At 68.1% G+C, this 55,690-nt stretch carries 52 protein-coding genes, 1 tRNA gene and 1 riboswitch (2 of these 54 running past the window's edge); of the genes, 15 read left to right on the top strand and 38 right to left on the bottom strand.

Annotation, left to right across the window (positions count from 1 at the left end; genetic code table 11):
* The 4 genes from FOZ74_RS15465 to guaB all read right to left on the bottom strand — a co-directional run.
* Positions 1-676: the 5' portion of a type IV toxin-antitoxin system AbiEi family antitoxin domain-containing protein gene (locus tag FOZ74_RS15465; RefSeq protein ID WP_146914234.1), read on the bottom strand. 146 nt of this gene lie to the left of the window's left edge; only the first 676 of its 822 coding nucleotides appear in the window; it begins with the start codon at positions 674-676; its stop codon lies off the left edge, out of view.
* A gap of 156 nt (positions 677-832) precedes the next feature.
* Positions 833-2,089: a tyrosine-type recombinase/integrase gene (locus FOZ74_RS15460; RefSeq protein WP_146913942.1), complete on the bottom strand. Its 1,257-nt coding sequence runs from the start codon at positions 2,087-2,089 to the stop codon at positions 833-835.
* 301 nt (positions 2,090-2,390) lie between these two features.
* Complete coding sequence (guaA, locus tag FOZ74_RS15455; RefSeq protein ID WP_146913941.1) at positions 2,391-4,007, bottom strand: glutamine-hydrolyzing GMP synthase; 1,617 nt, start codon at positions 4,005-4,007, stop codon at positions 2,391-2,393.
* A 76-nt stretch (positions 4,008-4,083) separates the two neighbouring features.
* Positions 4,084-5,559: an IMP dehydrogenase gene (gene guaB, locus FOZ74_RS15450; protein ID WP_146913940.1), complete on the bottom strand. Its 1,476-nt coding sequence runs from the start codon at positions 5,557-5,559 to the stop codon at positions 4,084-4,086.
* 104 nt (positions 5,560-5,663) lie between these two features.
* Here guaB and FOZ74_RS15445 point away from each other — a divergent pair, with 104 nt between their 5' ends.
* On the top strand, positions 5,664-6,236 hold the full coding sequence (locus tag FOZ74_RS15445; RefSeq protein ID WP_146913939.1) for a DUF4124 domain-containing protein: 573 nt from the start codon (positions 5,664-5,666) through the stop codon (positions 6,234-6,236).
* A gap of 15 nt (positions 6,237-6,251) precedes the next feature.
* Here the strand turns inward: FOZ74_RS15445 and FOZ74_RS15440 are convergent, their stop codons facing one another.
* Complete coding sequence (locus tag FOZ74_RS15440; RefSeq protein ID WP_146913938.1) at positions 6,252-6,560, bottom strand: RnfH family protein; 309 nt, start codon at positions 6,558-6,560, stop codon at positions 6,252-6,254.
* Entirely contained in the window at positions 6,553-6,993 is a 441-nt protein-coding gene (locus FOZ74_RS15435) for a type II toxin-antitoxin system RatA family toxin (protein ID WP_146913937.1), read from the bottom strand. The genes FOZ74_RS15440 and FOZ74_RS15435 overlap by 8 nt, the downstream gene beginning before the upstream one ends.
* Positions 6,994-7,076: 83 nt before the next feature.
* Here FOZ74_RS15435 and smpB point away from each other — a divergent pair, with 83 nt between their 5' ends.
* Positions 7,077-7,553, top strand: a complete 477-nt coding sequence (gene smpB, locus FOZ74_RS15430; protein ID WP_146913936.1) for an SsrA-binding protein SmpB — start codon at positions 7,077-7,079, stop codon at positions 7,551-7,553.
* 18 nt (positions 7,554-7,571) lie between these two features.
* Here smpB and FOZ74_RS15425 read toward each other — a convergent pair whose 3' ends face one another.
* The 13 genes from FOZ74_RS15425 to rnr all read right to left on the bottom strand — a co-directional run bounded on the left by FOZ74_RS15425 (position 7,572) and on the right by rnr (position 23,042).
* Complete coding sequence (locus FOZ74_RS15425) at positions 7,572-8,141, bottom strand: TlpA disulfide reductase family protein (RefSeq protein WP_146913935.1); 570 nt, start codon at positions 8,139-8,141, stop codon at positions 7,572-7,574.
* A 46-nt stretch (positions 8,142-8,187) separates the two neighbouring features.
* Positions 8,188-9,273: an enoyl-CoA hydratase/isomerase family protein gene (locus FOZ74_RS15420; RefSeq protein ID WP_146913934.1), complete on the bottom strand. Its 1,086-nt coding sequence runs from the start codon at positions 9,271-9,273 to the stop codon at positions 8,188-8,190.
* Positions 9,274-9,295: 22 nt separating this feature from the next.
* On the bottom strand, positions 9,296-11,131 hold the full coding sequence (gene typA, locus FOZ74_RS15415) for a translational GTPase TypA (RefSeq protein ID WP_146913933.1): 1,836 nt from the start codon (positions 11,129-11,131) through the stop codon (positions 9,296-9,298).
* The gene (truB, locus tag FOZ74_RS15410) at positions 11,128-12,102 is read right to left on the bottom strand and encodes a tRNA pseudouridine(55) synthase TruB (protein ID WP_146913932.1); all 975 of its coding nucleotides are present in this window, start codon (positions 12,100-12,102) and stop codon (positions 11,128-11,130) included. Before truB ends, typA begins: the two co-directional genes overlap by 4 nt.
* The gene (gene rbfA / locus FOZ74_RS15405; RefSeq protein WP_146913931.1) at positions 12,099-12,467 is read right to left on the bottom strand and encodes a 30S ribosome-binding factor RbfA; all 369 of its coding nucleotides are present in this window, start codon (positions 12,465-12,467) and stop codon (positions 12,099-12,101) included. The genes truB and rbfA overlap by 4 nt, the downstream gene beginning before the upstream one ends.
* A gap of 50 nt (positions 12,468-12,517) precedes the next feature.
* Positions 12,518-15,337, bottom strand: a complete 2,820-nt coding sequence (infB, locus tag FOZ74_RS15400; RefSeq protein WP_146913930.1) for a translation initiation factor IF-2 — start codon at positions 15,335-15,337, stop codon at positions 12,518-12,520.
* Between the two features lie 23 nt (positions 15,338-15,360).
* On the bottom strand, positions 15,361-16,848 hold the full coding sequence (gene nusA / locus FOZ74_RS15395) for a transcription termination factor NusA (RefSeq protein ID WP_146913929.1): 1,488 nt from the start codon (positions 16,846-16,848) through the stop codon (positions 15,361-15,363).
* Between the two features lie 68 nt (positions 16,849-16,916).
* Positions 16,917-17,501 (bottom strand): ribosome maturation factor RimP, encoded by a 585-nt coding sequence (rimP, locus tag FOZ74_RS15390; protein ID WP_146913928.1) that lies wholly within the window; start codon positions 17,499-17,501, stop codon positions 16,917-16,919.
* A gap of 170 nt (positions 17,502-17,671) precedes the next feature.
* Complete coding sequence (locus FOZ74_RS15385) at positions 17,672-18,022, bottom strand: thioredoxin family protein (RefSeq protein ID WP_186764620.1); 351 nt, start codon at positions 18,020-18,022, stop codon at positions 17,672-17,674.
* A gap of 12 nt (positions 18,023-18,034) precedes the next feature.
* Positions 18,035-19,312, bottom strand: a complete 1,278-nt coding sequence (locus FOZ74_RS15380; protein ID WP_186764619.1) for a cytochrome c — start codon at positions 19,310-19,312, stop codon at positions 18,035-18,037.
* A 2-nt stretch (positions 19,313-19,314) separates the two neighbouring features.
* Positions 19,315-20,052 carry a c-type cytochrome gene (locus FOZ74_RS15375; RefSeq protein ID WP_432417464.1) on the bottom strand — a complete coding sequence of 246 codons (738 nt, stop codon included), beginning with the start codon at positions 20,050-20,052 and terminating at the stop codon, positions 19,315-19,317.
* Positions 20,053-20,055: 3 nt separating this feature from the next.
* Positions 20,056-20,811 carry an SDR family oxidoreductase gene (locus tag FOZ74_RS15370; protein ID WP_146913925.1) on the bottom strand — a complete coding sequence of 252 codons (756 nt, stop codon included), beginning with the start codon at positions 20,809-20,811 and terminating at the stop codon, positions 20,056-20,058.
* Entirely contained in the window at positions 20,808-23,042 is a 2,235-nt protein-coding gene (gene rnr, locus FOZ74_RS15365; RefSeq protein ID WP_146913924.1) for a ribonuclease R, read from the bottom strand. Before rnr ends, FOZ74_RS15370 begins: the two co-directional genes overlap by 4 nt.
* A gap of 18 nt (positions 23,043-23,060) precedes the next feature.
* Between rnr and FOZ74_RS15360 the strand changes: the two genes are divergently transcribed.
* A tRNA-Leu gene (locus FOZ74_RS15360) sits at positions 23,061-23,145 on the top strand.
* 94 nt (positions 23,146-23,239) lie between these two features.
* Here the strand turns inward: FOZ74_RS15360 and FOZ74_RS15355 are convergent.
* Positions 23,240-25,897, bottom strand: coding sequence for a DUF349 domain-containing protein (locus tag FOZ74_RS15355; RefSeq protein ID WP_146913923.1), 2,658 nt, complete (start codon positions 25,895-25,897; stop codon positions 23,240-23,242).
* A gap of 776 nt (positions 25,898-26,673) precedes the next feature.
* Here FOZ74_RS15355 and FOZ74_RS15350 point away from each other — a divergent pair.
* The 3 genes from FOZ74_RS15350 (at position 26,674) to nrdR (ending at position 29,459) form a co-directional block, all read left to right on the top strand.
* Positions 26,674-27,504 (top strand): lytic transglycosylase domain-containing protein, encoded by an 831-nt coding sequence (locus FOZ74_RS15350; protein ID WP_146913922.1) that lies wholly within the window; start codon positions 26,674-26,676, stop codon positions 27,502-27,504.
* 52 nt (positions 27,505-27,556) lie between these two features.
* Positions 27,557-27,708, top strand: a riboswitch (ZMP/ZTP riboswitch).
* Between the two features lie 32 nt (positions 27,709-27,740).
* Positions 27,741-28,985 carry a serine hydroxymethyltransferase gene (gene glyA / locus FOZ74_RS15345; RefSeq protein ID WP_146913921.1) on the top strand — a complete coding sequence of 415 codons (1,245 nt, stop codon included), beginning with the start codon at positions 27,741-27,743 and terminating at the stop codon, positions 28,983-28,985.
* A gap of 24 nt (positions 28,986-29,009) precedes the next feature.
* The gene (gene nrdR / locus FOZ74_RS15340) at positions 29,010-29,459 is read left to right on the top strand and encodes a transcriptional regulator NrdR (RefSeq protein WP_146913920.1); all 450 of its coding nucleotides are present in this window, start codon (positions 29,010-29,012) and stop codon (positions 29,457-29,459) included.
* A 59-nt stretch (positions 29,460-29,518) separates the two neighbouring features.
* Here nrdR and aroC read toward each other — a convergent pair whose 3' ends face one another.
* Together aroC and FOZ74_RS15330 are read right to left on the bottom strand one after the other, a co-directional pair.
* On the bottom strand, positions 29,519-30,616 hold the full coding sequence (gene aroC / locus FOZ74_RS15335; protein ID WP_146913919.1) for a chorismate synthase: 1,098 nt from the start codon (positions 30,614-30,616) through the stop codon (positions 29,519-29,521).
* Between the two features lie 58 nt (positions 30,617-30,674).
* A complete protein-coding gene (locus FOZ74_RS15330) occupies positions 30,675-31,136 on the bottom strand; it encodes a CBS domain-containing protein (RefSeq protein WP_146913918.1) in 462 nt (153 codons plus the stop codon).
* Positions 31,137-31,213: 77 nt separating this feature from the next.
* Between FOZ74_RS15330 and FOZ74_RS15325 the strand changes: the two genes are divergently transcribed.
* From FOZ74_RS15325 to FOZ74_RS15285, 9 genes are all read left to right on the top strand, one after another.
* Positions 31,214-32,527: an O-acetylhomoserine aminocarboxypropyltransferase gene (locus tag FOZ74_RS15325; protein ID WP_146913917.1), complete on the top strand. Its 1,314-nt coding sequence runs from the start codon at positions 31,214-31,216 to the stop codon at positions 32,525-32,527.
* Positions 32,527-33,357 carry an alpha/beta fold hydrolase gene (locus FOZ74_RS15320; RefSeq protein WP_146914232.1) on the top strand — a complete coding sequence of 277 codons (831 nt, stop codon included), beginning with the start codon at positions 32,527-32,529 and terminating at the stop codon, positions 33,355-33,357. Before FOZ74_RS15325 ends, FOZ74_RS15320 begins: the two co-directional genes overlap by 1 nt.
* Entirely contained in the window at positions 33,354-34,376 is a 1,023-nt protein-coding gene (locus tag FOZ74_RS15315) for a restriction endonuclease (RefSeq protein ID WP_222434174.1), read from the top strand. The genes FOZ74_RS15320 and FOZ74_RS15315 overlap by 4 nt, the downstream gene beginning before the upstream one ends.
* A 22-nt stretch (positions 34,377-34,398) precedes the next feature.
* Entirely contained in the window at positions 34,399-35,238 is an 840-nt protein-coding gene (gene hpnC, locus FOZ74_RS15310) for a squalene synthase HpnC (protein ID WP_255437674.1), read from the top strand.
* Positions 35,239-35,347: 109 nt separating this feature from the next.
* Positions 35,348-36,187 (top strand): presqualene diphosphate synthase HpnD, encoded by an 840-nt coding sequence (hpnD, locus tag FOZ74_RS15305; protein WP_146913915.1) that lies wholly within the window; start codon positions 35,348-35,350, stop codon positions 36,185-36,187.
* 64 nt (positions 36,188-36,251) lie between these two features.
* Positions 36,252-37,571 (top strand): hydroxysqualene dehydroxylase HpnE, encoded by a 1,320-nt coding sequence (gene hpnE, locus FOZ74_RS15300; protein WP_146913913.1) that lies wholly within the window; start codon positions 36,252-36,254, stop codon positions 37,569-37,571.
* A 110-nt stretch (positions 37,572-37,681) separates the two neighbouring features.
* Positions 37,682-38,482 (top strand): amino acid ABC transporter substrate-binding protein, encoded by an 801-nt coding sequence (locus FOZ74_RS15295; RefSeq protein ID WP_146913912.1) that lies wholly within the window; start codon positions 37,682-37,684, stop codon positions 38,480-38,482.
* A gap of 31 nt (positions 38,483-38,513) precedes the next feature.
* Positions 38,514-39,194: an amino acid ABC transporter permease gene (locus FOZ74_RS15290; protein WP_146913910.1), complete on the top strand. Its 681-nt coding sequence runs from the start codon at positions 38,514-38,516 to the stop codon at positions 39,192-39,194.
* Complete coding sequence (locus FOZ74_RS15285; RefSeq protein WP_146913908.1) at positions 39,191-39,934, top strand: amino acid ABC transporter ATP-binding protein; 744 nt, start codon at positions 39,191-39,193, stop codon at positions 39,932-39,934. Before FOZ74_RS15290 ends, FOZ74_RS15285 begins: the two co-directional genes overlap by 4 nt.
* A 270-nt stretch (positions 39,935-40,204) precedes the next feature.
* Here the strand turns inward: FOZ74_RS15285 and FOZ74_RS15280 are convergent, their stop codons facing one another.
* From FOZ74_RS15280 to FOZ74_RS15205, 16 genes are all read right to left on the bottom strand, one after another.
* Positions 40,205-40,990 (bottom strand): DNA adenine methylase, encoded by a 786-nt coding sequence (locus FOZ74_RS15280; RefSeq protein ID WP_146913906.1) that lies wholly within the window; start codon positions 40,988-40,990, stop codon positions 40,205-40,207.
* A gap of 175 nt (positions 40,991-41,165) precedes the next feature.
* A complete protein-coding gene (locus tag FOZ74_RS15275) occupies positions 41,166-41,879 on the bottom strand; it encodes a hypothetical protein (protein ID WP_146913904.1) in 714 nt (237 codons plus the stop codon).
* Positions 41,879-42,577, bottom strand: coding sequence for a hypothetical protein (locus FOZ74_RS15270; RefSeq protein ID WP_146913902.1), 699 nt, complete (start codon positions 42,575-42,577; stop codon positions 41,879-41,881). The genes FOZ74_RS15275 and FOZ74_RS15270 overlap by 1 nt, the downstream gene beginning before the upstream one ends.
* Positions 42,574-44,085 carry a hypothetical protein gene (locus FOZ74_RS15265; RefSeq protein ID WP_146913900.1) on the bottom strand — a complete coding sequence of 504 codons (1,512 nt, stop codon included), beginning with the start codon at positions 44,083-44,085 and terminating at the stop codon, positions 42,574-42,576. The genes FOZ74_RS15270 and FOZ74_RS15265 overlap by 4 nt, the downstream gene beginning before the upstream one ends.
* On the bottom strand, positions 44,085-45,014 hold the full coding sequence (locus tag FOZ74_RS15260; RefSeq protein ID WP_146913898.1) for a hypothetical protein: 930 nt from the start codon (positions 45,012-45,014) through the stop codon (positions 44,085-44,087). The genes FOZ74_RS15265 and FOZ74_RS15260 overlap by 1 nt, the downstream gene beginning before the upstream one ends.
* Positions 45,011-49,939: a phage tail length tape measure family protein gene (locus FOZ74_RS15255; protein ID WP_146913897.1), complete on the bottom strand. Its 4,929-nt coding sequence runs from the start codon at positions 49,937-49,939 to the stop codon at positions 45,011-45,013. Before FOZ74_RS15255 ends, FOZ74_RS15260 begins: the two co-directional genes overlap by 4 nt.
* Positions 49,940-49,953: 14 nt before the next feature.
* A complete protein-coding gene (locus FOZ74_RS16435) occupies positions 49,954-50,142 on the bottom strand; it encodes a DUF1799 domain-containing protein (RefSeq protein WP_255437672.1) in 189 nt (62 codons plus the stop codon).
* A gap of 176 nt (positions 50,143-50,318) precedes the next feature.
* Entirely contained in the window at positions 50,319-50,810 is a 492-nt protein-coding gene (locus tag FOZ74_RS15245) for a hypothetical protein (RefSeq protein WP_146913895.1), read from the bottom strand.
* 92 nt (positions 50,811-50,902) lie between these two features.
* Positions 50,903-51,847 carry a hypothetical protein gene (locus FOZ74_RS15240; protein ID WP_146913893.1) on the bottom strand — a complete coding sequence of 315 codons (945 nt, stop codon included), beginning with the start codon at positions 51,845-51,847 and terminating at the stop codon, positions 50,903-50,905.
* The gene (locus tag FOZ74_RS15235; RefSeq protein WP_146913891.1) at positions 51,844-52,077 is read right to left on the bottom strand and encodes a hypothetical protein; all 234 of its coding nucleotides are present in this window, start codon (positions 52,075-52,077) and stop codon (positions 51,844-51,846) included. Before FOZ74_RS15235 ends, FOZ74_RS15240 begins: the two co-directional genes overlap by 4 nt.
* Positions 52,078-52,094: 17 nt before the next feature.
* Entirely contained in the window at positions 52,095-52,514 is a 420-nt protein-coding gene (locus FOZ74_RS15230; RefSeq protein WP_146913889.1) for a phage tail terminator protein, read from the bottom strand.
* Between the two features lie 12 nt (positions 52,515-52,526).
* Positions 52,527-53,063: a DUF1320 domain-containing protein gene (locus FOZ74_RS15225; RefSeq protein ID WP_146913887.1), complete on the bottom strand. Its 537-nt coding sequence runs from the start codon at positions 53,061-53,063 to the stop codon at positions 52,527-52,529.
* A 147-nt stretch (positions 53,064-53,210) separates the two neighbouring features.
* Positions 53,211-53,498 (bottom strand): HI1506-related protein, encoded by a 288-nt coding sequence (locus FOZ74_RS15220; protein WP_146913885.1) that lies wholly within the window; start codon positions 53,496-53,498, stop codon positions 53,211-53,213.
* 29 nt (positions 53,499-53,527) lie between these two features.
* On the bottom strand, positions 53,528-54,421 hold the full coding sequence (locus FOZ74_RS15215; protein WP_146913883.1) for a Mu-like prophage major head subunit gpT family protein: 894 nt from the start codon (positions 54,419-54,421) through the stop codon (positions 53,528-53,530).
* 39 nt (positions 54,422-54,460) lie between these two features.
* Positions 54,461-54,871: a hypothetical protein gene (locus FOZ74_RS15210; RefSeq protein WP_146913881.1), complete on the bottom strand. Its 411-nt coding sequence runs from the start codon at positions 54,869-54,871 to the stop codon at positions 54,461-54,463.
* Positions 54,872-54,895: 24 nt separating this feature from the next.
* Positions 54,896-55,690 carry the 3' portion of a phage protease gene (locus FOZ74_RS15205; RefSeq protein ID WP_146913880.1) on the bottom strand. It continues 357 nt past the right edge of the window, so the window shows 795 of its 1,152 coding nt (coding positions 358-1,152); its start codon lies off the right edge, out of view — the gene reads right to left on this strand; its stop codon occupies positions 54,896-54,898.

Genomic DNA, 55,690 nt, shown 5'->3' with positions numbered 1-55,690 from the left:
CGGCCAGGGCCAGGAACAGCCGCTTGGCCTTGATGCTGCGGCAGTGCCGCAGCATCAGGCCGACGCGCTGCGGCCGCAGCGTGGTCATGGCCTGCATCAGCGCATCGGCCTCATAGACCCCTGCCGCATCCGATACGCTGTCGCACAGTTCCAGCATGGCCCGCTCGGGCGTCGAGCAAACCAGCGCATCGGTCCCAGGTGCCGCTGAATGCCAAGCCAGGCCCGCTTCCGACAACGCCTTCTCTGAGACTTCCGCAGTGACGGGTACGGCCGGCAGATCGAGCGAACCCTTGCCCTGGTATTCGAAGCGCTGCTCCAGCGAAAGCTTGCCCACCCAGCCCGGCGGCTGCTGTGGCCCATACAGCGTGATCGTCCCGGCATCGCCCAGGCGCAGGTAGTGCTCGTGGCCCTGCAGGCCGAGTGCGAAGCGTCCCCCGACGTGCAGCGGCATGCCCTCACCGACCTGCAGGCTGCGGACCACGCCATCCCATTGCAGCCGCCCGCCCCTGCGCATGTAGACGCCACGCGCTGGCGACACCAGCCAGCCGCTGCCCACGTAGCGCGCCACAAGGCTGTTGGAGTAGCCGTGCGCCCGTAGCCAGCGGCTGGACACCAACCGGGTATCGCCCAGTTCGGCCAGCAAACGGTTCAGTTTTCCTGAATTTTGAGCATCCATAGTGCTCAAAATAACAGATTTATAAACCTTCGCCAAGGCCGACCAGTTTGACAAGAGCTGGAAAAGATCACCCAGAGTGATCCTTTTGCCGTGTGCGCAAACCTTGCGCTGGCTGCCGACAGAGAGTCTAGATGGGTTCATCATGCGGCCCTCCCTTCACAAAGCCGCACTGAGAACTGGGACTGATACGTTCTCCGGCAGCAGCTTCGGCACATGGGTGCGCCCGTCGATCCAGGCATCGACCATGTCGGCCCACTCCTGCAACATGTGGCGCCGCTGCTCGGCGTATTCGGCCTTGTTGTAGATCGAGCGCGAGGAGCGCCCTTCCTCGTGTGCCAGGCACTTCTCGATCCAGTCGCCGTTGAAGCCCACTTCGTTGAGCAGCGTCGAGCCGGTGCGGCGCAGGTCATGCACCGTGAACGGCTCCAGCGGCAGGCCTGCGGCCTGGGCCCGCGACACGATGAGCTGGGTCACCCGGTTCAAGGTCGCATGCGACATGCAACGGGTCGGCTCATAGCGCGAGGGCAGCACGAACTTCGAGCCCGCCGCGCAGGTGTGCAGCGCCACCAGGATGTCCAGGGCCTGCCGGGACAGATAAACCACGTGAGGGTTGCGCCCCTTCATACGTTGCTTCGGAATCGTCCAGGTCGCGTGCTCGAAGTCGATCTCGCTCCAGGTTGCCTCGATCAGTTCGCTCTTACGCACCAGGGTCAGCAGAACCATGCGCAGCGCCAGGCGGATCGTCGGGTAGGTCGCGATGGACTCCAACTGGTGGAACGCCAAGCGGATCTCGGCTGGCGACAGCGCCCGGTCCTTCGGCACGAAGGTGGCGATCGAGGCGGCCGCCACGTCGTTGGCCGGGTTGTCCACCCTCTCCCCATGCAGGATGGCAAAGGCATAGACCTGCTTCACGATGTCGCGGACATGCACCGCAGTGGCAGGAGCCCCGCGCGCCTTCACCTTGTTGCACAAGGCCCGCAGGTCATCGGCGGTGATTTCATTGAGCAGCCGGCTCTTGAATACCGGCAGGATGTCGCGGTCCACGACATGCTTGCGCATCGCGCGCGTGCTGTCGGCCATCTTGGCGTCCGCCAGCCACTTGAGCGCTACATCGCCGAAGTTCTTGGCTGCGGTCAGCCGGCGCTTCTCGCGCTGCTTCTCCAGTGCCGGGGAACAGCCAGCAGCGACGGCCTTCTTGGCGTCAAGCAGCTTTTCGCGGGCCATAGCCAGGGAGATGCCGCCGGCGCCATAGCGGCCGATGGTCAGGGTCTCACGGCGCCCGTTGAGACGGTAATCGTAGCGGAAGGTGACGGTACCGGCGGGCGATACCGTCACGTACATCCCATCCCGGTCAGAAGCCTTATAAGTCAAGGACTTAGGCTTCAGGTTGCGCAGTGCTGTGTCGGTAAGCATCGAGGTTTTCCTCCTGTTTCGTGACGGCTTTTACCGTCAGGGGCCAGGAGACCCGTCGATGCCCGGAAAGCCGCATGAAACAAGCTTTCCAGGGGAGTGTTTTACCGTCAAAGACCGGTTTGGTCTCAATAGTAAACGGGAGGGTCTTAATCAGACCTCCGGTTCTTACCGTCAACTCTACCGTCAACCCGTTTTGCTGGTCGGCGATAACCACCGATAGCTGTCGTGACGTATTTTCTTTTAAATCAACACGTTACGACAGTTTTTCGATAACTGGCGATAGTCCCCGAAGGACCTGATTTCACTCCCACTCGATCGTCGCCGGCGGCTTGCTGCTCACGTCGTAGGTCACCCGGTTGATGCCGCGCACCTCGTTGATGATGCGGCTGCTGACCCGTTTGAGCAGGCTGTAGGGCAGCTCGGCCCAGTCGGCGGTCATGAAGTCGCTGGTCTGCACGGCGCGCAGGGCGACGACGTAGTCGTAGGTGCGCCCGTCACCCATCACGCCCACGCTTTTCACCGGCAGGAAGACGGCAAAGGCCTGGCTGGTCAGCTCGTACCAGCTCTTGCCGCTGGCCGCGTCGATGCCGTTGCGCAGCTCTTCGATGAAGATGGCGTCGGCGCGGCGCAGCAGGTCCGGGTATTCGGGCTTGATCTCGCCCAGGATGCGTACACCCAGGCCGGGGCCGGGGAAGGGGTGGCGGTAGACCATCTCGGGCGGCAGGCCCAGGGCGATGCCCAGCTCACGCACCTCGTCCTTGAACAGGTCGCGCAGGGGTTCGAGCAGCTCCAGGCCGAGTTGCTCGGGCAGGCCGCCGACGTTGTGGTGGCTCTTGATGGTGACGGCCTTCTTGGCGTTCTTGCTGGCGCCCGATTCGATCACGTCGGGGTAGATCGTGCCCTGGGCCAGGAAGGCGATCTCGCGCGCACTCTGGGCCTTGAGCTTTTCGGCTTCAGCCTTGAACACGTCGATGAACAGCCGGCCTATGGTCTTGCGCTTGGCTTCGGGCTCGCTGATGCCGGCGAGCTCACGCAGGAAGAGCGGTCCGGCGTTCACGCGCACCACCTTGACCTGCAGCTTCTCGGCGAACATGGCCATGACCATGTCGCCTTCATGCAGGCGCAGCAGGCCGTGGTCGACGAAGACGCAGGTGAGCTGCTCGCCGATGGCCTTGTGGATCAGCGCGGCGGCCACGCTGGAATCGACGCCGCCGGACAGGCCCAGCAGCACCTGCTGGTCGCCCACCTGGGCGCGGATGCGCGCCACCGCTTCGGCCACGTGGTCTTGCATGACCCAGTCGGCGCGCGCGCCGCAGATGCCGAGCACGAAGCGCTGCAGCAGCGCCCTGCCCTGTGCGGTGTGCGTGACTTCGGGGTGGAACTGCACGCCGTAGAAGTGCCGTGCCTCGTCGGCCATGCCGGCAATGGCGCAGGACGGCGTGCTGGCCATGAGCTTGAAGCCCGGCGGCAGCTCGGTGACCTTGTCGCCGTGGCTCATCCAGACCTTGAGCATGCCGTGGCCCTGCTCGGTGGTGAAGTCCGCGATGTCCTTGAGCAATGCGGTATGGCCGTGGGCACGCAGCTCGGCATAGCCGAACTCGCGCTGCTCGCCGCCCTGCACCGCGCCACCCAGCTGCGCCGCCATGGTCTGCATGCCGTAGCAGATGCCCAGCACCGGCACGCCCAGCGTGAACACCGCCTGCGGTGCGCGGTCGGTGCTCTCCAGCGTGGTGCTGGCATGGCTGCCCGAGAGGATCACACCCTTCAGCCGCCCTTCCTGCAGCTGCGCGCGCAGCCAGTCGTCGGAGACGTCGCAGGGGTGTACCTCGCAATACACGTGCATCTCGCGCACGCGCCGGGCGATGAGCTGTGTCAGCTGTGAGCCGAAGTCAAGGATGAGGATCTTGTCGTGGTCCATGGCGTTTCATGAAGAAATCGGCCTCCAGCCCTTGTCTGGCAAGCGCCGGCAGCTATCGAAATAAGGATTCCGGCAATCAGTTGCCGTGGTAGTTGGGCGCTTCCTTGACGATCTGCACGTCGTGCACGTGCGATTCGCGAAAGCCGGCGGCGGTGATTTCGACGAACTCGGCCTTTTCGTTCATCTCGGCAATCGTCGCGCAGCCGCAATAGCCCATGGAGGCGCGCACGCCGCCCGTCATCTGGTAGACGATGGAGACCATGGAGCCCTTGTAGGGCACGCGGCCCTCGATGCCTTCGGGCACCAGCTTGTCGGCGTTGGGATTGCCGCTGCTCGACTCCTGGAAGTAGCGGTCGGCGCTGCCCTGCTGCATCGCGCCGATCGAGCCCATGCCGCGGTAGCTCTTGTAGGAGCGGCCCTGGTAGAGGATGACCTCGCCGGGCGCTTCTTCGGTACCGGCGAACACCCCACCCATCATGACCGAGCTCGCCCCCGCGGCCAGCGCCTTGGCGATGTCGCCCGAGAAGCGGATGCCGCCGTCGGCGATCAGCGGCACGTCGGTGCCCTTGAGCGCGCTGGCCACGCTGTCGATCGCCATGATCTGCGGCACGCCCACGCCGGCCACCACGCGGGTGGTGCAGATCGAGCCCGGGCCTATGCCGACCTTGACCGCGTCGGCGCCGGCCTCCACCAGCGCCAGCGCCGCCGCGCCGGTGGCGATGTTGCCGCCTATCACCTGCAGCTGCGGGTAGTGGTGCTTGACCCAGCGCACGCGCTCGATCACGCCCTTGCTGTGGCCGTGCGCGGTGTCGACGACGATGGCGTCCACCCCGGCGCGCGCCAGCAGTTCCACCCGCTCTTCGGTGCCGGCGCCCACGCCCACGGCCGCGGCCACGCGCAGGCTGCCGCCGGCGTCGCGCGCGGCGTTGGGGAAGGTGGTCTGCTTGTCGATGTCCTTGACGGTGATCAGGCCCTTGAGCTCGAAGGCGTCGTTCACCACCAGCAGGCGCTCGAGCTTGTGCTTGTTCAGCAGCTGCTTGGCCTCGTCCGGGCTGGTGTGGTCTTGCTCGCGCACGGTGATCAAACGCTCGCGCGGCGTCATGATCTCGCGCACCTTGACTTCGTAGCGGGTCTCGAAACGCACGTCTCGGCTGGTGACGATGCCTATGACTTTGCCGCCATCGCACACCGGAAAGCCGGAAATGCCCAGCTCTTCGGACAACTGCAGCACCTGCAGCACGGTGTGCTCGGGGGTGATGACCACCGGGTCGAGCACCACGCCCGATTCATGGCGCTTGACCTTGGCCACTTCAGCCGCTTGCTGCTCGGCCGACATGTTCTTGTGCACCACGCCGATGCCGCCCTCCTGGGCGATGGCGATGGCCAGGCGCGCTTCGGTCACCGTGTCCATGGCGGCGGACACCAGCGGGATGTTCAGGGAAATGCCGCGCGTGAAGCGCGTCGCGAGAGAGGCGTCCTTGGGCAGGACCTGGGAATATGCGGGCACCAGCAACACATCGTCGAAGGTGAGCGCTTTTCCGAGAAGGCGCATGGGATAGGCTCCAAAAAACGGATTGTACCCATGCGACCACAGCACCCAGGCTGGCCATCGGCACGAGGCTAGGCGCACCGCACGGGCGCCGCTACACTGCGCGCATGACTTTGCAACGCTTCTTCTTGCTGGTGCTGGCCTGTGGCTGGGCGACGCTGGCCTCGGCGCAATACCAATGGCTGGACAAGGACGGGCGCAAGGTCTTCAGCGACCGCCCTCCACCGCTGGACGTGCCGCAAAAGAACATCCTGCAAGAGCCCCGGCTGGGCCGCATCGCGCCCGCCCGGACGGCGCCCGCAGGCGCTGCGCCAGCCGATGCCCCAGCGGCCGGCGCTGACGCGTCGCCCGCTGCTGGCGCGGCTGCCCCTGCTGCGGCAGCGGCCGCCAAGCCACCCGCTGCCTCCGCTGGTACCGACAAGGAGCTGCAGGAAGCCAAGGCCAAGGCCGAGGCGCAAGAGCAAGCCAGGAAGAAGGCCGAAGAAGAGGCCAAGGCGCGCAAGCAGGCCCAGACGCAGGCCGACAACTGCCGCCGGGCGCGCCAGGCCAAGACCACGCTGGAGCCCGGGCGTCTGGTGGGCACGGTCAACGCCCAGGGCGAGCGCGTCTACATGGACGACGCCACCCGTGCCGCCGAGCTCAAGCGCGCCGAGCAGATCATCGCCAGCGACTGCAAGTAAACCTGAAGGAAGACTTCAGCGCCGCTGCGCGAACAGGCCTGCGGCGCGCGCGCCCTGGCGCGCGAACCGCTCGCGCCGCGCCACCTTGGGGTCCACGCGCAGCGGCCGGCACCAGTCGATGCGATCGCCCTCGCGCAGGGGCATGTCGAGCGGCTGTGCCCTGCCCCAGACGCCCGCGGCGTAATCGGGATCGGTGGGTTGCAGGCCACAGGCGCGCAGCGCCTCGGCCAGCGTGGCGCCGGTGGGCAGGTCCAGCGTCCAGGTTTGCGTCTGGCGCGGCGCGGCCGAGGTCACCACCACCACGCGGATCGTCGCTTCAGCCATAGACTTTCTGGGCGCGTTCGACGAAGGCGTCGACGAGCGAGGCGGCAATGCGGTCGAACACCGGCCCCACCAGCGCCGCCAGCGCGCGACTGGAAAAACCATAGTGCAGCCGCAGTTCCACCTTGCAGGCGCGCTGGGCGCCGTCGCCCACGGGATGGAACTGCCAGTCGCCGTCGAGCTGCGAAAACGGGCCCTCCACCAGGCGGATGGTCACGCGCCGGCCGGCTTCATGCTCGTTGCGCGTGACGAAGGTCTTGCGCACGCCCGCAAAGCTGATGCCCACCTCGGCGGTCATGCCGTGCTCGTCGCTGCTGCGCACGGCGGCATGGTCGCACCAGGGCAGGAACTCGGGGTATTTGGGCACATCCGTGACCAGGTCGAACATCTCTTGCGGCGTGTACCAGATCAGAACGGATTTGTGGACGGTCTTCATGCGTGGACGGGAGCCGGGCGCCGCCTAAAATGGACGCCCTTCAGGCAGAACCGATTCTAGTGGTGCTGCCGGTATTGCTTTTCATGGCCAAGAAACCACAACCACCGTCTGCGCGCATCGCCGAAAACAAGAAGGCCGCGTTCAACTACTTCTTCGAGGAACGCCACGAGGCGGGCATGGTGCTGCACGGCTGGGAGGTCAAGGCGCTGCGCGAAGGCAAGGCGCAGCTGACCGAGGGCTATGTGGTTATCAAGAACGGCGAGCTGTTTCTGATCGGCTGCCAGATCCAGCCGCTCAAGACCGCCTCCACCCACGTGAGCCCGGACGCGGCGCGCACCAAGAAGCTCTTGATGCACAAGGACGAGATCCGCCGCCTGATCGGCAAGGTGGAGCAAAAGGGCTACACCCTGGTGCCGCTCAAGCTCTACTGGAAGGACGGGCGCGCCAAGTGCGAGATTGCGCTGGCCAAGGGCAAGGCCGAGCACGACAAGCGCAGCACCATCAAGGAGCGCGAGGGCAAGCGCGAGGTGGAGCGCGCGATGAAGAGCCGCCAGCGCTGAAGTGCGGGCCGTGGGCGTTCAGCGCCCGGTGCTGGGCGCGGGGCAGGCTGCTGGAGTACAAGCGCCTTCGTCCGCTGAATGAACGACCGGGCCCGGCGGCTGGGCCGCGATCCCGTCTTCAGCCAGCAAGCGCCCGAGCACCACCCCCAGCTCCAGCTCGTCGATGCTGCCGAAATGGTGGGCGCGCAGGCGCCCCGCCCTGTCTATCAGCAGCGTGCTGGGCGTACCCTGCAACTGCCAACGCAGCATGGTGGCGGGCAAGGGGCTGTGCTCCAGAGGTTGGTCCACGCCGACGGGAAAGCGGATCTTGTATTCGTACAGGAAGGCTTCGAGCGCATGCGGCTGCATCGCGTCGTGGTGCTCGAACACCGTGTGCAGGCCGATGACGGCCAGTCCCTGCCCGCCGTACATCTGGTGCACCTTGCGCGCCAGCGGCAGCGCCTGGCTGACGCAGCCGGGGCAGAGCATTTGAAAGGCTTCAACCAGCACCACCTGGCCGCGCAGGTCAGTGAGGCTCACGGGGGCGTCGGCATTGAACCAGCGGGAGACTTCCCAGTCGGGGAAAAGGCGTTGTTCGGCAGTGCTCATGCCCGCCATGGTGCCACGGCGGGCAAGAGCCTGTCGGCGGCAGGCATCAGGCCAGGCGCGCCAGCGGGTGCAGCGCCTGCGGCCAGGGGCTGGTGAAGAAGGCTTGCACCAGCTGCGGGTCCACCTCTTCGATGCGTGCCGGCTTCCACTGCGGATTGCGGTCCTTGTCGATGGCCAGCGCCCGTATGCCTTCCAGGGTTTCGCTCTCGCCGGGGCGCAGGTGAAAGCAGTGGCGCACCAGATCGCGCTCCATGCGCAGGTCTTCGGCCAGCGTCATGCCGCGTGCACGGCGGATCTGCTGCAGCACCACATGCAGCATCAGCGGCGAGCGCTGGCGCAGCGTGGCGGCGGTGGCACGCTCCCAATCGCCTTCAGAGGCTTCCAGCGCGGCGATGATGGCGGACACGTCGGGCAGTGAAAAATATTGGTCAAATTCGGCTCTGACGCCCGCCTGCTCTGCGCCAGCAGCTACCGTTTGAGAAGCAACCCAGCTTTGCACCGCAGCCCCGTCGGCAAAGCTTTGCTGGCCCAGTGCCTCCCAGACCTCGGCCAGCTTTTCCGACGGCAGGATGGCATCGGCCAGATGCAGCGCCACGGCCTGCTGCGCGCCTATGGTCTCACCGGTCAGCGCCAGCCACTCGCCCGCGTGCCCGGGGCAGCGCGAGAGGAAATAGCCCCCGCCCACGTCGGGGAACAGGCCGATGCCGGTTTCGGGCATGGCCATCTTGGTGCGCTCGGTGACGATGCGCAGGCTCGCGCCCTGGCTGATGCCCATGCCGCCGCCCATGACCACGCCGTCCATGAAGGCGATGTAGGGCTTGGACAGATGGTGCGTGAGGTGGTTGAGGATGTATTCCTCGGTGAAGAAATCCTCCACCCGCGGGTCGCCCTGGGTGGCGCCCTGGTGCAGAAAGCGGATGTCCCCCCCGGCGCAGAAGGCGCCAAAGGGTCCCTCCTTGTTGCTGCCGCGGATCGCGATGGCAAGAACCTGCGGGTTCTGGTCCCAGGCCTGCAAGGTGGCAAACAGGGTGCGCACCATGCCGAGCGACAGCGCATTGAGCGCCCGGGGACGGTTCAGGGTAATGCAGCCGATCTGGCCGCGCACTTCGGTGAGGACTTCCGCATCTTGCATGCCTGCTCCTTGGGGGTGTGGGTCAATCAGGGCGCTCTTCGCGCGCGGCGCGCTTGCGCTCATGCTCGCTCAGGTGGCGTTTGCGCAGGCGGATGCTCTTGGGCGTGATCTCGACGAGTTCGTCGTCTTCGATGAACTCCACGCCGTATTCGAGCGTGAGATCGATCGGCGGCGTGACCTTGATCGCGTCTTCCTTGCCGCTGACGCGGAAGTTGGTCAGCTGCTTGGTGCGCGTGGCGTTGACGACGAGGTCGTTGTCGCGGCTGTGGATGCCGACGATCATGCCCTCGTACACCGGGTCACCGGCCTTGACGAACATGCGCCCGCGGTCGTCGAGCTTGCCCAGCGCGTAGGTGAAGATCTCGCCCGCGTCCATGCTGATCAGCACGCCGTTCTTGCGCCCGCCGATCTCGCCCTTGTAGGGCTCGTAGCCGTCGAAGATGTTGGAAATCAGGCCGGTGCCGCGCGTGAGGTTGAGGAATTCATTGGTAAAGCCGATCAGGCCGCGCGCCGGAATGCGGTATTCCAGACGCACGCGCCCGCGCCCGTCGCTTTCCATGTTGACGAGCTCGCCCTTCCTCTCACCCAGCGCCTGCATCACGCCGCCCTGGTGGTTTTCCTCCACGTCGGCGGTGACCAGCTCGATGGGCTCGCAGCGCTCGCCGTCGATCTCGCGAAACACCACGCGCGGCTTGGAGACGGCCAGCTCATAGCCCTCGCGGCGCATTTCCTCCAGCAGGATGGTCAGGTGCAGCTCGCCGCGGCCCGACACCTCGAACACGCCGTCCTCGCTGGTTTCCTTCACGCGCAGGGCGACGTTGGAGCGCAGCTCTTTCTGCAGCCGGTCCCAGATCTGGCGGCTGGTGACGTACTTGCCCTCGCGCCCCGCCAGCGGACTGGTGTTGACGCAGAAATTCATGGTCAGCGTGGGCTCGTCGATCTTGAGCATCGGCAGCGGCCGGGGGTCTTCGATGTCGGTGACGGTCTCACCGATGCCGATGTGCTCTATGCCGTTGATCAGCACGATCTCATCGGGCCCGGCCTCGCTCACCTGCACGCGATCGAGCCCCTGGAACTGGTGGATCTGGTTGACGCGCGCCTTGTATTTCTCGCCGTCCGGCCCGGCCATGACCAGCACGTCCTGGCCCGCGCGCAGCGTGCCCTGGTTGATGCGCCCCACGCCGATGCGCCCGACGAAGGTGGAATAGTCCAGCGCCGAGACCTGCATCTGCACCGGTGCGGCCGGGTCGCCCTGCACCGAGGGCACGTGCTTGAGGATGGTCTCGAACAGCGGCGCCATGTCCGGCCCCCACTGCTCGCCCGGCTCGCCCTGCGTGAGCGAGCTCCAGCCGTTGATGCCCGAGGCATAGACCACGGGAAAGTCCAGTTGCTCGTCGGTGGCGCCCAGCTTGTCGAACAGGTCGAACGCGGCGTTCACCACGTAGTCGGGGCGCGCGCCGGGCTTGTCCACCTTGTTGACCACGACGATGGGCTTGAGGCCCAGGGCCAGCGCCTTCTTGGTGACGAAGCGCGTCTGCGGCATGGGGCCTTCCTGCGCGTCGATCAGGAGCACCACGCCGTCGACCATGGACAGCGCGCGTTCCACCTCGCCGCCGAAGTCCGCGTGGCCGGGGGTATCCAGGATGTTGATGTGCGTGCCGTTCCAGGTCACGGCGCAGTTCTTGGCCAGGATGGTGATGCCGCGTTCACGCTCGATGGCGTTGTTGTCCATCACCGTGTCCTGCACCTTTTCGTGCGCGGCAAAGGTGCCGCTCTGGCGCAGGAGCTGGTCCACCATGGTGGTCTTGCCATGGTCCACGTGGGCAATGATGGCGATGTTGCGTATTTGCTTGCTCATGATGACAGTGCTTCTTCTTGCAGGATTTGCTGGATTTCAATGGGGCTCAGCAGCCGGTCCGGTACCAGTTCGCCCGCCCTCACGTGGCCCAGACCCAGCAGCGCCGCGGGCTGCTCGCCATAGACGGCTACGGCCGCCAGCTCGGGCCAGGGGCCGCGCCGGCGCAGGCCCGAGAGGAAACGGCCGGCCTCAGCGGCTTCGAGGGTGATGCGCTCATGCCCGGCGAGCAGCGTGTCGACGGGCAGCAGCCGCGCCAGGCGCTCGGCCTCGGGCAGGGCCTCAAATGCGGGCAAGGTCACGCAGCGCTCAAGGCCTATGCCGCCGGTTTCGATGCGCCTGAGCGCCACCAGGTGGGCGCCGCAGCCAAGCTGCCGGCCGATGTCTTCGGCCAGCGTGCGGATGTAGGTGCCTTTGCTGCAAAGAACCTCTATTTTGATAGCTGTTTGCGCTTCACTGGCAGGCGCTGGAGCCATTTTTAATTCAAATATTTCAATCTCGCGCGGGGCACGCTCGACCTCGACGCCCTCGCGCGCATATTCGTACAGTGCCTTGCCGTCCCTTTTGAGCGCGCTGTGCATCGGCGGCACTTGCTGGATGCGCCCGGTGAACCGGCGCGCCAGCGCGGCCAGGCGCTCGGGCGCCAGCACGCCGGGGTCCACCGCGCCGCGGCTGAGCACCTGGCCCTCGGCATCGCCGGTGGTGGTGGTCACGCCCAGCAGCGCCACGGCCTCGTAGCGCTTGGGCGCATCGAGCTGCAGCGCGCTGAACTTGGTGGCCGCGCCAAAGCACAGCGGCAGCACGCCGCTGGCCATGGGGTCCAGCGTGCCGGTATGCCCGGCCTTTTCGGCGCGCAGCAGCCACTTGGCCTTCTGCAGCGCCTGGTTGCTGGAGAGGCCCAGGGGTTTGTCCAGCAGCAGCACCCCGTGCACCGGGCGCCGCTGCACCCGGATGCGAGGGGCAGCCGTCGTCATGCGTCCTCGTCTTTGGAGCGCGAGGCGACGGCACGCGCGATCAGCGCATTCATGTCGGCCGCGCGCTCGCTGGTGCGGTCGTAGATGAAATGCAGCGTGGGCACGGTGTGGATCGCAAGGCGCTTGAACAGGCCGTTGCGCAGAAAGCCCGCAGACTGGTTCAGCGCCTCCTGCGTCGCCTCGCCATCGCCCACCAGCACGCTGAAGTAGACCTTGGCGTGCGCATAGTCGGGCGTGACTTCCACCGCTTGCAGCGTGCACATGCCGATGCGCGGGTCCTTCAGACCGCGGATCAGCTCGGCCAGATCACGCTGGATCTGGTCGGCAATGCGCAAATCGCGATGGGGACCGGAATGCTTCTTCATGCTTGTGCCATGCGCGTGGGGCGCAAGCACCCCACGCTCAAACTGCCTCTTTACAGCGTGCGCGCCACTTCCTTGACTTCAAAGAATTCGAGCTCGTCGCCTTCCTTGATGTCGGTGTAGTTGCGCAGCTTGATGCCGCACTCGAAGCCTTCCTTGACTTCCTTGACGTCGTCCTTGAGGCGGCGCACCGACTCCACCTCGCCGGTGTAGATCACCACATGCTCGCGCAGCAGGCGGAACTTGCAGCCGCGCGTGACCTGGCCCGAGGTGATGTAGGAACCGGCAATCGTGCCGATCTTGGTCGCCACGAACACCGTGCGGATCTCGGCCGTGCCCAGCGCTTCCTCGCGCTGTTCGGGCGCGAGCATGCCGGACATCGCCGCCTTGAGCTCATCCACCGCGTCGTAGATGATGTTGTAGTAGCGCAGATCCACGCCGTTCATCTCGGCCGTCTTGCGCGCATTGGCGTCGGCGCGCACGTTGAAGCCGATGACGATGGCCTTGGAAGCCAGCGCCAGGTTCACGTCGGACTCGCTGATGCCACCCACGCCGGCATAGACCAGCTGCACCTTGATCTCGTCGGTGGAGAGCTTGAGCAGCGACTGCGCCAGCGCTTCCTGCGAGCCTTGCACGTCGGCCTTGACGATGATGGGCAGGTGCTGCACCTCGCCCGCCTGCATCTCGGCAAAGACGTTTTCCAGCTTGGCCGCCTGCTGCCTGGCCAGCTTGGTGTTGCGGAACTTGCCGGCGCGGTAGGTGGCAATCTCGCGTGCGCGGCGCTCGTCGCCCAGCACCATGAACTCGTCGCCCGCCTGCGGCACTTCCGAAAGGCCCTGGATTTCCACCGGGATGGAGGGACCGGCTTCCTTGATGGCCTTGCCGTTCTCGTCGCCCATGGCGCGCACGCGGCCAAAGGTCTGGCCGGCCAGCACCACGTCGCCAACCTTGAGCGTGCCCGACTGCACCAGCACGGTGGCCACGGGGCCGCGGCCCTTGTCCAGCTGCGCCTCGATCACCAGGCCCTTGGCCATGGCATCGACCGGGGCCTTGAGCTCCAGCACCTCGGCCTGCAGCAGCACGTATTCCAGCAGGTCGTCTATGCCCATGCCGGTCTTGCTCGACACCGCGATGAAAGGCGCGTCGCCGCCGTATTCCTCGGGCACCACCTCCTGCGCCACCAGCTCCTGCTTGACGCGCTCCGGGTTGGCCTCGGGTTTGTCGGACTTGGTGATGGCCACCACCAGCGGCACCTTGGCGGCGCGCGCATGCTTGATGGCTTCCCTGGTCTGGGGCATCACGCCGTCGTCGGCGGCCACCACCAGAATCACGATGTCGGTCGCCTGCGCGCCGCGGGCACGCATGGCGGTGAAGGCCTCGTGGCCCGGGGTATCGAGGAAGGTGACGATGCCGCGCGGCGTCTTCACGTGGTAGGCGCCGATGTGCTGGGTGATGCCGCCGGCCTCGCCCGTGGCGACCTTGGTGCGGCGGATGTAGTCCAGCAGCGAGGTCTTGCCGTGGTCCACGTGGCCCATCACGGTAACCACGGGGGCGCGCGGCAGGGCTTCGGCGTCGTGGCTGGAGACTTCCTCTGCGGTGAAGGCCTCGGGGTCGTCCAGCGCCGCGACGATGGCGGTATGGCCCATTTCCTCGACGATGATCATCGCGGTGTCCTGGTCCAGCGGCTGGTTGATCGTGACCATCTGGCCCATCTTCATGAGCACCTTGATGACTTCGGAGGCCTTGACGGCCATCTTGTGCGCCAGCTCCGCCACCGTGATGGTTTCGGGCACATGCACCTCGAGCGCGCGAAATTCCACCGGCGCCTGCGGCTGGTGGCGTTCCTCGCGAGCGCCGCCCCTGCGGCTGCCGCGTCCGCCGCCCGCGCGCCAGCGGTTGCCACCGACGCCGCCCGAGCTGTCGCCGCGGGTCTTGATGCCCTTGCGCTTCTCGCTCTCGCCGGCCCAGCTCGAAGAGAGCTTGGAGGACTTGACCTCCTTGCTGGTCGAGGGCGCGGCCGTACCCGCCGTCTTGTGCAGCGTGCCCTTCTTGGCGTCGCCCTTGGCGGCGGCGTCCTTGTCCTTGCCGTGGCGCGCCTCCTCGGGCTTCTTGGCCACCAGCACCTTCTTGGGCGCGGCCAGCATCGCGCGGATGGCTTCGGCCTCGGCCTGGGCGCGGCGACGACGCTCTTCCTGGTCCTCGGCACGCCCGGCTTCCTCGGCGGCGCGGGCCTGGGCCTCGGCGGCCGCTTCCTGCTCGGCCTGGGCCTGTTCTTCCTTGCGCTCGGCCGCCTGACGCGAGGCCTGCTGGCGCGCGGCCTCTTCCTCGGCCTTCTCGCGGGCCTTGCGCTCACGCTGCTCGGCCAGGTAGGCGGCGGCGCGCTCTTCGGCCTCGCGCTCCTTGCGGGCGCGCTCGTCACGCTCGCGCTGGCTCAGGCTGCCGTCGGCCTCCTGCTGGCGCAGCAGGGCCGCTTGGCGCTCGGCCTCGGCGGCGCGGCGCGCCTGCTCGGCGTCGTCCACCACGGAAGCGGCTGCCGCCGCCTCGGCGGCTTCAGCGGCGGCCTCGGGCGCTTCTTCGCGCTTGATGAAGGTGCGCTTCTTGCGCACCTCCACCTGGATGGTGCGCGCCTTGCCCGTGGCGTCGGACTGGCGGATTTCGCTGGTGGAGCGCTTGACCAGGGTGATCTTGCGCCGCTCCTTGACTTCGGTGCCATGCGCTGCGCGCAGGTGGTCCAGCAACTGCTGCTTGTCCGCCTCGCTCACGGTGTCGGTGGCAGACTTCTTGGCCACCCCGGCGGAGCGCAGCTGAGACAGCAGGGTTTCGGGCGTTTTCTTGAGTTCAGCGGCAAACTCGGCGACGGTAATGCTCGACATATTCGGTTCGGTCCTCCCCGGCCTTATTCATCACCCGCTGCAAACCAGTGCTCACGGGCTTTCATGATCAAGGCCTTGGCGTCTTCGTCGCTTTGGCCAGTGAGTTCCATCAGTTCATCGACCGCCAGGTCAGCCAGCTCGTCGCGCGTGGTCACGCCGCCGGCGGCGAGCTTGACGATCAGCTCGGTGGTCAGGCCTTCGAGCTCGCGCAGGTCTTCGCTGACCTTGCCCACCACCTGTTCGCGGGCGATCTGCATGGTCAGCAGCGCGTCCTTGGCGCGGGTGCGCAGCTCTTCGACGAGGTCTTCGTCAAAGCCTTCGATGTCCAGCATCTCCTGCAGCGGCACGTAGGCCACTTCCTCGAGGTTTTCGAAGCCCTCGCGGATCAGGATGTCGGCGATTTCCTCGTCCACGTCCAGCCTTTGCATGAAGAGCTCGCGCGCGGCGCTGGTTTCGTCGGCCTCTTTCTGGGCCGATTCGGCCGCATCCATGATGTTGATCTTCCAGCCGGTGAGGTCCGAGGCCAGGCGCACGTTCTGCCCGCCGCGGCCTATGGCGATGGCCAGGTTTTCCTCGTCCACCACGACGTCCATCGCGTGCTTTTCCTCGTCCACCACGATGGACTGCACATTGGCCGGCGCAAGCGCCCCGATGACGAACTGCGCCGGGTCTTCGCTCCAGAGCACGATGTCCACGCGCTCGCCGGCCAGCTCGTTGCTCACCGCGTTCACGCGGGTGCCGCGCACTCCCACGCAGGTACCGATCGGGTCCACGCGCTTGTCGTGCGAGAGCACCGCGATCTTGGCGCGGCTGCCCGCGTCGCGCGCGCAGCTCTTGATCTCCAGCAGGCCCTGCTCGATCTCTGGCACCTCGCCCCGAAACAGCTCGATCATGAATTCGGGTGCCGAGCGCGACAGCAGGATGGGCGCGCCGCGCAGCGTCAGGTCCACCTCCATGATCATCGCGCGCACGCGGTCGCCGGTGCGCAGGTTTTCCTTCGGAATCATCTCGCCGCGGCGCAGGCGCCCCTCGACGCGGCCGCTCTCGACGATGATGTCGCCCTTGTCCATGCGCTTGACGGTGCCCGAGAAGATCCTGTCGCCGCGGCTCATGAAGTCGTTGAGCAGGGTCTCGCGCTCGGCGTCGCGAATCTTCTGCAGGATGACCTGCTTGGCCGCCATCGCGCCGATGCGCCCGATCGGCACGGAGTCGACGGGCTCTTCGATGTATTCGCCCACCTCGATGCCGGGTACGCGCTCCTGCGCGTCCATGAGCAGCTCTTCGGCGTCGGGGTTCTGCAGCCCGGCGTCGTCGGGCACCACCAGCCAGCGGCGGAAGGTCTGGTAGTCACCGGTTTCCTGGTCCAGGGCGACGCGGATGTCCACTTCGCCCTCGTAGAGTTTCTTCGTGGCCTGGGCCAGCGCCGACTCCACTGCCCCCAGAACTATCTCGTGATCCACGCTCTTTTCGCGCGAAATCGCTTCAATCAGCATCAACAACTCGCGATTCATGCCCAGGCACTCCTGTCTTTGTCTGTTTCGGGCCGGCCCTGCGGCAACTGCCCCGCCATTGGTCTGTGTCAATCGGTTTGCGGCGTGCGGCCCGCGCGGCCCTTGAAGTTCACCACCGGCGCCAGGCGCGCTTCACGCAGCTCGTCCCATTCGAAGCCCAGCACCTGCAGCGGCGCGCTCTCGCGCTTGCGGCCCACGCGCTGGCCCGGCCGGGGCGCGGGCTCGTCGCTCCAGGTGATCTGCCAGCCGCCGCCCTCGGCGCGCTCCAGCCGCCCGCGGAATTTCTTGCGATTGGCGGCCACCTGACCGCCCGCGGCCGCTCCCAGCGGTGCCTTGAGCGTGAGGTCGATGAGCTCGCCCTCGAAGCGCTCGAGGTCGTCTTCCCTGCGCAGCGGCCGGTCGATGCCGGGCGAGGACACCTCCAGCCGCTGGTAGTCGATGCTGCCCACCTCCAGCGCAAACTGCAGCTGGCGCGTGACGGCCTCGCAGTCGTCCACCGTGATGTAGCGCTCGGCCGCGGCCTGCCCCGCTTCGGGGCGCTGCCAGGGCACGTCTATCGTGACGCGCAGCAGCCCGCCTGCGGAGCGCTCCACGTCCACGAGCTCAAACCCCAGACCTTCGACGGTCTGCTGCACGATTTGCTGCAATGCCACTGCCTTGTGTTCTCTGCGCCGTTGCGGGGCCCCGGCCCCATCCAAAACCGATCGACCAAAAAAAACGGGCGGTTGCAACCCGCCCGGTTTTGGTCGTGAAGCGGGTATTGTAGTGTCAAATACCCTGCTTTTCAAGTTATGGCAAGCCCCGGCAAGGCAGGGCCGGGGCCTCAGCTTCGCTCGGCAATGATGCGCTGCAACAAGGCCAGCACCTCGGCATTGCCTGTGCCGGGCGCATGCTCACCGAGCAAGCCCTGCGCCAGCCGCAGCAGCACCTCGGGGCGCGGCGCGATGGGCGCGCAGTAGCGCAGTTGTCCGGCCCGCCCCAGCAGCAGCGTGGGGAAGGTCTCGACATCGAAATCGCCGACCAGTTCCTCCTCGTCCTCGACGTCCACCCAGGCAAAACGCCATTGCGGCTGCTGCGCTGCCAGCGCCTCGAAATCCGCACGCCAGCCGCGGCAGACCTTGCACCACTGGGCGCACAGGCAGACGATCCACCAGGGTTCGCTCGCTTCGGACATGGGGGGCATCGCTCAATACCGGGTGCGCTCGCGCACGCGGTGCACGGCTATCGCATCCACCCTGCCCGCCTGGTTGCCCCAAGCCTGGCGGATGTAGCTCAACACCGCGGCAATGTCGCCATCGGCCAGGGTCTGGCGAAACGGCGGCATGCCATAGGGGCGGGGGTTGCCGGCGGTGGCCGGCAGGTAGCCGCCGTGCAGCGTGATCTGGATCAGGTTGAGCGGCTCGGCCATGGTGACGGCGCGGTTGCCCGCCAGCGCTGGAAAGGCGCCGCTCCTGCCCTGGCCTTCGTCCTGGTGGCACTCGGCGCAGTGGTTGGCGTACAGCTGCGCACCGCGCTCGAGCACCGGTGCCGTCGCCACCGACGCGGTGCGCTCGGGCCGCGGTGGCTGCTGCGGCAGCGCGCGCAGCCAGGCGGCCAGCGCAAGGGCGTCCTCGGGCCTGAGGTGTTGCAGGCTGTGGAACACGACCTCGGCCATGGGACCGGAAACCCCTGCCTTGGCCGAGGTACCGCTGGTCAGCAGCGTGGCGATGTCCTGCTCGCTCCAGTTGGCCATGCCGGCCTGCGCCGACGAATGCAGCGAGGGCGCCCACCAGTATTCGCCCGGCACGATGGCGCCGCCCAATGCTTCGCCCCGCAGCGGACCGCCGAGCGCATCGCGCGGGCTGTGGCAGGCGGCGCAATGACCGAGGGCCTGCGCCAGGTAGGCGCCGCGCTGCACCGGCGTTTCGGGCGCCGGGCGCTCCCGCCCCGGACGAAAATACAGCGCGCGCCAGACGGCGAGCGCCGCCTGGGTGTTGTAGGGAAAGCGCAGCGCTGGCGCGGGCGTGGTCTGGCGCACGGCGGGCAGGCTTTGCAGGTAATCGAAGAGCGCGTCGGCGTCGGCGCGCGTGATGTGGGTGTAGGCAGGATAGGGGAAGGCCGGGTAGAGCAGGCGTCCGTCGGCCGAGCGCCCATGGTGCAGCGCACGCCAGAAGGCGTCCGGGCTCCAGCCGCCCAGTCCGGTTTGCACGTCGGGTGTGAGGTTGCTTGCATACACCGCGCCAAAGGGCGTGTCGATCGCCCGCCCACCCGCATAGGGCGCGCCGCCCGCGCGGGTGTGGCAGGCAGCGCAATTGCCGAGGCGGGCCAGGTAGGCGCCGCGCGCAATCTGCTGCGCATCACCCGAGGCCTTGCCCGTGCTGTCCACGGGTGCTTCGCCGCGCAAGTTGAGCACCCAGATGGCCACGGTCGCAAGCAGACCGAGCGCCAGCAGCAATGCGACGGCCGCGGAGGCAAGCCTGCGCATGCTCATTGCGCGCCCCCCGCCCTGCCAGCCGGCGGCCAGCGCACATCCAGGCTGCCGCAGGCGAGCGGCAGCGTGTGCGTGAAGCCCGCCGCCGCCTGCCCGCCCGCGGGCACCTTCTGCGCCGCAAGCCAGGCGGCGACCGCCTGCACGTCTTCGAGCGCCATGCGCCGCGCCACCTGCGCCATGCAGTCGGGCTCGCTCGCGTGGCGCTGGCCGGTGCGCCAGGCGCCGAGCTGGCTGCTCAGGTAATCCTGCGACAGCCCGAGCAGGCCGGGCACGAAGGGCGCAACGCCGGTCAACTGCGCGCCATGGCACTGCCTGCAGGCGGGCAGCTCGCGCGCGGCATCGCCGCTCTGCACCAGCTGTTCACCGCGCGCAAGCTGGGCTCTGCTGACCGTCACCGGCGCCGGCGCGCCATAGGGCAGCTGCAGCTCCGAAAAATGGCGCGCGATCTCGGCCAGGTAGTCGTCGCTCAGATAGCTCAGCAGATAGGCCATCGGCGGATAGCGCCGCTCAACGTCGCGAAAGTGGCGCAGCTGGTTGTACAGATAGCCTGCGGGCTTGCCGGCGATGCGCGGGAAGTAGCCATCGGGCGTTGCCCGCCCCTGTTTGCCATGGCAGACGGTACACGGCAGCACGCGCTGCTCCATGTCGCCCGCCGCGCCGCCCGCGGCCATCGCGGCGTTCGCCAGCGCCAGGCACACCAGCGCCAAGGCCCGTAGAAAAAGTGAGCGCGCCACGTTTTATCCGCGGCCGACGAACGGCATTTTCGTGGCCATCACCGTGTGAAAGAGCACGTTCGCCGACAGCGGCAGCTCGGCCATGTACAGCACCGAGGCGCCGACGATGTCCACGTCCATCAGGGGCTCGTTGGCCATGGCGCCGTGGGCTTGCAGCACGCCCTGGGTGAGCTGCTGCGCCAGCGCCGTGTCGGCATTGCCCACGTCGATCTGGCCCACGGCAATGTCGTGGGCGCGCCCGTCCAGCGAGGCCGACTTGGTCAGGCCCGTGACCGCGTGCTTGGTGGCGGTGTAGGCAATCGAGTGCGGGCGCGGCGCATGCGCCGAGATCGAGCCGTTGTTGATGATGCGCCCGCCGCGCGGCGTTTGCGCCTTCATCACCCGAAAGGCGTTCTGGAGGCAATAGAACATGCCGCTGAGGTTCACGTCCACCACCTGTTGCCAGTGGTGGACCTCGAGTTCGTCCAGCGGCACCGCCGGTGCGCCGGTGCCGGCGTTGTTGAACAGCAGGTCGATCCGGCCGTAGTGCTGCACGCTGGCGTCGAAGAGGCGGCGCACCGCCGCCGGGTCGGCCACGTCGGTGGGCAGCGCGAGCGCCGCATCCTTGCCGCCGCATTCCTGCGCCAGCGCCTGCAGGGGCTCGGGGCGGCGTCCCGCAAGCACCACCCGCCAGCCTGCGCGCGCCAGTGCCAGCGCCGCTGCCCGCCCGATGCCGCTGCCGGCGCCGGTGACGATTGCCACCCGGCCCTGCGCGTTCATGACGAGCGCCTTCCGCGCCCCGAGGACGCATGCCGCGACCCGCGCCCGCCGCGCGGCGCGGCCGCCTTGGCCTGGGGCACCGCGGGTGCGCCGTCGGCCCCGTCCTCGTCGGAGCGCCGGCTGGCCTTGCGTGCGGCGCGCGCGGTCTCGGGCCGGGCAGGGATGGAGGCGGACTCATCGTGCACCAGTCGAAAGTCGATCTTGCGCCCGTCCAGGTCGACGCGGCTGACCTGCACGCGCAGGCGGGTGCCCACGGCGTAGCGCATGCCGGTGCGCTCGCCGCGCAGCTCCTGGCGCACCTCGTCGAAGCGGAAGTATTCGCCGCCCAGCTCGGTGATGTGCACCATGCCTTCGACATACAGCGCGTCGAGCGTCACGAAAATGCCAAAGCCCGCCACGGCGGTCACGACGCCGCCGTACTCCTCGCCCAGGTGCTCGCGCATGTACTGGCACTTGAGCCAGGCCTCGACGTCACGGCTGGCTTCGTCGGCGCGCCTCTCGTTGGCACTGCAGTGCAGGCCCGCGGCTTCCCAGGCCAGGCGCGACTTGCTGGCGGGGGCGGCGCCGCCCTGCCCTTCGCCGCGGCCCTTGGCGGCCCATTGGCGCGCCAGCTTGTGCTGCGCCTCGCCCGGCAGCGGCAGCGCGGGCAGCTGATAGGTCTTGTCTTCCAGGATGGACTTGATGACCCGGTGCACCAGCAGGTCCGGATAGCGCCGTATCGGACTGGTGAAGTGGGTATAGGCGTCAAACGCCAGCCCGAAATGGCCGCTGTTGATGGGCGTGTAGATCGCCTGCTGCATGGAGCGCAGCAGCATGCCGTGGATCTGCGCCGCATCCGGGCGATCGCGCGTGGCGGCGGCGATCGCCTGGAAGGCCGCAGTGGGCGGGTCGTCGGGCAGGTTCACGTGCACCGCCAGTGCCTTGAGGTAGGCGCGCAGCAGCTCGAGTTTTTCCGGCGTGGGCTTGTCGTGCACGCGGTAGAGGCAGTCACGGTGGTATTCGCCCACGAAGTCGGCGGCGCAGACGTTGGCCGCGAGCATGCATTCCTCGATCAGCCGGTGCGCCTCGGTGCGCACGCGCGGCTCGATCTTCTCGATGCGGCCGTTGTCGTCGCAGACGATCTGGGTTTCCGTGGTTTCGAAGTCCACCGCACCGCGCGCGTGGCGCGCCGCCAGCAGCGCGCGGTAAGCCTCGTGCAGGTGCAGCAGGTCCGGCAGCTGCGCGGACAGCTGGGCCGCCTGCGATCCCCGGGTATTGGCCAGCGCGGCCGAGACCTGGGCATAGGTCAGGCGCGCATGGCTCTGGATGACCGCGGGGTAGAACTGGTAGGCGTGCGTCTGGCCCTTGCCGTTGATGACCATGTCGCAGACCATGGCCAGGCGCGCCACGCCGGGGTTGAGCGAGCACAGGCCGTTGGAAAGCTTTTCCGGCAGCATGGGCAGCACGCGGCGCGGGAAATAGACGCTGGTGGCGCGCTCGTAGGCATCGGCGTCGATGGCGCCGCCCGAATCCACGTAGTGGCTGACGTCGGCGATCGCCACCAGAAGGCGCCAGGCCTTGGCCCGGCCCAGGCGCATCGGGGCGCAATAGACGGCGTCGTCAAAGTCGCGCGCGTCTTCGCCATCGATGGTCACGAAGGGCACGTCGCTGAGGTCCACGCGGCCCTGCCAGTCGGCCTCGCGCACCTGGTCGGGCAGCGCCTGGGCCTGCGCCAGGCAGGCGTCGGAGAAGACGTGCGGCACGCCGTACTTGCGCACCGCGATCTCCACCTCCATGCCGGGGTCGTCGATCTCGCCCAGCACCTCCACCACGCGGCCTACCGGCTGGCCGTGCAGCGCCGGCGGCTCGGTCAGCTGCACCACCACCACCTGGCCGACGCTGGCGCTGCCGATGGCGCTGCGCGGCACCAGCACGTCCTGCCCGTAACGCGTGTCCTCCGGCGCCACCAGCCAGATGCCCGCCTCGTGCAACAGGCGGCCGATGATGGTCTGGCTGGGACGCTCGATGATCTCGAGCACCCGCCCCTCGGGGCGGCCGCGCCGGTCCTGGCCGATGATGCGCACGCGCACCCGGTCCTTGTGCAGCACCGCGCGCATCTCGTTCGGTGCCAGGTAAATATCGCCTTCACCGTCGTCGCGGAGCACGAAGCCGTGTCCGTCGCGGTGGCCGCGCACGCTGCCTTCAATTTCCTTGTTGGCGTTTGCGTGAAACTCGTTTTTTTTGCTATACAATCTGCGACTTCCTGAAATGCCCAGGTGGCGGAATTGGTAGACGCACTAGTTTCAGGTACTAGCGGGTAACTCCGTGGAGGTTCGAGTCCTCTCCTGGGCACCAAGTGTAGAAGAACACTTGGCATTGATACGAAGACAGGCCGCTTGCATTTGCATAGCGGCCTTTTCTTTTGCCTTTTGGCTTGCTGCGCGCAAGATCACTTGCGCAGCAGCACCTTGAGCGCTGCCTGCAGGCGTTGCCCGCCGGCGCGGTCCGCCGGCCCGGCCAGCACGCGGGCGGTGTCCTCGGGCCAGGTCTCGCCCGGGCCCGGTTCATTGCGGCGCGTGAGCAACTGCAGTTGCAGCGCGCGGCGCGCGTCGTGGTGTTCGGCCGGCGTGGGCACGTCGGCGGCAACTTCCAGGCGCAGCAGCGCCTCGGCATTGCCGGCCTGCGCGCCGCCCTGCAGCGCCTTCGCCCAGGCGGCCAGCGCCTGCGCGTTCACGCCGCGGCCCAGCTCCCGGGCAGCGGGCAGCAAGGCGGCGTCGCGCTGCTCCCAGGCCTGCATGAGCTGACCCAACGCCTCGCCGTGGGCCTGGGCTGCCAGCTTGCGCAGTGCCATCTGCGCCTGCTCCACCGCTTCGCGCTGGGCGCGAAATGCGGCGTCGCCCAGGCGCGGGCCGCGCTCGGGGCGGGCGCCGCGGTCCTGGCGGTCGCGGCCAAAGCGTTCGCCGCCGGGGCGTGGCCCGCGCCCCTCGGGACGCGGACCCGAGGGCTTGCGTCCGGTCGGCGCCGGCGTAGCCGGCTTGCGGGCGTCGGGCCGGTCATCGCCGCGCACGGCCACCACGCGGCGCGGCGCGGCCGGTGCGACCGCGTCGTCCGCGGCCGGCGCTGGTGTGTCTTCAGCGCCGGCATCTTCAGATACCGTAGCTGCATCCGCTTGACTGGCGGGCGTTTGGGCCGGTTTTTGTTCAGATTCCTCTGGTGCCGCCTGCGCGGGGCGGCCCTGCATCACCACCTGCAGCTCCTGCATCGCCTGGCGGATTTGCTCGGCATCGCCCGAGGCGTTGGCGGCATCCAGCGCGCGCGACGCCTGCAGCACGGCGGCGTCGTGCGCCGACAGCGCGGCGACGCTGCGTTCGCGCTCGGCGCTCTTGCGTTCGAAAGCAGCGTCGATCGGGCTGCGAAACGCGTCCCAGAGCCTTTGTTCCTGGCGGCGCTCCAGTGGCACGGCCTGCGCCAGCGCCTGCCAGCGCTGCTGCAGCGCCTTGACCGCGTCGGTGCGCAGCTGCGGCGCGGCGCCGAGGGCCTGCGCCTCGTCGATCAGCGCCTGGCGCTCCTGCAGGTTCTGCTTCTGGGCCGCGGCCAGCGGCGCGCCGGCGGCGGCCAGCGCCTGCTTCCACAGCGGCTGCAGTTCGGCAAAGAGCCTTTCGCCGACGTGACCGCTGCTGCGCCAGCGCTCGCCGAACTGGTGCAACGCGCGGATCTGCGTCTTCCAGTCGCTGGAGCCGGCGTGCTCCGCGCTCCAGGCCTTGAGCTCGTCGATCAGCGCCAGGCGCTGGGCCTTGTGCTCCTGCGCCTGGGCGCGTGATTTTTCCAGCCACTCTTCGACCTGCTTGTGCGCGGCATTGCAGGCTTCGTCGAACTTCTTCCACAGCGCATGGTTGGCCAGCGCGCCCTGGTCGGCCTGCTTCCATTGCTCGCGCAGCTGGCGCAGCTGCTCCTGCAGCCGGCGCCCGCCCAGCGCCTGGCCTTCGGGGCGCTGCAGCAGCCCCTGGGCCTTGGCCACCAGTTCTTCGCGGATCTGATCGGCGCTCCAGCGCTGCCAGCCTTCGAGCTCGCCGGCCGCGGTCAGTGCGGCATGCACGCGCGCCTCCAGCGCCGCATCGAGGAAGCGGCCATGCGCCTTCCAGGCGGCGCGCAATTGCTGGGCCGCGCCGACGCTGGCCTTGCCACGGCCTTGGGCGGTGGCGCCCTCCAATCGCGTCAACGCCTCGGTGACGGCCTGCACGGCCTGGGCGATGCGCTCGGGGTTGGGCGCGGCGCGCGCGGGCTCGGCCGCGGGGCTGCTTGCTTCACCGCGGGCGGCGCGCAGTTCTTCGGCCCAGACGGGCACCTGCGGCAGCGGGGCCTTGGAGTCCTCGCTGGCCGCGGCCGCCTGGGTGAGCGCGGCGCCAAACGCGTCCCAGACCAGGCCGAGCTGGGTCTGCGCCGACTCGAGCTGGGGCGCAAAGCGCAGGTCCACACCGGGCCAGACGGGGTCTTGCACGATCTCCCGTGCCTGGCTGCGCCAGCGCACGACATCCTCGGCCAGCGCCGCGTGGGCGGCCTCGGCCTCGCGCCAGGGCTTGGTGGAAAGCACCTCGATGCGCTGCGCCATCAGCACCGCGGCCTCGCGCTGCACCTGCACGCGGTGCTGCAGGTCTTCCACCGCCTTGACGCGTTCGGCCAGCCGGGTCTTGAGCGTCTGCAAGGGCTCACGCGAGAGCGGCGCGCCGGCACGGGCCGCGTCGCGCTGCCAGGCGAGCGCATCGGCAATATTGAGCCGGGGGGCATCGAGCAAGGCCTGGGCCCGCGCCGCCCACTCCGCTGCCATGGCCTGCTGGGCCACGGCGCGGCGCTGCTCCTCCAGGCGCTCGCGTATCGCCTTGGCCGCGCCCTTGTCGCGCGCGCTCAGCTCCTTGAACACTTCCTGCATCTGGGCGCTGTCGGGGTCGGTGGCCAGCCAGTCGCGGATGCGGGCGGAACGCTCGCCCGAGGTGGTCGCGGAGAACGCGCCGCCGGTCAGCGCATCCAGCGGATGCACGTGGGCGCTCTTGTCCGCGGGAGCAGCGGCATCGGGTTCAGGCGCAGGGCTGGGGGAAGAAAAGGGAAACATGGGTGATGCGAGGATAGATCGGTAGGGCGGGTATCGCGCGCCCGGCGTCATCAGGGCAAGAAACGCGCGGGCAAGACGGCTATTGTGGCTTGGTTTGCCGCGCTTGCCGCTGGCGCCGCCACAAGCCTGTGGGCCGCGCCCGCGCGGCCCCACAAAGAGAAGCCCGGTGGCGGGGGAACCCCGGCACCGGGCTGGAGGATCGGCATACCCGCCTGATCCGTCCCTGGCGCTGCGGAGATTGCTGTCCGACGCGCCGGAGGCAAACGATTGCCTCCCATGGTGCTGCCCGCCTTGCCGGGCACGGGGCGATCGATGACGAATCGACCGGCCTTGCAAGGCTGGCAAGCCTCGTCTGCTTGCTGCAGACGGAGCGCACCTTAGCAGCTTTGCACCTGCCGTGTCACGCATCGTTGCAACTCGAAACCACTGGACGGCAGCCGACTCGCCAAGCCGCGCCGTACGGGGCAAACCCTTGGTTTCGGCGCTTTCGATCCAACCAACGGGATGCCGCTAATAATGTTTTTGTTCTAAAAGACTATTCTTTATTATTGACCGCGTATATGGAAGCTCCCTAGAATCCGCCTCAATTTCACAAGGGGTCCGTACAAACCCTTATACGTCTCACAGTGCCATGCACCATGCCGGTCCCCTCCGAACGGGCCGGTCTCTCTTGTACCAAGGGTGGTGGCGGAACGCCGGAACCGGTTCCGGCCCTTGAAGATGTCGCCTGTGCTTCGGACGCAAAGCAGGCCGGCATCAATGCAAAAGGACTCCCCATGAAGAAGGCAGGCTTGCGTGCCGTCTCTGGTATTCGTACTTTCGTCGGCGACATTGCTGCCGGATTCTTTGAAGTGACCCACAGCGGCCTTGCGCTGCTGGGGCTGGCGGTGGCGTTTGCCGCCATCACCCTGAGCGCCCGCCCCGACCTGCGCCAGATGGGCGCCGACCAGCTCATGGGCTGGCTGCAGGAGCGCCAGGTGGAGATCAACGGTTTTGCCCTTGAAGCCGTCGCCAGCGAGCGCGCCACCGCCGGCAACCCCAAGGACCTGCCGCGCGAGCAGGCCGCCGTGACCTACTGGTTGAGCAAGAAATACCGCGTGGCCCCCGAGCCGCTCGCCGTGCTGGTCGGGGAAGCCTATGCCGTGGGCGCCCGCACGCGGCTCGAACCGACGCTGATCCTGGCGGTGATGGCGGTGGAATCGGGCTTCAACCCCTTCGCGCAGAGCGCCGTTGGCGCCCAGGGCCTGATGCAGGTGATGACGCGCGTGCATACCGACAAATATGAAGACTTCGGCGGACGCTTTGCCGCCTTCGATCCCGTGGCCAACCTGCGCGTGGGCGTGAAGGTGCTGCAGGAATGCATACAGCGCGCCGGCTCCCTGGAGGGCGGCCTGCGCTTTTATGTCGGCGCGGCCAACCTGCCCGACGACGGCGGCTACGCCGGCAAGGTGCTGGCCGAGCACCAGCGCCTGCGCCAGGTGGCCCAGGGCGCCGCCCGCGCGCCGCTGGTCGCCGCGCACGCCCCCGCTCCCGCTGCCCCGTCGGGGCCCGGCGCGCTGACGCGCCAGCCGGGCGAAAAGGTGGCGCTACTGGCAGGCGGCTACTGAAGCCCGCCGGGCACGCGGCAGGTGCTGCGGCGCCGGCCTCGCAGGCTACACTCGCGCGGTACGCAACTGGCGATAGGTCTGGCATTGCCCGCCATGGGGCAGCTGGCTGACGTGGAGCGCCGGCGCAACCGGCGCATACCACGGGGAAGCGTACCGCACGGGCACAAGCCGTCGCGCGTTTTGTCGTTCGCCTGGGCAGCCCTTGCACGCCAAGGGAAGACTCCGCAACCTCTGCCATGTACCAACGCAACATCCTCGTAGAACAGACCGATCCCGAAGTGTGGGCTGCCATCCAGGCGGAAAACCGCCGCCAGGAAGAGCACATCGAGCTCATCGCCAGCGAAAACTACGCCTCACCCGCCGTGATGGCGGCGCAGGGCTCGCAGCTGACCAACAAGTACGCCGAAGGCTACCCCGGCAAGCGCTATTACGGCGGCTGCGAGAACGTGGACGTGATCGAGCAGCTGGCGATCGACCGCGTCAAGCAGCTCTTCGGCGCCGAGGCGGCCAACGTGCAGGCCAATTCCGGCTCCCAGGCCAACCAGGCCGTGCTGATGGCCTTTGCCAAGCCGGGCGACACGCTGCTGGGCATGAGCCTGGCCGAAGGCGGGCACCTCACGCACGGCATGCATCTGAACATGTCGGGCAAATGGTTCAACGTGGTTTCCTACGGCCTCGACGCCAGGGAAGAGATCGACTACGAGGCCTTTGAAGCCAAGGCGCGCGAGCACAAGCCGCGCATCATCATCGGCGGCGCCTCGGCCTATGCGCTGCGCATCGATTTCGAGCGCATGGCACGCGTGGCCAGGGAAGTGGGCGCGATCTTCTGGGTGGATATCGCGCACTACGCGGGTCTGGTGGTGGCGGGCGAGTACCCCAACCCGGTGCCGTTTGCCGACGTGGTGACCTCCACCACGCACAAGAGCCTGCGCGGGCCGCGCGGCGGCTTCGTGCTGATGAAGGCCGAGCACGAGAAGGCGATCAACTCCGCCATCTTCCCCGGCCTGCAGGGCGGGCCGCTGGAGCACGTGATCGCCGCCAAGGCCGTGGCCTTCAAGGAAGCGCTTGCGCCCGAGTTCAAGGCCTACGGCAAGCAGGTGGCCAAGAACGCCCAGGTGTTCGCCCAGACCCTGACCGAGCGCGGTCTGCGCATCGTCAGCGGCCGCACCGAAAGCCACGTGATGCTGGTGGACCTGCGCTCCAAGGGCATTACCGGCAAGGCCGCCGAGGCGGCGCTGGGCCAGGCGCACATCACCATCAACAAGAACGCGATCCCGAACGACCCGGAAAAGCCCTTCGTGACCAGCGGCGTGCGCGTGGGCACGCCGGCCATCACCACGCGCGGCTTCAAGGAAGAGGAAACGCGCCTGACGGCCCAGCTGATGGCCGACGTGCTGGACAAGCCGCACGACGAGGCCAACCTGGCCCAGGTGCGCGCCAGGGTGGGCGAGCTGACCGCGCGCTTTCCGGTCTATCGCTGAGCCGCGCACGCCGCCCGGACAGCCATGAAATGTCCGTTCTGCAGCCATCCGGACACGCAGGTCGTGGAGACCCGCGAGTCCGAAGGCGGCGAATACGTGCGCCGCAGGCGCCGCTGCAGCGCCTGCGACAAGCGCTTTACCACCTACGAGCGGCCCGAGGTGAACTTCCCGGCCATCGTCAAGAAGGACGGTCGGCGCGTGGAATACCGGCGCGAGAAGCTCGAAGGGTCGTTTCGCATTGCGCTGCGTAAGCGCCCGGTGGGCACCGAGCAGGTGGATGCGGCGATAGAGCGCATTGAAGAACGCCTGCTGCAGCTGGGTGAGCGCGAGATCCTGTCCAACCGCCTGGGCGAGATGGCGATGCACGAGCTGCAGCGGATGGACAAGGTCGCCTACGTGCGCTACGCCAGCGTGTACCGCAGCTTTGAACACATCGACGAATTCAAGGCGCTGGTGGACAAGGTCGCCGAATAGCGCTCCGGTGCTGAAACCATAGCTGCCAGCGCTTGCCTGGCAAGCGTTTACGCCACTTTTTACTGATAATTTGCCGCCACCGGCGGGGGCACCTGCACCACGTCGGCGCACTGGGCGCGCTGCAGCAGCGCGTGGTCCATCAGCACCAGGGCGAGCAAAGCCTCGGCGATGGGCGCGGCGCGTATGCCCACGCAGGGATCATGCCGCCCCTTGGTGACGACCTGCACCGGCGCGCCATGGATGTCGATGGACGGGCGCGGCGTGAGGATGGAACTGGTGGGCTTGATGGCAATGCTCACCTCGATGTCCTGCCCGCTGCTGATGCCGCCCAGCACCCCGCCCGCGTGGTTGCTCGCAAAGCCCGCCGGCGTGATGGCGTCGCCATGCACGCTGCCGCGCTGCGCGACGCTGGCAAAGCCCGCACCGATCTCCACGCCCTTGACCGCGTTCAGGCCCATCATCACCTTGGCGATGTCGGCGTCGAGCTTGTCGTACAGCGGCGCGCCCAGGCCAGCGGGCACGCCCGTGGCCTGCACGCGGATGCGCGCGCCGCAGGAGTCGTGCGCCTTGCGCAGCGCGTCCATGTAGTCCTCGAGCCGCTGCACGTCGGCCACGGGGGCGAAGAAGGGGTTGCCCTGCACATGTTCCCAGCCCTCGAAGGCGATGGGCAGTTCGCCCAGCTGCGTCATGCAGGCGCGAAATTGCGTGCCGTACTTCTCTTTGAGCCACTTCCTGGCCACGGCGCCCGCCGCCACGGTGGGCGCGGTCAGGCGCGCGGACGAGCGCCCTCCCCCGCGCGGATCGCGCAGGCCGTACTTGTGCCAATAGCTGTAGTCGGCATGGCCGGGACGAAACTGCTGCGCGATCTCGCCGTAGTCCTTGCTGCGCTGGTCCTGGTTGCGGATCAAGAGCGCGATCGGCGTGCCGGTGGTGCGGCCCTCGTAGACGCCCGAGAGGATTTCCACCGCGTCGGGCTCCTTGCGCTGCGTGACGTGGCGGCTGGTGCCGGGGCGGCGGCGGTCCAGGTCGTGCTGGATGTCGGCCTCGCTCAGGGCCATGCCCGGCGGACAGCCGTCAATCACGCAGCCTATGGCCGGACCATGGGATTCACCGAAGTTGGTGACGCGAAACAGCCTGCCCAGCGTGCTGCCGCTCATGGATGACTCCTGGTTTGGTAGCTGCCAGCGCTTGCTGGACGGGCGCTAGGGTCGGATTTCACCCTTGCGCTTCGGAGGAGGCCTGGTCTTCGGGCCAATCGCGGATATAGGCCTTGAGCAGCTTGTTCTCGAGGTTCTGGCTGTCCACCACGGTCTTGGCCACGTCGTAGAAGCTGATCACGCCCATGAGCTGGCGGTTGTCGATCACCGGCAGGTAGCGCGCGTGGCGCCCCAGCATCATGCGGCGCACCTCGTCGAGCTCGGTCTCCAGCGTGCAGATGAGCGGCCCGGGGTCCATGCTGCGATAGACCGACAGGCCGTCGAACTTGCCGCCGTTCTTCACCGCGGCGTCGATCACCTCGCGGAAGGTGAGGATGCCGACCACGCGCTCGTGCGCCATCACCACCAGCGAGCCGATATCGTTCTCGGACATGATGCGCGCCGCGTCCGCCAGGCTGTCTTCGGGCGTGATGGTGTAGAGCGTGCCGCCCTTCAGGCGCAGGATGTCGCGAACTTTCATGGCTGGTGATCGATGCGGTGGGCACCGGCAAATATAGCCCACAATGCATCGCTTCATGCATGAACACGGAGACATCCATGCCCGGCTACGCCGACCCCGGCTTTGACACGCTGGCCGTGCACGCAGGCGCCCGGCCCGACCCCGCGACCGGCGCGCGCGCCACGCCCATCTACCTCAGCACCTCCTTCGTCTTCGAGTCGAGCGAGCACGCCGCCGCGCTGTTCAACATGGAGCAGCCGGGGCACGTCTATTCGCGCCTCTCCAACCCCACCACCGACGTGCTGGAGCAGCGCATCGCGGCGCTGGAAGGCGGCGCCGGCGCCATCGCCACGGCCAGCGGCATGGCGGCGCTGCACCTGGCCATCGTCACGCTGATGGGTGCGGGCAGCCACATCGTCGCCAGCACGGCGCTGTACGGCGGCTCGCAGAACCTGCTGAACTACACGCTCAGACGCTTCGGCATAGAAACCACCTTCGTCAAACCGACCGACATCGACGCCTGGCGCGCGGCGATCCGCCCCAACACCAAATTGCTGCTGGGCGAGACCCTGGGCAACCCGGGGCTGGAGGTGCTGGACATCCCGGCGGTGGCGCAGATCGCGCACGAGGCGGGCGTGCCGCTGCTGGTGGATTCGACCTTCACCACGCCCTATCTGATGCGGCCCCTGGAGCACGGCGCCGATCTGGTCTACCACGCGGCCACCAAGTTCCTTTCGGGCCACGGCACGGTGATGGGCGGTGTGCTGGTCGATGGCGGCGGCTTCGACTGGGACGCCTCGGGGCGTTTTCCGGAGCTCAGCGCGCCCTACGACGGTTTTCACGACATGGTGTTCGCGCAGGAATCGAGCGTCGGCGGCTTTCTGCTGCGCGCGCGCCGTGAAGGCCTGCGCGACTTTGGCGCCTGCATGAGCCCGCACAGCGCCTGGCTGATCCTGCAGGGCGTGGAAACCCTGGGCGCGCGCATGGACCGCCACGTGCGCAACACCGAGAAGGTGGTTCAGTTCCTCGCCAGCCACCCCTTCGTCGCGCGCGTGGGCCACCCCATGCTGGAGAGCCACCCCAGCCACCGGCTGGCGCAAAAGCTGCTGCCGCGCGGCGCGGGCGCGGTGTTCAGCTTCGACCTGAAAGGCAGCCGCGCGCAGGGCAAGAAGTTCATCGAGACGCTGAAGATCTTCAGCCACCTGGCCAACGTCGGCGACTGCCGCTCGCTGGTCATCCACCCGGCCAGCACCACGCATTTCCGCATGACGGACGAGGCGCTGCTCGCGGGCGGCATCACGCAGGGCACGATACGGCTGTCGATCGGACTGGAAGACCCGGATGACCTGATCGACGACCTGAAGCGCGCTCTGAAAGCAGCGGAAAAATCCGGCGAAAAGGCAGGTGCGTGATGATCTACCAAGTGCAGGGCGCTGCGCTCTATGCCTATACCGGCGACAAGGCATTCAACCCGGCCCGGCCCACCGCCATCCTGATCCACGGCGTGCTGTGCGACCACAGCGTCTGGCTCTGGCAGGCGCGCTACCTAGCCAACCACGGCTTCAACGTGCTTGCGATCGACCTGCCCGGGCACGCGCGCAGTGCCGGCGAAGCCCCCGCGAGCGTGGAGCAGGCGGCGGGCACCATCGCCGCGCTGCTCGATGCCGTCGGCTGCAGCCAGGCCGCGCTCGTCGGCCACAGCTGGGGTTCGCTGATCGCGATGGAAGCCGCGGCGGTTCTCAAGGAGCGCGTGAGCCACCTCGCGCTGATCGGCACCGCCGCGCCGATGACCGTCTCGCCCGCCTTGATCGAGGCCTCGCAAAGCGAGCCCGAGAAGGCGCTGAAGATGATCAACGTCTTCTCGCGCAGCACGCTCGCCTCGCCCAGCGGCGCCGGCTTCTGGGTCTATGGCGCCAGCATGGCGCTGGGGCGCAAGGTGCTGCGCAGCAATACGGCCGTCAACGTCTTTCACCGCGGCTTCGTGGCCTGCGACCAGTACGCCGGAGGCCCGGCCGCCATGGCCGCCCTCACCTGCCCCGTGCTGTTTCTGCTGGGACGGCTCGACCAGATGACGCCGCCGCGCGCCGCCCTGCCGCTCATCGCGGCCGCACGGGCGGCAGGCAAGTCCGTGCAGGTGCACCACCTGCCGGTCGGGCACCATCAGATGACCGAGGCGCCAGTGGAAACGGCGGCGGCGCTGCACGAATTCCTGAATTCGTCCCCATCGACTCTGCAAGCATGACTTCCGAACATACCTCTCGCCCCGTATGGATGGTGCGCGCCGGCGAAGGCGCAAGCCTGATCGAAGACTTTCGCACGCAGTCGCTCGTGGCCATAGGCTGGAGCGCGCTGGGCGACTTGTCGCGCTATGCCACGCGCGCCGATTTCGCCCTGGCAGTGGAACAGGCCATGCCGGAGCTCAAACCCGGACAGAGAGCGTCTGCTGCCGGGCAGACCTACCGTTTCGTGCACGAGATCGCGGTGAGCGACCACGTCGTGAGCTACGACCCGGACAGCCGCGTCTACCTTCTAGGCAGCATCACCGGTGCTTACGCCTATCGCCCTGCGCACTTGGCCGAATTTCCGAACGAGCGCAGCGTCCGCTGGCTCGGCAGCGTGCCGCGCGATGCGCTCTCGGTAGCTGCACGCAACAGCCTCGGTGCCATCTCCACGCTCTTCCTGCTGCCACCTCAAGTGGGGCAAGAGGTTCTTTCCCGCTTGTCGCAGCCTTCGGCCAAGCCTCACGAGAGTGTGCAGCCGACGCAGACGGAAGAAGACAGCCAGGAAGATATCTATCGCGACGTGCAGTCCAAGGGCTTCGAGTTCATCAAGGACAAGGTCAACGCGCTCGATTGGGAAGATATGCAGGAGCTGGTGGCCAGCCTGCTGCGCGCCATGGGCTACAAGACGCGCATCTCGCCCAAGGGCTCGGACCGAGGCAAGGACATCGTGGCTTCGCCCGACGGCTTCGGGTTTGAAGACCCGCGCATCGTGGTCGAGGTCAAGCACCGTGAAGGCAGCGCCATCGGCTCCCAGCAGATACGCAGCTTTCTGGGCGGGCGCCATGATCACGACAAGGGCTTGTACGTGAGCACCGGCGGCTTTACCAAAGATGCGCGCTACGAGGCCGAGCGCGGCCGCATTCCGGTGATGTTGATGGACCTGGACGATCTGGTGCGCGCTCTGCTGGAACACTACGAGCGCATGGACGTGGAGATGCAGCGCCTGGTCCCCTTGCGCAAGGTGTACTGGCCTGCCTGACGCTCGCGCCGCAGTGGCATCCGTGAATCCCGCCCCCGTCACCCACTATGAAAACTTTCCCGTAGCCTCTTGGCTGTGCCCGCCGCGCCTGCGCGCGCCGATTGCCGCGATCTACCACTTCGCCCGCACGGCGGACGATCTTGCCGACGAGGGACATGCCACGGCCGAGCAGCGCCTGGCCGATCTGCGAAGCTACCGGCAAGACTTGGCCGCCGCAGCAGCCGCCCAGGCCCCGAGCGCACGCTGGCCGCAGGTCTTCTACCCCTTGGCCAGCGCCATCGCGGCACACGACCTGCCCCTGAACCTGCTGACCGATCTGCTCGACGCCTTCGAGCAGGACGTGGTGATGGCGCGCGAACACGCCACCTTTGCCGACCGCGCCGCGCTGCTCGACTACTGTCGCCGTTCGGCCAACCCCGTCGGGCGCCTGCTGCTGCATCTGTACGGCGTGCGGGATGCACCGGCGCTGGCGCAAAGCGATGCGATCTGCTCGGCGCTGCAGCTGATCAACTTCTGGCAGGACCTGAGCGTGGACCTGCCGCGCGGGCGCCACTATCTGAGCGACGCCGACTGCGCCGCCCACGGCGTGGCGCGGGCCGATCTGGCGGCGCTGCGGCGCTCGGCGGCGAGCGATGCGCTCATCATGGACTGCGCCGCCTGGGCGCGCACCCTGATGCTGCAGGGCGCGCCGCTGGTGCATCGGCTGCGCGGGCGCGTCGGCTGGGAGCTGCGCCTGGTGGTGCAAGGCGGCCTTGCGGTGCTGGGCCAGGTGCAGACGCTGGGCGGCGCCAGCCTGCGCTTGCGCCCGCGCCTGCGCGCCTGGCATCTGCCGGGCATGCTGTGGCGTGCCGTGCTGATGTAATCCCGTTTTGATAGCTGCCAGCGCTTGCCAGGCAAGCGGTTGAGGCCGATTTCGCTTAAAACCGCAAACCCGGGGCGGGCGCTCACGCGCATGGGACAATCACGCCCCGATGAACCCCGAGCAGTACGTGCAGAACAAGGCCGCGGCCTCAGGCAGCAGCTTCTACTACGCCTTTCTTTTCCTGCCGCGCGACAAGCGCGCCGCGATCACCGCGTTCTACGCCTTCTGCCGCGAGGTGGACGACGTGGTGGACGAAGTGCGCGACCCGGGCGTGGCGGCGGCCAAGCTGGACTGGTGGCGCTCCGAGGTGAACCAGGCCTTCGACGGCCAGCCCAGCCATCCGGCGATGCGCGCGCTGATACCGCACGTGGGCGCCTGCGCGATCGAACGCCGCCAGCTGCTGGACATCATCGAAGGCTGCCAGATGGACCTGCGCTACGACAGCTATGAAGACTTCGCCGGCCTGGCCAACTACTGCCATTACGTGGCTGGCGTGGTCGGCGAGGTGTCGGCGCGCATCTTCGGCCAGCAGGACAAGGCGACCAGCGACTATGCGCACAAGCTAGGCCTGGCGCTGCAGCTGACCAACATCATCCGCGACGTAGGCGAAGACGCGCTGCGCGGGCGGGTCTATCTGCCGCAGGCGGAGCTGCGCGAATTCGGCGTCACGCCCGAAGACCTGGCGCACCGCCGCTATGGCGAGGCCTTTACGCGGCTGATGCGCTTTCAGGCCGAACGCGCGCACCGCAGCTTTGACGAGGCCTTGTCCATGCTGCCCGCGGTGGACCGGCGCAGCCAGAAGCCCGGCCTGATGATGGCCAGCATCTACCGCACGCTGCTGCGCGAGATCGAGGCCGAAGACTTTCGGGTGCTGCACCAGCGCATCGCCCTCACGCCCATCCGCAAGCTCTGGCTGGCATGGAAGGTGCAGGCGCTGGGGAAGATGTGAGACACCCCGCCGGGCGATCTGGCCGCTCCTGCCCGCCTTGCTCCGGCGGCACAGGCTGGCGCCCATGAAGCTTGCCATCGTCGGAGCCGGCTGGGCAGGCTGCGCGGCGGCGCTTGAAGCGGCGCAGCAGGGCCACCGCGTCACGCTGCTGGAGGCCGGGCGCGAAGCCGGCGGGCGCGCGCGCACCGTCACCGTGGCCGGGCCTGACGGCAAGCCGCTGGCGCTGGACAACGGCCAGCACATCCTGATCGGCGCCTACGGCGAATGTCTGCGCCTGATGCGGCTGGTGGGCGTGGAGCCGGAACTGGCGCTGCAGCGCGAGCCCCTCGCGCTGCGCTTTGCCGACGGCACCGGCCTGGCCCTGCCCGACATGGCGCCGCCCTGGGACGCGCTGGCCGGCATCGTGCGCGCGCGCGGCTGGAGCCTGGCCGAGCGCCTGGCCCTGCTGCGCCAGGCGCTTGCCTGGCGGCTAGCGGGCTTTGCCTGCGCCAGCACCACCACGGTGGCCGATCTCTGCGCCGGCCTGCCCGCGCGCCTGGTGCAGGAGTTCATCGCGCCGCTGTGCATCTCGGCGCTGAACACGCCGCCCGACTGCGCCAGCGGTCAGGTCTTCCTCACCGTGCTGCGCGACAGTCTGTTTGCCGGGCGCGGCGGCTCCAACCTGCTGCTGCCGCGCCTGCCGCTGGGCGCGCTGCTGCCCGAACCCGCGCTGCGGTGGCTGCGCGGGCGCGGCCACGCGGTGCGGCTGGGCCGGCGGGTACAGGCCCTGGCGCACGACGGCCGCCATTGGCATGTGGATGGTGAGGCTTTCGATGCCGTGCTGCTGGCCTGCCCAGGCAGCGAAGCCACCCGCCTGCTGGCCCGGGCCGATGCGACCGGCGCGATGCAGGTACTGCTGCAAGCCTGGGTCACCGCGGCCGAGCCGCTGGCCCATGGCGCCATCGCCACGGTCTATGCGCAGCTTCCCGGCGCACGCGGCCCGGTGCTGGCGCGGGCCATGCTGGCGCTGCGCAGCGAAGCGGATGCCCCGGCGCAGTTCGTGTTCGATCGCGGCCAGCTGGGCGGGCCGCCGGGGCTGCTGGCCTTCGTGGTGAGCGCCTTCACCGGCGAGCGCCAGGCGCTGGCGGCGCAGGTGCTGCGCCAGGCGCACGGCGCGCTGGGGCTGGCCGGTCTGCAGGTGCTGCGGACCGTGGTGGAGCGGCGCGCCACCTTCTCCTGCACGCCGGCGCTGAATCGTCCGGCGATGCACGTTGCACCCGGCCTGCTCGCCTGCGCCGACTATGTCGAGGGGCCCTACCCGGCCACGCTGGAAGGCGCGGTGCGCCTGGGCGTGGCGGCCGCGCGTAGCCTGGCTGGTGTGCAGCCGGGCGGCGGGCCGGCATAAGCACATTGCCAAACAATCGCTGGCCCGGGCCTTGCCCCGCAGCGATTGCGCGCATACTTGGTGGCCGGGCGCTGGCCGCAGGCCGGCGCGCAAGACATCGAGAGAGCACCATGAAACTGTTCAAGACCCTGTGGCTGGCCGCCGGCATCGCCAGCCTTGCCCTGTGGGCACAAACCCCGGCGCTGGCCGCCGACGACCTGGCCGCCATCCAGAAGGCGGGCACGATCCGCATCGGCACCGAAGGCACTTACGCACCCTTCAGCTTCCACCAGGCGGCGGACAACAAGCTCGTCGGCTTCGACGTGGACATCGGCCGCGCAATCGCGGCCAAGCTCGGCGTCAAGGCCGAATTCGTCGAAGGCAAGTGGGACGGGCTGATCGCGGGGCTCAACGTCAACCGCTACGACGTGGTCATCAACCAGGTGGGCATTTCTGCCGAGCGCCAGGCGAAGTACGACTTTTCCAAGCCCTACATCGCCTCGGCCGCCGCGCTCATCGTGCGCGAGAGCGAGACCGGCATCAAGAACTTTGCCGACCTCAAGGGCAAGAAGTCCGCCAACAGCATCAGCAGCAATTTCGCCAAGCTGGCCGAGCGCAACGGCGCGCAGGTGGTGGCGGTACAGGGCTTCAACGACGCGGTGGCGCTGCTGCTCGCCGGCCGCGTGGACGCCACGGTCAACGACTACCTGTCCTACCTGGACTTCAAGAAGCAGCAGCCCCAGTCCAAGGTGAAGGTGGTGGCGCAGGACGACAGCGCGGAGTTCGGCCGCTCGGGCGTGCTGATGCGCAAGGGCCAGGCCGGGCTCAAGGCCGCGGTGGACAAGGCCATCGATGCGCTGATCGCCGACGGCAGCTACAAGGAAATTTCCGAGCGCTACTTCGGCGAAGACCTCTCGGCCAAGCTGCGCTGAGGCGCCGCCGCCCCCAACGCCGCGCAGGCCCGTGCCCGACTGGCTGCAATTGATGTGGCAATCCCTCTGGCCGCTGCTGGTCGGAGGGATCAAGTTCACCGTCCCGCTCGCCGTCCTGTCCTTCGTCTTCGGCCTGGTGCTGGCGTTCTGGGCGGCGCTCGCGCGGCTGTTCGGGCCGGCGCCGCTGGTGGCGCTGGTGCGCTTTTACATCTGGCTCATCCGCGGCACGCCGCTGCTGGTGCAGCTCTTTGTGATCTTCTACGGCCTGCCCAGCGCGGGCATCGTGCTCGACCCCTTCACGGCCGCGCTGATCGGCTTTTCGCTCAACATCGGCGCCTACAACGCCGAGGTGATACGCGGCGCGATCGAAGCCATCCCGCGCGGCCAGTGGGACGCCGCCTATTCGATAGGCATGACGCGCGGCCAGGCCATGCGCCGCACCGTGCTGCCGCAGGCGGCGCGCGTGGCCGTGCCGCCGCTGGCCAATTCCTTCATCGCGCTGGTCAAGGACACGTCGCTCGCCGCGGTGATCACCGTGCCCGAGATCTTCCAGGCCGCGCAGCGCATCGCCTCGGTCACCTATGAGCCGCTGGTGCTGTACGTGGAAGCGGCGCTGATCTACCTGGTGCTGTGCTCGGTGCTTGCGTCCGCCCAGGTGCGGCTGGAGCGCCACTTCAGCCGCCATGCGGTGTTTGCCGAGGGCGGGCGGTGATTGCGCTGCAGGACATCCACAAGAGCTTTGCCGGCCAGGAGGTGCTGCACGGCGTGAGCGTGCAGATCGCGCCCGGCCAGGTGACGGCGCTGATCGGCCCTTCGGGCAGCGGCAAGAGCACGCTGCTGCGCTGCGTGAACCTGCTCGAAATTCCGGACTCGGGCACGCTCACCGTCGGCAGCGAAACCCTGCGCTTTGCGCCCGGCACGCGCCCGGCGCACGAGGCGGTGCAGCGCATCCGCCTGCAGACCGGCATGGTGTTCCAGAACTTCCAGCTCTTCGCGCACCAGAGCGCGCTGCACAACGTGATGGAAGGCCTGGTCACGGTCAAGCGTTGGAGCCGCGAGCGCGCGCGCGAACGGGCGCGGGCGCTGCTGGCCAAGGTCGGCCTGGCCGACAAGGCCGACGCCTGGCCCGCCAACCTCTCGGGCGGACAGCAGCAGCGCGTGGCCATCGCCCGCGCGCTGGCGCCCGAGCCCGCGGTGCTGCTGTGCGACGAGCCCACCTCGGCGCTGGACCCGGGCCTGGCGGCCGAGGTCGTCGCCGTGCTGAGCGACCTGGCGCGCGAGGGCATGACCATGCTGATGGCCACGCACGACCTGCGCCTGGCCGCGCAGGTGGCGAGCCACACCGTGTTTCTGGAGGGCGGCGCCATCGTTGAGTCCGGGCTGTCGCAGGATCTGTTCCAGCACCCCCAGGATCCCCGGACCCAACGCTTCCTGATCACGCTGCAAGGCTGAGCGCAACGCCGCGCAGCAGGAGCCACGGCGCGCCAGATACCCCGCGACGGGGAGCGTAGCCAGTCGCGACAGCCCTGCTTGCATGCGGACGGCAACCGCCTACCCGTGCGATGGCGACATGCCAGCCATGCCGCCGGCATTCGTTTCCCTGACCCCACCAGAACGCTGCGCCAGGCTATGAAGCGCCGCGCGAAAACTTGGGGCATCAAGGCGTGATAAGTGCTTGGGCTGTCAGTTTCGCGTAGCGTAATGAAATTGCACACGGAGGAACTACTCGCCCAGGGCGCCTGCACGATCCCAGTTGTAGATCACCAGCTCGCCGAAGCGCTTTCGAGCTCCTGCGCGGGCAACCGTGTAGGACAGCTCCACGCGATCCATGGCCAGGCCTTTGAAGGCCGCGCGCATCTCGGGGATGTCGTTGACCGAGATCACCATCTTGCCCTTGATGGAGCGAGCCAGGTCGGCCAGGCGCTCGTACTGATCCAGCGAGAAATCCACGCCGTAGCCTTCGGTGCCCCAGTACGGCGGGTCGCAGTAGAACAGTGTGGCGGGACGGTCGTAGCGCTCGATGCACGCGGCCCAGTCCAGGTGCTCGATGTACGTGCCAGCCAGGCGCAGGTGCGCCTGGGACAGGTCTTCCTCCAGTCGCAGCAGATTGAGCCGGGGTGGTGCGGTCGCGGCCGTGCCGAAGGTCTGGCCGTCGACCTTGCCGCCGAAGGCGTTTTTCTGCAGGTAGAAGAACCTCGCGGCGCGCTGGATGTCGGTCAGTGGTTCAGGCGGCGTGGCCTGCAGCCACTTGAAGATCTGGCGGCTGGTCAGCGACCAGCGGAATTGCCGCACGAACTCGTCGAGATGGTGCTTGAGCACGCGGTACAAGTTGACCAGGTCGCCGTTGATGTCGTTGAGCACCTCGGCCTTGGCCGGCTCCTTCAGGAAGTACAACGCCGCAGCGCCACAGAAGGGTTCCACGTAGCAGGTGTGCGCGGGGAAGTGCGGCAGGATGTGCTTGGCCAGGCGGCGCTTGCCGCCGATCCATGGAACGATGGGGGTTGTCATATTTGCAAGCCTCTTTCACTGGGGGAAATTGCTGATAGGCTTGACGCGCCTGTCGACAGGTGGCGGGTCTTCGCCGGGCTTGCAGCTTGCTCTGCAGGTTCGGGGTCTGGCCAGGTGTTAGCGCACCTGGGTGGGTCGCCCGTCTTTTTTCGTGTAGCTACATCGTGGCTCGCTCCTACGCCCGCGCCAGCGTCGGATACACGGCCCAGACCGCGCAGGCGCGCAGCTCGTAGCCCGGCAGCGGGTACCAGCTCTGCACCCAGCGCCCGTTGATCTTCGCGAAGACGTTGCCAACTTCGTAGCCGATGTCGATCTTGAGACGGATCGGCCCGAACCACTTGACGATGCCTCTGATCTGCCAGGCATCGCCGCTGCGCAGCACGGTGATGCCGTTGTCCGTCCACTCCTGCACGTCGGTTTCCACGGGGCATCCAAGCTCCCACGCAACGTACTCACATGCGTTGCGGCGATACCATGCTTTGCGCGCTTCGGGCGATCTCGGGTGCGCACCCGGGAGCCAGTAGTTGCGCTGGCAGGCAAGCTGGTAATCCACGCTCCCAGGGTCGGGATTCGCCCATCCATTCGGATCGGGTCTGCCGCCTTCGGGCGTGTCGCGCCAGATGCTGTTGTCGCCGTTGCAGGTCACATTGAGCACTGGCGCGATGTCCCATTCCGCAAGCTCGGGATGGCGGTCGATCAGACGGTTGTCTTCCCACGTGAGCAGCGAGGCGATCTTCCCGGCGCGGAAAAGCCGCACGAAGTGCTTGCGCCACAGCATCGGGCCGAGGGTGCCGCCGGTAGCAGCACGCGCGCTGGCGAGCGAGTGCAGCGCCTGCGCGTGCAGATCGTGTGGCACGCCAGCGAGTTGGAGGTATTGCGTGATGTTCATCACACAACCCCTCCCGCGCGCGTGCCGGTGTTGATCCAGGTGATATAGCTGTTGCCTTCGACGGCGTAGCCAGCTGGCATACCAGCATTCCCTGGGTATGCGGTGCCCGTTCCGCTAATGATGACGCCGCTACTGCCCGCCTCGCCTTGTGCACCCTCAACGCCGCCACGCCCACCTGTACCGCCTTTTATCTCCCAAGCAGGGGGAAAACCGGTGTCAGTTTTTGTTTGCCCTGCTGTGCCAGAAGTCCATGAAGCATAGCCGCCAGCAGACACCCCAGCGCCACTTCCGCCAGCGCCTCCTGATGCAGTCTGGCCGCCTGCAGTAGCATTGCCCCCGTAGCCGCCCGGGCCACCGCCGCCGATGATGCTGCCGAGATTGTCAATGGTGATTGCCTGCGCAACTTTGATCGCTGTACCGCCGCGCGAGCTGCCAGGTCCAACTTGCGCACCCAAAACTCGGGCGCCAGCGGCAATTTGTAACGTTAGCCCACCAGGAAAGCTGGCTGACGCTGCAGATGGCACATTGATAGCCCCTCCTGTCGTTGCCGTGATCGACACAATCAATGGCGCGGACGCGTTCCACCCGGCAGCGATCGCTAAATTGCGAATATTTGGGGCGAAGTAGTAGCTCGACAGGGTGAGAGTAAACGGCTGCACTCGCGCAATCGCGGCGCATGAAGCAACGACGCCGCTCATATACCGGCCCCGCTGATGACCCAGGTCGATGCTGTGTCGATCTTGCGCAGAACTGCCCAACCGTAGCCCTTGAGCGTAAATGGGCCGGTCTTTGTCGGATCGCCTGAGAGATACACCGTGGCGCCAGACTGCGCGGTGATGGTCAAGCCGCTGGCTGTGACGTTTTGCAGGTTGACGACGCTACCCTTGAGGAAGGCGACTGTTGCAAGCGTTGGAACGGTGATGGCGTGCCCAACGTCTACGCAATTGCCACGGTCAACGAGCTGCAGGGTGTAGGCACCGCTGGTGACGGTGCTGGTGGGGACGTCAAAGACCAGTGGATTGATGGGCGTGGCAAGCAGTTGAAAATCTGGCTGATAATCAATATACCCTGCAACCACCCACGGCATCGCGATTTCGCAATTACCGCCGGATTGGCCGAAAAGTAACGGGCCGGCAGTGCTATATCCGTCCCACGTACCGAAGATTCCTAACACCTTGACCCACCCATCAGTGGGGCGTACAACGGTGCCCAATACTGACAGCGGCTTAGCGTATGCCCGTATCCACATCCCCATCGTCATACGCCGTGGCAATGCCAAAGCGTTGACCGCGCCAATATACAACTGCATGCCATCCACCACGGGGCCTGCTGCGGCTGTACCTGTGCCGAACGTTATCCCCAGCACCCGAAACTGCGTTTGATAACGCCCCGGCATTCCGGCAGCAGTAAACAAATCTTGTACGGTTGCCGGTGTCGCAGGGGCGGCGCCGCCGTAGGTGGATGAATCGTAATAATTGCGGGCAGCTTCATAGAGCGTGGAGCCGTTGTAGCTACTGAAGAAACCACCTGGACTGAAAACGATGTCAGGCGCATCGGCATTGTTATTACTATTCGGCAGCGACGTATCGAACCGCCCCGAATCCGGCAGCAGATTTATTAGCGAGCCAGCGCTGATATTGGCTTTGCCCGCCTGCAGCTTGCCAAATGCCTGCAGCACCGTATCCGTCGCGGCAACGGCAGTGCTGTCGGAGAGGTCCAGGCCGGTGAGCGGCTTGTCCAGCACGCCGGCCGCCGCTTGCCCGGCTGATGCGGCCGCGTCCTGCGCGTGCTTCTTGGCGCTGTACTCGCCACCGGCGACCGGGGCATCGGTCTTGCTCGCCCAGTCCTGGGCGAGCTGGGCCGATGTGGCGGCGGCCGATGCACTGCCCTCGGCCGTGTTCTTGTAGCCCTGCGCGGCGTCGCGCGCGTCGGTGGCGGCATCGCGTGCGTCGGTGGCGCTGGTGGCGGCTGCGGTGGCCGTGTTCTTGGCCGCGACGGCAACGTCGCTCGCGTCAGCGGCCGCCACCGCCGCGCCCGCCGCCTCCACCGCGTTGGCGTGGCTGGCCGCGCCGATGGCGTTGGCCTTGGGGGTCAGCTCTGCGTTGACCCACGCCATGTTGGCGAGCTTGCGCGCGCTGAAGGTCTCTTTGTCGCCCGGGTCGGGCAGCACGGGCGGGTTGTCTATGGTGGGGGGTAGCGTGGGCATCAGGTGATTCCTCGGGTGCGCAGGCGCACTCGCGCCTGCTTGGGGTTGATGGCGGAGACGGTGGCGCTGACCAGGCCGAAGGTGTTCAGGTAGTCGTAGCGCGCGGCCGCGCTGATGGAGATGGCCACGGGCACGCCCAGGTAGCGCGCGATGACCTCGGCCACGCGGCTGGCCTGCACGTCGTCGAGCACGCAGGTGCCGCTGACGTTGACCGCAGGCACGCCGCGCTTGATGCGCATGCGCCCGGTGACGGGCTCCTCTTCGATGCGGCTCCTGTCGATCAGGTCCGCGTCAAAGACGAATTCGGGCAGGCCCAGCGTCTCCCACAGGCCAAAGGCCACGGTGCCTACGCCGGCAGCGGCGGCCCCGGCCAGGCTGGTCATGGTGATGAGCACCTCGGCCGCGGGGTGCAGCGGCAGGTTGTCGATCAAGAGGTAGGTGCGCTGGCGCGGCTCGCCAAAATAAAACTCCCACATCAGATCGCCCGTCAGATAGTCGTCGGTGGCGTAGGTCTGGTCGTGGTAGAGCGCGCCGCCGGGCGCGTCCCAGCACTGCACGCGCACCGAGCCGGTGTCGAGCGCGCGAAAGACGATGGAGCCAAACACGCCTGGGCGCACGCGCAGCGTGAGCGGCGAGGCGCCGGTGGTGACGGTGGATTCGTAATAGTCGGCCCAGGCCCAGCGGTTCGTTGGCCCTTCGTCCTTCCAGCGCGTGGGGTCGAGCTCTGGGGCAACGGTGCTCACGCCGCCCTTGGCGTCCTTGTAGACGCGGTGCGTGCTGGCGCGGATGCGCAGCTCACCGATGGCGGTGTCTTCGCCAGACGTCCATGCGATCTCGCCCACGCCCGCGTCCGGCTCGGGCACGGAGCAGTCGATGAGGCGCGCCTCGGTGATGGCGCGCGGCTCCAGCAGGCGGGCGTAGTCTGTCATGCCACGGCCGCCTCTCGGGTGTGCAGCACGGCCGAGCCGTTGGCCACGTCTTCCAATAGTTCAGAGACGCGGCGCTGGTGGTAGGCGCTGCCCTCGGTGTTGCCCTTGAGTGCGCCGAGCGCATCGAGCACTTTTTGCAGCAGCGCGGCGAGTTTGTCGGCATCGGCGCTGGCGATGCTGGCCATGGGCACGCCGTAGAGCTGCGGGGCGGGCGCCGGTGTGCCCGCATCCAGCATCAGCGGCGCCCAGGTGTCTGGCGACGGCAGGGGCGTGCCGGGGAGGCCCTTGCCGCCGATGGCGGCGTTGAAGCCCGCGATGGCCTGCGGCAGCGCCAGCAGCGCGGTGTAGGTGCCTTTGGCGTAGGCGAGCTGGTCGGCGGCGTTGTCCAGCAGCGCATCGAGCGCGCTGACCTGTGCCTCGCCAGCGAGCACCAGGCGCTCTTGCTCGCTCAGCGCCGCCTCGCTGCCAACCTGGAGTTCTTCGAGTTTGTTGGCGAGCACCATGCGAAGGAACTCGGTATCGCCCCAGCCCGCGTCAAGCTCGCGGCGCACTGCGTCGACGGCGGCTGCGAGCTGCTCTTGCTGGGGCAGCGCGCTGTCAGCACGCCAGGCGCTCAGGGCCTCGTCGATGAAGGCCCAACCCTGCTGCGCCTGCCAGTCGGCGGTCTGCGCCACCTGGCCGCGCAGATCGGCGACCGCGCCGCGCAGGTAGCCGAAGAGGCTGGCGAATTCGCTCTCAAGGGCGCGCGCAGATTCAAGCGCTGTCTGTGCGCGCTCTTTCTCGGCGCCGACCGAGCGCTGCAGCGCGGCAAATGCCGCGTCCATGGCGTCGCTGGCCTTTGTTGCTGCGCTGGCGCTGCGGTCCACCGCGCTGGCGTAGGTGTTCACCGCCGGGGCGGCGCGCACCACGGGGATGGTGATGCGGCTGACGGCGGCGCCGATGTCGCGCATCGCGGCCTCGAAGGCCGGGTCGTTCATGATCTGGGCGGCGGCGCTGGCCACGGCGTTGGCCTGCTCGACCATTTGCGCGATCGACGCGCTGCTGACGGCGGCGCTGACGCTGGAGCCGGTGATGGCGGCCTGGATGACCGGGTCGACCACGCCGGCGACGATGATGCCGGTGATCTGGTTGGCGAACTGCCCGGCAATCGCGTTGTAGATGCCCAGCTGCACCGTCTGGGCCATAGCCGCGCCGGCGCTGGCGCCGTCGAAGCTGCCCAGCAGCGCCGAGCGGATGGTGCCGGCCAGCTCGGCGCCCGCATCGAACAGCTGGGGCGTGACGGCGGCAAAGGCGCTGGACAAATTGGTCAGCGCGGCGAAGGTCTCGCGCCCGGACTCGGTGGTGCGGTCCAGGCCTTCGATCAGCGCGCGCAGGGCGGCGCGGCTGGGCGGCATGGCGATGTCCAGGCGCTCGAATTCGGCGCGCACCGCGTCCAGCGCCGTGGTGTAGCGCTCTTGATCGGTGTAGTAGTTTTGGTGGTATGCGCCCAGGGCGGCGTTCATCGCGTCGATGCCGCCGTAGGCGTCGACCAGTTGCGATGCCATGTCGCCACCGGCCAGGCTTGCGTCGTAGAGCGTGAGACCCAGCGCGGTGAACGCGGCGCCCGTGGCCTGCAGGCTGGTGCCCAGGCGCGTCAGGGTGTCTATGGCCTGCTCACCGTCGCGGGCGAATTCCGACGGGGTATATGTGGTGGTGGTGACGTCGCGCGTGACGTCGGAGTAGCCGCCGTTGTCGCCGCTGTCCCAAAAGCCGGTGCGCACCCGTTCGGTGACCTGCTCGGTGCTCTCTTGCCAGGCGCCGATCAATTGCTGTGCCAGCTCGTTATCGGCTGCCTTGATGGCGGCGGCGATCTTGGCTTGCACTTCGGCATCGCTCAACGGCTGGCCATCGTTGTCCAGGCGGATGCCGAGCTGGCCATGGTCGCCCATGGTTTCTGTGCCCAGCACGGTGCTGAAGCCGTCGATCGTGTCGGTGGCCAGGCCCAGGGATTCGGCGAAGCCCTTGATGGCGGTCTTGCTGGCGTCAAACGAGCCCTGGATGGCTTTGTCCAGCGCCGATTGGCCGCGGTCCTCGACGAACCAATCCGGGCCACCGAAGAGGGTGCCCGACTTGCGCATGAGGTCGGCGTCGTGCACGCCGCCGGCCTCGCCCAGGGTGCCGATGAGGCCGCCACCGCGTTTTTCTGTCGTGCGAAACAGGCCCAGGGCGTTGCCCAGCAGCAGGGCACCGCCCGCAATGGCCAGCGGGCTGGACAGCAGCGCGCCGAAACCGCCCATGCCTGCGCCGCCTGCCTGGGCGGTGGCCGTGGCCCCGGCAAGACCAAATTCGCCGGTTTGCGCGGCGAGCATCGCAGCCTGCTGGCCGCCAAGGGCAAGGCCAGGCGTCATCGCGCCGTAGGCCGCCGCGTTGCCGAACAGAGTGCTGCCCACGCCGCCGAGCAAGCCCTGGCCGTTGAGCGCGCCGACCATGTTGTAAGCGGTGCTGGCGTTGCTGGCCAGGCCCAGAACACCGGTGCCTGTGCTGCCCAGGCCCACCGCGCCCAGGCCCTGCTGCACGATGCCGCTGACCACCAACGACACGGGGGTCATGATGGCGCTGATCACCGGGCGCAGCACCATGGAGTTGAACAGGTTGCGCGTGGTGTCGGCCAGGTTCTGCGCGAACCCCTTGCCGCTTTCAAAGCCGCGCATCAGCGCGTCGGTGAGGCTGCGGTTGATCTCGTCGGCGGCGGCCGCGCCCGCCTGCTGCCGGGCCTTGGCGACGGCGGCGATGCCCTCCTTGCGCTTGGCCTGCAGGGCGATTTCGCGCAGGGCCTGTTTCTCGGCATCCGAGAGGGCCATCTTGTCGATGGCGGCCAGCTCCTTGGCGTACTTGAGCTCGACCTGGCGCTGCGCGGTGATCTTCTCGCGCTCCAGCGCCGTGAGACCCGAGAGCTGCTGCTCGTCTGCGTAGGCGCGCGAGAGTTCCTCGGCACCGCGCAGCAGCTCATTGACGTGCTGCTCGGCCGCCTTGTAGTCGGCCCCCCGCAGCGCCGTCACCCAGCGCTCTTGCGCGGCGATCTTGCGCTCCAGTGAGGCGATGTATTTGGGGTCGAAGCTGTCGCTGCCCTGGGCCTCGGCCATCTGGTGCTTGAGCTCGGCCAGCGTCATCTCTTCGATGGCCGCCTTGGACTTGCCCAGGGTGGCGTTGGCGGCCTCTTGCGCCTTGGCGCGCTGCTCGATGGCGTCGGCGTCGGCGTAGTTCGCGTCTATGTCCGCCTGGTGGGCTTTCAGGGACTCCTGCAGGCCGTCGTTGCTGCGCAGCTGCGCGCCCAGGGCGTCGGCGATGGCCTGCTTCTCGCGCAGGCGGGCGGCGGTCTTGTCGTCGGTGACCTGCTTGAGCTCTTCGCCGATCTTCAGCGATGCACGCTCGCCCGCATTGAGCGCGCTCGCCGCGGTGCCCAGGGTGGAGAGCTGCTCGCCATAGAGCTGGGCGGCCTGCAGCTGGGCCTGCAGGCTGGCGAGTTCGCTGTCGGGCCGCCCAGGCGCGCCCGTGCCCGCGCTCTTGCGGTCTCTGTACTTCTGGCGGATGGCGTCGATGCGCTCGCGCAGCTGGGCCTCGGTGATCAGGCCGGCATTGAGCAGCGCCTGCCCTTCGGCTTCGGCGCTGCGGATGGCCTGCTCGCGCCGCTGGGCCTTGGTGCGCAGGGCGTCGCCCTGCTTTTCCCATTCGAAGTAGAGCTTGCGATCCGCCGCGCCTTTGGCTTGCAGCTGAGCAAGTGTTTCTTCCGTGCCGATCTCGGCTTCCAGCGCCGCGATCTCGTTCTCGATCTGCTGCGCGCGCTCGGATTGACCGCGGCGCGCCATGACGCTGGCCGAAGACTCCATTGCAAGGCCGCGCGTGTCAATGGCCTGCGCCGCCTGGTGCTGCGCGAGCTCGGCTTTCAGTGCCTGCAGCCGGTCGGACTTGGTGCCTTCGCGTCCGATGTTGAGCATGGCGTCCCAGGCGCTGGCGGCCATGTCTTTCACGCCGCGCCAGCCGCGTTCGATGGTGCCCAGGTTGGCCTCGATCTCGCCCGCGCGGGTAGTGAACGCGTCGGCCAGGGCATGCTGCGCGGCGGCGGCCGCGTCGCTGGTGCGGCCTTGCTCCTGCAGGGCCTTGATCTGCTGGTAAGTGCTCGTGGTGAGGAAGTTCATCCCCTCGTTGAGCTTCACGGTGGCCGCGAGCGGATCGCGCGCGAGCGCGGCGAACTTGGCCGCGGTGGTGCTGGCGGCCTGGCCGGTGGCGCGCTCCCACTCGATGGCGGCCTGCGCGGCCTCGCGCAGCATGCCGGTACCTACTGCGCCGGTGTCGGTGAACATGGCCAGCGTTTCAGCGGCCTGGGCCTGGGTGCCGGACACGCTGGCGATCTGGCGCGCGTAGCCTGCCAGCTGGTCGACCGAGGTGCCGGCGGCGTTGCCGGTGGTGACGATGGCCAGGCGGTAGTGGTCGGCCTCGGCCGAGCCGCGCGCGTAGGCGGTGATGAGCGCGCCGCCCGCGATGGCCAGCGCGCCCAGGCCGGTGGTGGCCACGCCGGCGGCGGTGACCAGCGCGCGCACTGCGCCGGTGGTGCTGCCCAGCGCCGCGCCGGCCTGGGCACCTTGCCCGGCCAGGCCGCCCAGGGCGGTGACGGTGTTGGTGACCTGGGCCGCGGCGCCGCGCAATGCATCGGCGTGCTGCGCGGCGCTTTGCGCGCCCGCCCTATGGGCCTGCGCGCCGCTGTGCACGGCCGCGCCCATGGCCTGTGCGGCGGTGGTGGTGCTCTGCAGCGCGCCGGTGACGCCCGCGCCGGCGCCTTGCGCCCGGGCGGTGAATTCTTGCAGCGCCCCACCGGCGCGCTTGAGCTCGGCCGTGAGCTGCGAGGCGTCGGCACTGACCTTGACCGCGACGTTGAATTCATTGCTCATGACGGGCTCTGTCTCTAATCACGCTCATTGCGCAGCAGCTTGGCTTCGCTCTCCAGAATCTGTACCTGCATCAGCACCGCGCGGCGTTTGCTGCGCTGAATGCCCAGCATGTCCATGGTGGAGAGCAGGCTGGCGCGGTCGATCCCTTCGTAATAGGCGACGCCGATGCCGACGACGACACGCCACTGGCTCCAGCAGCACACAAAGCATTCCCATGCGGGCCACAGCTCGGGCGGCAGTTCCCAGGCCTGGGGTTGCAGCGGCTCGTCGGCTTGCTGGGCGCCAGAGCGCGCGCGGTCGGGATCGGCGCCCAGACGCGCCCACTGGGCGCGCAGCTCGGCGTCTTCTTCCTCGGCGCTTTGGCGCGCATGCCGGGCACTCAGGAACCAGTGCCGGACGGCGCCTCGGAGTTTTTTTCCTGCTCCTGCGGCTTGAGCGCGGCCTCCTGCGCACGCACGTAGCCGCGCACCAGCGCGGCTTCCAGCCCGTCCCAGTCTTCGCACAGCTCGCGCCGCGTGGCGGGGGTGAAAGCGATGGCGTTGCCCGACTTGTCGCGCAGCTCCCAATCGACCAGGAGCGCGTCCAGGAACTGCTCGTCGGTGATGGGCTCGGCGGCCAGGTCGGCCTCGACCTCGGCGCGCTCGCGCGCGGTGAAGTTGCAATCGGGCGCGTCCAGCTGCGCGCGGATGCCGGCGCGCACCTCGGGCGTGAGCCGGTTGGCGCGGATGCGCCGGTCCAGCAGCCGGCGCTCGGAGGTCTTCAGGCGCGTGTAGCGCGCGCGGCCTTCGATGATCTCGGGCTGGCCGTTGTCGCCGATCAGGCGGTAGGTGACGGGTGCCCAGAAGGCGACGGAGGCGAGTACGACGGTCATGGCGGGAAATTCCTTTGCAATCGGTGAAACTGGTGGTGCGCTGGAGCCCTCACCCCGGCCCTCTCCCAGGGGGAGAGGGAGAAATACAGGGGTCAGCAGGCGATGGCCCATTCGTCGTTGCCGGCGTCGCTGGGGATGAAGCGCAGCGGCACGGTGATCATCTGGATGCCGTCCTGGTCGCTGAACGTGGGCTTGCCGATTTGCGCGCTGGTGGCGCTGATCGAGACGGTGTTGGTGGCCGCCTGGCCATGCTTGAGCAGCATGGGCACCTTGGCGGATGCGCGTGCCATCTCGATCCAGTTCTTGGTGGCCACGCTGGTATTGCGGAAGGTGACGCTGCCGGTGGAGGCGCGGCCGGTGATTTCCGTGGTGTCCACGTTCATCAGGTCTTGCTTGACGACCTGGTTGCCGAAGTCGAACTGGAAGCTGCTGCACGCGGCGGTGAAGCCGTCGAGCTCAAGCGTGCTGTTGAGCGCGTTCACGCCCAGCGGCCGCTGGAACTTGGCGTAGCTGACCGCGGGCATGGCGCCCACGTCTTCCACCGGCAGGAAGGAGCCGGTGAATTCGTACTGCCACTTGGGGATTTGCTTGGCGTCCACCGCGGCCTTGACGTTGGCGCGCGCGCCAGCCATCTTGTAGAGCAGCTTGTCGACCACGGCGTAGATGGTGACGCTCTCGATGTTGTCGGTGACGGGCGCGAAGACGGTGCCCGCGTCGACGTCCGGCGCCGGCGTGTTGGTGCAGCTCGCGGCGCAGGCGCGCATCAGCGTGGCCCAGCCAGGCAGGTCGCCCACGGCGGCGACACCGGCCAGGCCGACGCTGAACGCGATCTTGCGGTAGAGCGTGACCAGCGTGGTTTCCGAGGCACCGAAGTAGGGGCGGATCACGCCCTGATCGACCTCGTCGCCCTCGATCGGGGTGAGGGTGACGTCGGAGACTTCAATGGCGTCGGCCGCCACGGGTACGACGATGGTGCCGACGGTGGCTTCGATGGCCACCAGGACGGCCATCTTCTTGATGAACTTGGGGGCGCTCATGCTTGCTCCTTCAGGGCTGGGGATTGGGTGGCCTGCACCAGCACGCGCCGGCCGGCCTTCACGGTGTAGAGGCCGCCGCGGCCGTGCGCGGCGTCGGGCGGGCGGGGGCTTGCCGAGGCGGGCGCCGGGGGCTGAACCACGGCAGTGGCCACGTCGGCGGCGGTGTTGGCGGTTTCGGGCGCGGCTGGCGGCGTTTGCGCCTGGGTGGGTTTTGCATTGCGCAGGCTCATGGTTCGCTCCTGTCGTCTCACGGGTTGCTGAAGTAGCCGCTGTAGCCAAACTCGTCGGACCACAAAAGGCGGCCATTGCCTTCGAACTCGACGAGCTCGCCGCCGACGAACAGGACGGGGTCGCCCATCGAAGGGTCGGGCACGAAGCCGACCAGGGCGCGCTTGACACGCTGGCGCAGGGTCTTGAGATCGACCACGCCATGGGCGTTGCCGACATCGACCGCCTGCACCACGGCGAACAGGCGGTGCTCGATCTGATCGACCTCGCCGGTGTGGCCGCTCGCCTGCCCGCGCTCGGACAAAGGGATGAGGTAGGCCGCCGGCACGGCGCGGTTGGCACGCATGGCGGCGTCCAGGCCCGCGGCGGGCTCGATTTCGCGCAGCGCCAGGTCGGCGAGCTCGGTGCGCAGGCGCTGCAGGATGGCTTGCAGATCCATGGCGGCGGCCCGTCAGCGGAAGGCGCGCATCTGCTCGCGCCCAAAAACCAGGGGAGCGCTCTGGAAGCGCACGTCGGTGCTGCTGGCGTTGACGCTGGCAGCGGGGTCGCCTTCGCCGAGGCTGAACTTGCCCACGGCCAGCAGGCCCAGTAGCCGCAGCGCATCGCGGTAGTCGCGTGCCACGGGGTCCTTGGCCTCGTCGGTCATGCGGTCCTTGTTCAGGTAGTAGCGCGTGATGGCGCGCGCCCACACGGTGAGCATGCTGCGGCCGGCGCTGCCCTCGGGCAGCTGCAGCGGCAGCTGGTAGCCGCGCTGCACCAGGTGCCCGTCAATCAGCGCGCCGGCCTCGGACACGGCGTCTTGCACGCGGGCCAGCGCCGCGTCGGCGGCGGCGATGTCCTCGCCCGTCCAGGCGCTGCGCTCCAGGCCGCGCAGCGTGGCGTCCATGAGCGCGTCGTCGCGCACCATCTGGTGCGCCGCGCTGGCGGTCTGGGCGATCTCGCGCGCTCCGGGGCGTTCGGCCAATTCGGCAGGGGTGATGTAGGACATGGCGCAGGTGTTCAAATTTGCCGGGGCTCTACCCAAACCCTTCCCGTTATCCAGCCCCGGCATGAGGTTGGCGGTGGAGCTCCCCCTGGGCTCGCCGCGCGCGTGGGGAGCGCTGCGCGCGGGTCGAAGCCCTTCGCTGGTGTGGTATCAGTTCTCGGTGGCCGCGGATGCACCGCCCGCCGAGGGCAGTTCGGCCCCCTGGTCGGCGGGGACTTCGAGCAGCAGCGTCACCAGCATGGGTTCCGTGCTGAGCTGCTCGACCTGCTCTTGGGTCAGCTCATCGAGCGCCACGGTGGTGGTGCCGCTCCAGGCGCGGCCCGCGCGGCGGAAGCCGTCACGCTTGGAGACGACTTGCAGCACCTGGCGCGTGGCGCCGTCGCCTTTGGTGGCAGGCGCGGGCGCGCCCTTGGCGGAGTTGTTTCGTTGGGTTGCCATGTTTTTCAGTCCTTGAAACCGGGTTGCGATCAGGCGGTAAGCCACGAGCAGACGACCACCTTGGAGAGGCCCCGCATGACGTTGGTGGCGCCGCCCGCCAGGCGCTCGGCCTGCACCACTTCCAGCGCGGCCTGCTCCAGGTTGGGCGGCACCCACAGCTCCTTGCTCTGGATGACCAGTGGCTTGCCGTTGTCGCCGCGCAGGCTCTGGTGAGCGGCGCGCGCGTCGGCGTAGCTCTGCACGGTGAGCGCCTCCTTGGAGGCGTAGGCGAGCTGCCACAGGCCAAGGCCGGCGTTGCCGCGACCATCGGCCCCCCAGATGAATTCATTGCGGCTGAAGACGTTCTCGTCGGTGAGGCTGGTCTTGGCGGTGAAGGCGTAGTCGCGGCGCTTCTGGTAGAGCACCGGCTTGATGACCTTGCTGGTGTCCAGCAGGAACCACGCCGTGCCCGCGCCGCCCTGGAAGTTGCTCACGCTGGCTTGCGCACCCGGGGCGCCCACGGGGTGGTCGGTGTCGAAGAAGTACTGGCCGTCGTAGCAGGGCGTGCTGAAGCCGGCGTTGAGCAGGCCGAACACGAGCTCGTCCGGGTGCAGCGCGGCGTCCTGCCCGAGCTGCTGGATGACGGGGGTATAGACGCCGTACTGGTCGTCCTCGATCTCCTCGCGGCCCACGGCCACGGTGTTCTCGAAAGTCTTGTTCTTGATGGCGTAGTCGTGCAGCACCAGGTTCTGGATCTGGCGCTCGCCGATCCATTCACGGAACCGCGTGATCTGGCCCAGCCAGGCGTACTTGGTCTCAGCCGTGGTGCTGGGCACGAGCGTGGCGGCCTGGCTCCACATGGGTGCGGCCTGCGCCAGTGCGCCGCGGAAGGCGCCGCTGAAGGCCTGGTTGAGGATGGCGAGGTTGCTGTGGTTGATTTGCATGGGGTGAAACTCCGTTGCAGTAGTGGCTGCAGTGGCGGCTTAGCGGAAGTCGACCCAGACGCCGTCGGCGTCCACGTCGAACACCTTGCCCGCGCGCGAGCGGGTATTGCTGGCGTGGGTCTTGGCCACCGTCTGGTCATCGACGATGTAGCAGTCGCTGCCGAGGTCGGCCAGGGTGATGGCGTCGGCTGCTGCGCTGTTGGCAAAGCGCGCGGGGCGCCGGTCCACGCGGCAGCGCAGCGCGCCGGCGCCGCCCAGGGTGTTGTCCGCCACCGCGAGGGCCGTGCCCGCGCCCTTGAGGGTGGCGCTGGTGCTGCCGGGCACGGCATAGCCCGCCGCGTTGATGGCCACCAGCGCGCCGGTGAAGATGCGGGCGCCGGCCGCCACGGGCGGCTCGATCTGCAGGCCGTCGCGGCGCAGGGTGTTGCGGTCTTGGGTGAGTGCCGTCATGGCTGTGGCTCCTTGGTTTGCGGTTCAGGCGGCGGCCGTGGCGCTGGCACCGGCCTTGTATTGCTCGGGGGTGAGGCCCATGGCGGTGCACACGGCCAGCTCGGCGCTGGAGAGCTGCGCGTCGCCCTTGGCGGTGCCGCCGGGCGGCAGGCCGCCGGTTTGCGTGCCGGCGAGCGCGGCCACGGGTTGCGCGGTTTGGAGGTAGGCGGTGAGCGCGGCGACGTCGGTCTTGCCCAGCTCGCGCGCCCACGTCTCCATGGCGGGCAGCAGGCGGCCGTCGGCCAGCGCGGGCTCGATCAGGGCCTGAACGTCCGCCGCCTGCTGGCGCGCGGTGAGCGCGGCGATCTGGCTCTGCAGCGCGGTGACGGCCTCCACCGGCACGAACCTGGCGGGGTCGGCCTGGCTGGCGCGCAGGCTGGCCACCGCGCCGGTGACGGCCTCGGCCGAGGCATCGGCGGCCAGTTGCAGCGCGCTGCAGGCGGCGGTGGCGACGGCGGCGCGATCCTTGAGGGATGGCAGCGGGCCGAGGGCCGCGAGCGCGGCCGTGGCCGCCTCTTCGGTGGTGGTCTCGGGCAGGCCGAGGGCGGCGAGCAGCGCCTTGAGCAGAGGATTCACGGAGGGCTCCTGTGGGAGTGGGTCGGGGAGGAAAGCCGCCGTGGCGGCGGCCATGAGGGAAAGCGGTTGCATCCCCTGGATGCCGGGGTCGTTGGTGAGCGCGCCCATGAGGATTTCGAGCACGCTGCCGTCCACCGTCGAATAGGTGAAGACGGGGCTGAAGTAGAGGTACTCCCGGGCGTCGATGGCGGCGGCGGCGCGCGC

Source organism: Comamonas flocculans (assembly GCF_007954405.1).
Taxonomy (GTDB): domain Bacteria; phylum Pseudomonadota; class Gammaproteobacteria; order Burkholderiales; family Burkholderiaceae_C; genus Comamonas_C; species Comamonas_C flocculans.
Note: the sequence above shows the minus strand (reverse complement) of the source record. Positions and strands in the feature narration are given on the sequence as shown.

What these genes read in the sequence shown, in the direction of transcription:
- FOZ74_RS15255 (WP_146913897.1), bottom strand. Translation starts at nt 49,939, where the DNA reads ATGAGCAATGAATTCAACGTCGCGGTCAAGGTCAGTGCCGACGCCTCG.
- FOZ74_RS15270 (WP_146913902.1), bottom strand. Translation starts at nt 42,577, where the DNA reads ATGAGCGGCGTCGTTGCTTCATGCGCCGCGATTGCGCGAGTGCAGCCG.
- guaA (WP_146913941.1), bottom strand. Translation starts at nt 4,007, where the DNA reads ATGGACCACGACAAGATCCTCATCCTTGACTTCGGCTCACAGCTGACA.
- FOZ74_RS15275 (WP_146913904.1), bottom strand. Translation starts at nt 41,879, where the DNA reads ATGAACATCACGCAATACCTCCAACTCGCTGGCGTGCCACACGATCTG.
- rbfA (WP_146913931.1), bottom strand. Translation starts at nt 12,467, where the DNA reads ATGAAGAAGCATTCCGGTCCCCATCGCGATTTGCGCATTGCCGACCAG.
- typA (WP_146913933.1), bottom strand. Translation starts at nt 11,131, where the DNA reads ATGAGCAAGCAAATACGCAACATCGCCATCATTGCCCACGTGGACCAT.
- FOZ74_RS15315 (WP_222434174.1), top strand. Translation starts at nt 33,354, where the DNA reads ATGACTTCCGAACATACCTCTCGCCCCGTATGGATGGTGCGCGCCGGC.
- FOZ74_RS15265 (WP_146913900.1), bottom strand. Translation starts at nt 44,085, where the DNA reads ATGCCCACGCTACCCCCCACCATAGACAACCCGCCCGTGCTGCCCGAC.
- FOZ74_RS15460 (WP_146913942.1), bottom strand. Translation starts at nt 2,089, where the DNA reads ATGCTTACCGACACAGCACTGCGCAACCTGAAGCCTAAGTCCTTGACT.
- FOZ74_RS15350 (WP_146913922.1), top strand. Translation starts at nt 26,674, where the DNA reads ATGAAGAAGGCAGGCTTGCGTGCCGTCTCTGGTATTCGTACTTTCGTC.
- FOZ74_RS15385 (WP_186764620.1), bottom strand. Translation starts at nt 18,022, where the DNA reads ATGTCCGAAGCGAGCGAACCCTGGTGGATCGTCTGCCTGTGCGCCCAG.
- FOZ74_RS15370 (WP_146913925.1), bottom strand. Translation starts at nt 20,811, where the DNA reads ATGAACGCGCAGGGCCGGGTGGCAATCGTCACCGGCGCCGGCAGCGGC.
- FOZ74_RS15225 (WP_146913887.1), bottom strand. Translation starts at nt 53,063, where the DNA reads ATGTCCTACATCACCCCTGCCGAATTGGCCGAACGCCCCGGAGCGCGC.
- FOZ74_RS15320 (WP_146914232.1), top strand. Translation starts at nt 32,527, where the DNA reads ATGATCTACCAAGTGCAGGGCGCTGCGCTCTATGCCTATACCGGCGAC.
- FOZ74_RS15235 (WP_146913891.1), bottom strand. Translation starts at nt 52,077, where the DNA reads ATGAGCCTGCGCAATGCAAAACCCACCCAGGCGCAAACGCCGCCAGCC.
- FOZ74_RS15330 (WP_146913918.1), bottom strand. Translation starts at nt 31,136, where the DNA reads ATGAAAGTTCGCGACATCCTGCGCCTGAAGGGCGGCACGCTCTACACC.
- guaB (WP_146913940.1), bottom strand. Translation starts at nt 5,559, where the DNA reads ATGCGCCTTCTCGGAAAAGCGCTCACCTTCGACGATGTGTTGCTGGTG.
- FOZ74_RS15220 (WP_146913885.1), bottom strand. Translation starts at nt 53,498, where the DNA reads ATGGCAACCCAACGAAACAACTCCGCCAAGGGCGCGCCCGCGCCTGCC.
- FOZ74_RS15445 (WP_146913939.1), top strand. Translation starts at nt 5,664, where the DNA reads ATGACTTTGCAACGCTTCTTCTTGCTGGTGCTGGCCTGTGGCTGGGCG.
- hpnD (WP_146913915.1), top strand. Translation starts at nt 35,348, where the DNA reads ATGAACCCCGAGCAGTACGTGCAGAACAAGGCCGCGGCCTCAGGCAGC.
- smpB (WP_146913936.1), top strand. Translation starts at nt 7,077, where the DNA reads ATGGCCAAGAAACCACAACCACCGTCTGCGCGCATCGCCGAAAACAAG.
- FOZ74_RS15280 (WP_146913906.1), bottom strand. Translation starts at nt 40,990, where the DNA reads ATGACAACCCCCATCGTTCCATGGATCGGCGGCAAGCGCCGCCTGGCC.
- FOZ74_RS15325 (WP_146913917.1), top strand. Translation starts at nt 31,214, where the DNA reads ATGCCCGGCTACGCCGACCCCGGCTTTGACACGCTGGCCGTGCACGCA.
- FOZ74_RS15380 (WP_186764619.1), bottom strand. Translation starts at nt 19,312, where the DNA reads ATGCGCAGGCTTGCCTCCGCGGCCGTCGCATTGCTGCTGGCGCTCGGT.
- FOZ74_RS15260 (WP_146913898.1), bottom strand. Translation starts at nt 45,014, where the DNA reads ATGACAGACTACGCCCGCCTGCTGGAGCCGCGCGCCATCACCGAGGCG.
- FOZ74_RS15295 (WP_146913912.1), top strand. Translation starts at nt 37,682, where the DNA reads ATGAAACTGTTCAAGACCCTGTGGCTGGCCGCCGGCATCGCCAGCCTT.
- glyA (WP_146913921.1), top strand. Translation starts at nt 27,741, where the DNA reads ATGTACCAACGCAACATCCTCGTAGAACAGACCGATCCCGAAGTGTGG.
- FOZ74_RS15245 (WP_146913895.1), bottom strand. Translation starts at nt 50,810, where the DNA reads ATGACCGTCGTACTCGCCTCCGTCGCCTTCTGGGCACCCGTCACCTAC.
- nusA (WP_146913929.1), bottom strand. Translation starts at nt 16,848, where the DNA reads ATGAATCGCGAGTTGTTGATGCTGATTGAAGCGATTTCGCGCGAAAAG.
- FOZ74_RS15210 (WP_146913881.1), bottom strand. Translation starts at nt 54,871, where the DNA reads ATGACGGCACTCACCCAAGACCGCAACACCCTGCGCCGCGACGGCCTG.
- FOZ74_RS15355 (WP_146913923.1), bottom strand. Translation starts at nt 25,897, where the DNA reads ATGTTTCCCTTTTCTTCCCCCAGCCCTGCGCCTGAACCCGATGCCGCT.
- FOZ74_RS15425 (WP_146913935.1), bottom strand. Translation starts at nt 8,141, where the DNA reads ATGAGCACTGCCGAACAACGCCTTTTCCCCGACTGGGAAGTCTCCCGC.
- FOZ74_RS15240 (WP_146913893.1), bottom strand. Translation starts at nt 51,847, where the DNA reads ATGAGCGCCCCCAAGTTCATCAAGAAGATGGCCGTCCTGGTGGCCATC.
- hpnE (WP_146913913.1), top strand. Translation starts at nt 36,252, where the DNA reads ATGAAGCTTGCCATCGTCGGAGCCGGCTGGGCAGGCTGCGCGGCGGCG.
- FOZ74_RS15435 (WP_146913937.1), bottom strand. Translation starts at nt 6,993, where the DNA reads ATGAAGACCGTCCACAAATCCGTTCTGATCTGGTACACGCCGCAAGAG.
- nrdR (WP_146913920.1), top strand. Translation starts at nt 29,010, where the DNA reads ATGAAATGTCCGTTCTGCAGCCATCCGGACACGCAGGTCGTGGAGACC.
- FOZ74_RS15440 (WP_146913938.1), bottom strand. Translation starts at nt 6,560, where the DNA reads ATGGCTGAAGCGACGATCCGCGTGGTGGTGGTGACCTCGGCCGCGCCG.
- FOZ74_RS15230 (WP_146913889.1), bottom strand. Translation starts at nt 52,514, where the DNA reads ATGGATCTGCAAGCCATCCTGCAGCGCCTGCGCACCGAGCTCGCCGAC.
- infB (WP_146913930.1), bottom strand. Translation starts at nt 15,337, where the DNA reads ATGTCGAGCATTACCGTCGCCGAGTTTGCCGCTGAACTCAAGAAAACG.
- truB (WP_146913932.1), bottom strand. Translation starts at nt 12,102, where the DNA reads ATGACGACGGCTGCCCCTCGCATCCGGGTGCAGCGGCGCCCGGTGCAC.
- FOZ74_RS15420 (WP_146913934.1), bottom strand. Translation starts at nt 9,273, where the DNA reads ATGCAAGATGCGGAAGTCCTCACCGAAGTGCGCGGCCAGATCGGCTGC.
- aroC (WP_146913919.1), bottom strand. Translation starts at nt 30,616, where the DNA reads ATGAGCGGCAGCACGCTGGGCAGGCTGTTTCGCGTCACCAACTTCGGT.
- FOZ74_RS15215 (WP_146913883.1), bottom strand. Translation starts at nt 54,421, where the DNA reads ATGCAAATCAACCACAGCAACCTCGCCATCCTCAACCAGGCCTTCAGC.